Source organism: Maribellus maritimus, from assembly GCF_022267315.1.
In the GTDB taxonomy this organism is placed as follows: Bacteria; Bacteroidota; Bacteroidia; order Bacteroidales; family Prolixibacteraceae; genus Draconibacterium; species Draconibacterium maritimum.
This window is the reverse complement of record NZ_JAIKLE010000037.1, coordinates 1-57671: the sequence shown is the minus strand read 5'-3', so window position 1 is coordinate 57671 and position 57671 is coordinate 1. Positions and strand designations below refer to the sequence as shown.

The 57671-nt window shown below is 37.8% G+C and carries 56 protein-coding genes, 1 tRNA gene and 1 riboswitch (1 of these 58 running past the window's edge); of the genes, 25 read left to right on the top strand and 32 right to left on the bottom strand.

What is annotated here, in order from left to right:
* From K5G00_RS23730 to K5G00_RS23710, 5 genes are all read right to left on the bottom strand, one after another.
* Window positions 1-253: the start of a sugar phosphorylase gene (locus tag K5G00_RS23730; protein WP_238768996.1), read on the bottom strand. The gene continues 1445 nt to the left of window position 1, outside the view; 253 of the gene's 1698 nt are visible here — the first part of the coding sequence; its start codon is at window positions 251-253; the stop codon falls past the left edge of the window.
* A 15-nt stretch (window positions 254-268) separates the two neighbouring features.
* Complete coding sequence (locus tag K5G00_RS23725) at window positions 269-1486, bottom strand: glycosyltransferase family protein (protein ID WP_238768995.1); 1218 nt, start codon at window positions 1484-1486, stop codon at window positions 269-271.
* 165 nt (window positions 1487-1651) lie between these two features.
* Window positions 1652-3103: a glycosyltransferase family protein gene (locus K5G00_RS23720; protein WP_238768994.1), complete on the bottom strand. Its 1452-nt coding sequence runs from the start codon at window positions 3101-3103 to the stop codon at window positions 1652-1654.
* The gene (locus K5G00_RS23715) at window positions 3100-4023 is read right to left on the bottom strand and encodes an HAD family hydrolase (RefSeq protein ID WP_238768993.1); all 924 of its coding nucleotides are present in this window, start codon (window positions 4021-4023) and stop codon (window positions 3100-3102) included. The genes K5G00_RS23720 and K5G00_RS23715 overlap by 4 nt, the downstream gene beginning before the upstream one ends.
* Window positions 3974-5266, bottom strand: coding sequence for a glycosyltransferase family protein (locus K5G00_RS23710; RefSeq protein ID WP_238768992.1), 1293 nt, complete (start codon window positions 5264-5266; stop codon window positions 3974-3976). The genes K5G00_RS23715 and K5G00_RS23710 overlap by 50 nt, the downstream gene beginning before the upstream one ends.
* Before the next feature lie 356 nt (window positions 5267-5622).
* Between K5G00_RS23710 and K5G00_RS23705 the strand changes: the two genes are divergently transcribed.
* Window positions 5623-6186 (top strand): SAM domain-containing protein, encoded by a 564-nt coding sequence (locus K5G00_RS23705; RefSeq protein ID WP_238768991.1) that lies wholly within the window; start codon window positions 5623-5625, stop codon window positions 6184-6186.
* Between the two features lie 285 nt (window positions 6187-6471).
* Here K5G00_RS23705 and K5G00_RS23700 read toward each other — a convergent pair whose 3' ends face one another.
* Window positions 6472-6678, bottom strand: a complete 207-nt coding sequence (locus K5G00_RS23700; protein ID WP_238768990.1) for a helix-turn-helix domain-containing protein — start codon at window positions 6676-6678, stop codon at window positions 6472-6474.
* 2 nt (window positions 6679-6680) lie between these two features.
* Window positions 6681-7220, bottom strand: a complete 540-nt coding sequence (locus tag K5G00_RS23695; RefSeq protein ID WP_238768989.1) for a DUF2975 domain-containing protein — start codon at window positions 7218-7220, stop codon at window positions 6681-6683.
* A 197-nt stretch (window positions 7221-7417) separates the two neighbouring features.
* Here K5G00_RS23695 and rimO point away from each other — a divergent pair, with 197 nt between their 5' ends.
* Window positions 7418-8716, top strand: a complete 1299-nt coding sequence (rimO, locus tag K5G00_RS23690) for a 30S ribosomal protein S12 methylthiotransferase RimO (protein ID WP_238768988.1) — start codon at window positions 7418-7420, stop codon at window positions 8714-8716.
* Window positions 8717-8817: 101 nt separating this feature from the next.
* Here rimO and K5G00_RS23685 read toward each other — a convergent pair whose 3' ends face one another.
* Window positions 8818-9462 (bottom strand): tetratricopeptide repeat protein, encoded by a 645-nt coding sequence (locus K5G00_RS23685; protein WP_238768987.1) that lies wholly within the window; start codon window positions 9460-9462, stop codon window positions 8818-8820.
* Window positions 9463-9479: 17 nt separating this feature from the next.
* Window positions 9480-11606 carry a TonB-dependent receptor gene (locus K5G00_RS23680; protein WP_238768986.1) on the bottom strand — a complete coding sequence of 709 codons (2127 nt, stop codon included), beginning with the start codon at window positions 11604-11606 and terminating at the stop codon, window positions 9480-9482.
* Window positions 11607-11946: 340 nt separating this feature from the next.
* Between K5G00_RS23680 and K5G00_RS23675 the strand changes: the two genes are divergently transcribed.
* Together K5G00_RS23675 and K5G00_RS23670 are read left to right on the top strand one after the other, a co-directional pair.
* Window positions 11947-13077: a glycoside hydrolase family 88/105 protein gene (locus K5G00_RS23675; protein WP_238768985.1), complete on the top strand. Its 1131-nt coding sequence runs from the start codon at window positions 11947-11949 to the stop codon at window positions 13075-13077.
* A gap of 36 nt (window positions 13078-13113) precedes the next feature.
* Window positions 13114-15279, top strand: coding sequence for an alpha-galactosidase (locus K5G00_RS23670; protein ID WP_238768984.1), 2166 nt, complete (start codon window positions 13114-13116; stop codon window positions 15277-15279).
* Between the two features lie 51 nt (window positions 15280-15330).
* Here K5G00_RS23670 and K5G00_RS23665 read toward each other — a convergent pair whose 3' ends face one another.
* The 6 genes from K5G00_RS23665 to K5G00_RS23640 all read right to left on the bottom strand — a co-directional run bounded on the left by K5G00_RS23665 (window position 15331) and on the right by K5G00_RS23640 (window position 23454).
* Window positions 15331-16572, bottom strand: coding sequence for a radical SAM protein (locus K5G00_RS23665; RefSeq protein ID WP_238768983.1), 1242 nt, complete (start codon window positions 16570-16572; stop codon window positions 15331-15333).
* A gap of 360 nt (window positions 16573-16932) precedes the next feature.
* On the bottom strand, window positions 16933-17805 hold the full coding sequence (locus K5G00_RS23660) for a hypothetical protein (RefSeq protein WP_238768982.1): 873 nt from the start codon (window positions 17803-17805) through the stop codon (window positions 16933-16935).
* Complete coding sequence (locus tag K5G00_RS23655; protein ID WP_238768981.1) at window positions 17771-18697, bottom strand: FG-GAP repeat domain-containing protein; 927 nt, start codon at window positions 18695-18697, stop codon at window positions 17771-17773. Before K5G00_RS23655 ends, K5G00_RS23660 begins: the two co-directional genes overlap by 35 nt.
* A 36-nt stretch (window positions 18698-18733) precedes the next feature.
* Window positions 18734-20488 (bottom strand): arylsulfatase, encoded by a 1755-nt coding sequence (locus tag K5G00_RS23650; RefSeq protein WP_238768980.1) that lies wholly within the window; start codon window positions 20486-20488, stop codon window positions 18734-18736.
* A gap of 72 nt (window positions 20489-20560) precedes the next feature.
* Window positions 20561-21820, bottom strand: coding sequence for a serine hydrolase domain-containing protein (locus K5G00_RS23645; protein WP_238768979.1), 1260 nt, complete (start codon window positions 21818-21820; stop codon window positions 20561-20563).
* A gap of 329 nt (window positions 21821-22149) precedes the next feature.
* Entirely contained in the window at window positions 22150-23454 is a 1305-nt protein-coding gene (locus K5G00_RS23640) for an SO_0444 family Cu/Zn efflux transporter (protein ID WP_238768978.1), read from the bottom strand.
* Window positions 23455-24042: 588 nt separating this feature from the next.
* Between K5G00_RS23640 and K5G00_RS23635 the strand changes: the two genes are divergently transcribed.
* A complete protein-coding gene (locus tag K5G00_RS23635) occupies window positions 24043-24954 on the top strand; it encodes a DMT family transporter (protein ID WP_238768977.1) in 912 nt (303 codons plus the stop codon).
* 3 nt (window positions 24955-24957) lie between these two features.
* Here the strand turns inward: K5G00_RS23635 and K5G00_RS23630 are convergent, their stop codons facing one another.
* Window positions 24958-25170 (bottom strand): hypothetical protein, encoded by a 213-nt coding sequence (locus tag K5G00_RS23630; RefSeq protein ID WP_238768976.1) that lies wholly within the window; start codon window positions 25168-25170, stop codon window positions 24958-24960.
* A 240-nt stretch (window positions 25171-25410) separates the two neighbouring features.
* Here K5G00_RS23630 and K5G00_RS23625 point away from each other — a divergent pair, with 240 nt between their 5' ends.
* Together K5G00_RS23625 and fmt are read left to right on the top strand one after the other, a co-directional pair.
* Window positions 25411-25629, top strand: coding sequence for a DUF5522 domain-containing protein (locus tag K5G00_RS23625; RefSeq protein ID WP_238768975.1), 219 nt, complete (start codon window positions 25411-25413; stop codon window positions 25627-25629).
* Window positions 25630-26601 (top strand): methionyl-tRNA formyltransferase, encoded by a 972-nt coding sequence (gene fmt / locus K5G00_RS23620; protein ID WP_238768974.1) that lies wholly within the window; start codon window positions 25630-25632, stop codon window positions 26599-26601.
* Between the two features lie 48 nt (window positions 26602-26649).
* Here the strand turns inward: fmt and K5G00_RS23615 are convergent, their stop codons facing one another.
* Window positions 26650-27015 carry a DUF6249 domain-containing protein gene (locus K5G00_RS23615; RefSeq protein ID WP_238768973.1) on the bottom strand — a complete coding sequence of 122 codons (366 nt, stop codon included), beginning with the start codon at window positions 27013-27015 and terminating at the stop codon, window positions 26650-26652.
* Between the two features lie 297 nt (window positions 27016-27312).
* Here K5G00_RS23615 and K5G00_RS23610 point away from each other — a divergent pair, with 297 nt between their 5' ends.
* Together K5G00_RS23610 and K5G00_RS23605 are read left to right on the top strand one after the other, a co-directional pair.
* The gene (locus K5G00_RS23610) at window positions 27313-27897 is read left to right on the top strand and encodes an RNA polymerase sigma factor (protein WP_238768972.1); all 585 of its coding nucleotides are present in this window, start codon (window positions 27313-27315) and stop codon (window positions 27895-27897) included.
* Window positions 27887-28252, top strand: a complete 366-nt coding sequence (locus tag K5G00_RS23605; RefSeq protein ID WP_238768971.1) for a hypothetical protein — start codon at window positions 27887-27889, stop codon at window positions 28250-28252. Before K5G00_RS23610 ends, K5G00_RS23605 begins: the two co-directional genes overlap by 11 nt.
* On the opposite strand, the gene K5G00_RS23600 is transcribed toward K5G00_RS23605, so the two are convergent.
* Window positions 28253-29191 carry a glucosaminidase domain-containing protein gene (locus K5G00_RS23600; protein WP_238768970.1) on the bottom strand — a complete coding sequence of 313 codons (939 nt, stop codon included), beginning with the start codon at window positions 29189-29191 and terminating at the stop codon, window positions 28253-28255.
* Between the two features lie 183 nt (window positions 29192-29374).
* Between K5G00_RS23600 and K5G00_RS23595 the strand changes: the two genes are divergently transcribed.
* Window positions 29375-29857 carry a cytidine deaminase gene (locus K5G00_RS23595; protein WP_238768969.1) on the top strand — a complete coding sequence of 161 codons (483 nt, stop codon included), beginning with the start codon at window positions 29375-29377 and terminating at the stop codon, window positions 29855-29857.
* Here K5G00_RS23595 and K5G00_RS23590 read toward each other — a convergent pair.
* The gene (locus K5G00_RS23590) at window positions 29835-30548 is read right to left on the bottom strand and encodes an RluA family pseudouridine synthase (RefSeq protein WP_238768968.1); all 714 of its coding nucleotides are present in this window, start codon (window positions 30546-30548) and stop codon (window positions 29835-29837) included. The two genes, K5G00_RS23595 and K5G00_RS23590, sit on opposite strands and share 23 nt — an antisense overlap.
* A 33-nt stretch (window positions 30549-30581) precedes the next feature.
* Window positions 30582-31397 carry a 3-methyl-2-oxobutanoate hydroxymethyltransferase gene (gene panB / locus K5G00_RS23585; RefSeq protein WP_238768967.1) on the bottom strand — a complete coding sequence of 272 codons (816 nt, stop codon included), beginning with the start codon at window positions 31395-31397 and terminating at the stop codon, window positions 30582-30584.
* A 173-nt stretch (window positions 31398-31570) separates the two neighbouring features.
* Between panB and K5G00_RS23580 the strand changes: the two genes are divergently transcribed.
* Window positions 31571-32875, top strand: a complete 1305-nt coding sequence (locus K5G00_RS23580; protein WP_238768966.1) for a hypothetical protein — start codon at window positions 31571-31573, stop codon at window positions 32873-32875.
* 6 nt (window positions 32876-32881) lie between these two features.
* On the opposite strand, the gene K5G00_RS23575 is transcribed toward K5G00_RS23580, so the two are convergent.
* Window positions 32882-33994 (bottom strand): acyltransferase family protein, encoded by a 1113-nt coding sequence (locus tag K5G00_RS23575; protein ID WP_238768965.1) that lies wholly within the window; start codon window positions 33992-33994, stop codon window positions 32882-32884.
* A gap of 177 nt (window positions 33995-34171) precedes the next feature.
* Between K5G00_RS23575 and K5G00_RS23570 the strand changes: the two genes are divergently transcribed.
* From K5G00_RS23570 to dnaK, 4 genes are all read left to right on the top strand, one after another.
* Entirely contained in the window at window positions 34172-34759 is a 588-nt protein-coding gene (locus K5G00_RS23570) for a hypothetical protein (protein ID WP_238768964.1), read from the top strand.
* Window positions 34692-35084, top strand: a complete 393-nt coding sequence (locus K5G00_RS23565) for a hypothetical protein (protein ID WP_238768963.1) — start codon at window positions 34692-34694, stop codon at window positions 35082-35084. Before K5G00_RS23570 ends, K5G00_RS23565 begins: the two co-directional genes overlap by 68 nt.
* 180 nt (window positions 35085-35264) lie before the next feature.
* Window positions 35265-35561, top strand: coding sequence for a hypothetical protein (locus K5G00_RS23560; RefSeq protein WP_238768962.1), 297 nt, complete (start codon window positions 35265-35267; stop codon window positions 35559-35561).
* 169 nt (window positions 35562-35730) lie between these two features.
* Window positions 35731-37665, top strand: a complete 1935-nt coding sequence (gene dnaK / locus K5G00_RS23555) for a molecular chaperone DnaK (protein WP_238768961.1) — start codon at window positions 35731-35733, stop codon at window positions 37663-37665.
* 50 nt (window positions 37666-37715) lie between these two features.
* On the opposite strand, the gene K5G00_RS23550 is transcribed toward dnaK, so the two are convergent.
* Window positions 37716-38666, bottom strand: coding sequence for a hydrogen peroxide-inducible genes activator (locus K5G00_RS23550; RefSeq protein ID WP_238768960.1), 951 nt, complete (start codon window positions 38664-38666; stop codon window positions 37716-37718).
* Window positions 38667-38794: 128 nt separating this feature from the next.
* Between K5G00_RS23550 and K5G00_RS23545 the strand changes: the two genes are divergently transcribed.
* Window positions 38795-39241, top strand: a complete 447-nt coding sequence (locus K5G00_RS23545; protein ID WP_238768959.1) for a Dps family protein — start codon at window positions 38795-38797, stop codon at window positions 39239-39241.
* Window positions 39242-39293: 52 nt separating this feature from the next.
* Here K5G00_RS23545 and K5G00_RS23540 read toward each other — a convergent pair whose 3' ends face one another.
* Entirely contained in the window at window positions 39294-39776 is a 483-nt protein-coding gene (locus K5G00_RS23540; RefSeq protein ID WP_238768958.1) for a GyrI-like domain-containing protein, read from the bottom strand.
* Entirely contained in the window at window positions 39760-40233 is a 474-nt protein-coding gene (locus K5G00_RS23535) for a GNAT family N-acetyltransferase (protein ID WP_238768957.1), read from the bottom strand. The genes K5G00_RS23540 and K5G00_RS23535 overlap by 17 nt, the downstream gene beginning before the upstream one ends.
* Window positions 40234-40457: 224 nt before the next feature.
* Between K5G00_RS23535 and K5G00_RS23530 the strand changes: the two genes are divergently transcribed.
* The 7 genes from K5G00_RS23530 (at window position 40458) to K5G00_RS23500 (ending at window position 46747) form a co-directional block, all read left to right on the top strand.
* Window positions 40458-41255: a toxin-antitoxin system YwqK family antitoxin gene (locus tag K5G00_RS23530; protein ID WP_238768956.1), complete on the top strand. Its 798-nt coding sequence runs from the start codon at window positions 40458-40460 to the stop codon at window positions 41253-41255.
* 49 nt (window positions 41256-41304) lie between these two features.
* Window positions 41305-42963, top strand: a complete 1659-nt coding sequence (locus K5G00_RS23525) for a S8 family serine peptidase (RefSeq protein ID WP_238768955.1) — start codon at window positions 41305-41307, stop codon at window positions 42961-42963.
* A 1-nt stretch (window position 42964) separates the two neighbouring features.
* Window positions 42965-44410, top strand: a complete 1446-nt coding sequence (gene xseA, locus K5G00_RS23520; protein WP_238768954.1) for an exodeoxyribonuclease VII large subunit — start codon at window positions 42965-42967, stop codon at window positions 44408-44410.
* Window positions 44397-44600, top strand: coding sequence for an exodeoxyribonuclease VII small subunit (gene xseB, locus K5G00_RS23515; RefSeq protein ID WP_238768953.1), 204 nt, complete (start codon window positions 44397-44399; stop codon window positions 44598-44600). The genes xseA and xseB overlap by 14 nt, the downstream gene beginning before the upstream one ends.
* 19 nt (window positions 44601-44619) lie before the next feature.
* On the top strand, window positions 44620-44847 hold the full coding sequence (locus tag K5G00_RS23510) for a putative signal transducing protein (RefSeq protein ID WP_238768952.1): 228 nt from the start codon (window positions 44620-44622) through the stop codon (window positions 44845-44847).
* Between the two features lie 13 nt (window positions 44848-44860).
* Window positions 44861-45541: a deoxyribose-phosphate aldolase gene (deoC, locus tag K5G00_RS23505; RefSeq protein ID WP_238768951.1), complete on the top strand. Its 681-nt coding sequence runs from the start codon at window positions 44861-44863 to the stop codon at window positions 45539-45541.
* Between the two features lie 75 nt (window positions 45542-45616).
* Window positions 45617-46747, top strand: a complete 1131-nt coding sequence (locus K5G00_RS23500; RefSeq protein ID WP_238768950.1) for a chorismate transformation enzyme, FkbO/Hyg5 family — start codon at window positions 45617-45619, stop codon at window positions 46745-46747.
* 91 nt (window positions 46748-46838) lie between these two features.
* On the opposite strand, the gene K5G00_RS23495 is transcribed toward K5G00_RS23500, so the two are convergent.
* The 8 genes from K5G00_RS23495 to K5G00_RS23460 form a co-directional block, all read right to left on the bottom strand.
* Complete coding sequence (locus K5G00_RS23495; RefSeq protein WP_238768949.1) at window positions 46839-49286, bottom strand: TonB-dependent receptor; 2448 nt, start codon at window positions 49284-49286, stop codon at window positions 46839-46841.
* A 43-nt stretch (window positions 49287-49329) separates the two neighbouring features.
* Window positions 49330-49428, bottom strand: a riboswitch (TPP riboswitch).
* A 49-nt stretch (window positions 49429-49477) separates the two neighbouring features.
* Window positions 49478-50212, bottom strand: coding sequence for an ion transporter (locus K5G00_RS23490; RefSeq protein WP_238768948.1), 735 nt, complete (start codon window positions 50210-50212; stop codon window positions 49478-49480).
* Window positions 50205-50621 (bottom strand): acyl-CoA thioesterase, encoded by a 417-nt coding sequence (locus K5G00_RS23485; protein ID WP_238768947.1) that lies wholly within the window; start codon window positions 50619-50621, stop codon window positions 50205-50207. The genes K5G00_RS23490 and K5G00_RS23485 overlap by 8 nt, the downstream gene beginning before the upstream one ends.
* Before the next feature lie 3 nt (window positions 50622-50624).
* Window positions 50625-51704: a glycosyltransferase family 2 protein gene (locus tag K5G00_RS23480; RefSeq protein ID WP_238768946.1), complete on the bottom strand. Its 1080-nt coding sequence runs from the start codon at window positions 51702-51704 to the stop codon at window positions 50625-50627.
* A 9-nt stretch (window positions 51705-51713) separates the two neighbouring features.
* Entirely contained in the window at window positions 51714-52190 is a 477-nt protein-coding gene (locus K5G00_RS23475) for a hypothetical protein (RefSeq protein ID WP_238768945.1), read from the bottom strand.
* Between the two features lie 155 nt (window positions 52191-52345).
* Window positions 52346-53143, bottom strand: coding sequence for an inositol monophosphatase family protein (locus K5G00_RS23470; RefSeq protein ID WP_238768944.1), 798 nt, complete (start codon window positions 53141-53143; stop codon window positions 52346-52348).
* Between the two features lie 32 nt (window positions 53144-53175).
* Window positions 53176-54480, bottom strand: coding sequence for a tRNA (N(6)-L-threonylcarbamoyladenosine(37)-C(2))-methylthiotransferase MtaB (mtaB, locus tag K5G00_RS23465; RefSeq protein WP_238768943.1), 1305 nt, complete (start codon window positions 54478-54480; stop codon window positions 53176-53178).
* A 66-nt stretch (window positions 54481-54546) separates the two neighbouring features.
* On the bottom strand, window positions 54547-55881 hold the full coding sequence (locus K5G00_RS23460; protein WP_238768942.1) for a PhoH family protein: 1335 nt from the start codon (window positions 55879-55881) through the stop codon (window positions 54547-54549).
* A 104-nt stretch (window positions 55882-55985) separates the two neighbouring features.
* On the opposite strand from K5G00_RS23460, the gene K5G00_RS23455 reads away from it, so the two are divergent.
* Entirely contained in the window at window positions 55986-57281 is a 1296-nt protein-coding gene (locus tag K5G00_RS23455; RefSeq protein WP_238768941.1) for a bifunctional folylpolyglutamate synthase/dihydrofolate synthase, read from the top strand.
* A gap of 100 nt (window positions 57282-57381) precedes the next feature.
* Window positions 57382-57456: transfer RNA gene (locus K5G00_RS23450), tRNA-Val, on the top strand.
* The last annotated feature ends 215 nt before the right edge of the window (window positions 57457-57671 follow it).

Below are 57671 nucleotides of genomic sequence, written 5' to 3'. Positions count from 1 at the left end.
GTTGGTCCTTTACCTTTTCATCCAGAAATTTTTTGAGTGTTTGTAAAGGAACTTCTCCTTCCTTTTTTATGCTGTCGCCATAGGTGATTAATACAACTTCTTTTTCATCCCATTTCTCTTTATTATGCTGAATCCTCGGGTATTGGGCAATAACTTCTGCAAGTTTTACCAACAGTTTGTCAGAATAGTTCTTTTTGTACACAAACTGCAATCGTTTTTCCAGTTGCTTTGAAATTTTATCTGAAAGATTCATCCTTTTTTATTTGGGTTAGATACAATCGTTGTCTTTTTCAACAATTTGATAAAACTCTTCAAAAATCTCAGGGAAGGCACTTTGTACTCTTTTCCAGCTGGGCATGAGTGGAACCATGTCGGGATTGTTCAGGAAATTTATTCCGGATTGATACACATTTTTTACAAAAAGGTCAATCACCTCTTCTTCTTTATGAAAATCGTATTGAAGCCCGTTCATTGCTGCATCAGCTTTGTATAAATCAACAAATTCCAGGGCGATTCTCCAGTATGTTGCTTTTAGTGTTCTGAAAAATTCGGTACTTAGTGTAATTCCGTCGGACGCCAGTTTGGCAAAAATTGCCCTAGAAATATCGCGGCTCATTTTTGAAAGTCCTTTTTCAGCATCTTCCTCAGAAAGCGATTGGTGCTTATGATCATACCGGTCAGCAATTTCTACCTGACAAATCCGGTTAAACGAGTTATTTCGCTCAACTTCAGATAAAATTCCAATTTCCAGTCCCCAGTCGTATGGAATCCGAATGGTTTTTATAATATCAGCGCGCATCGAAAATTCTCCTGCCAGCGGGTAACGGAAACTGTCGAGGTATTCCAGATAATTATGGTGCCCGAGTAATTTTTTTAGTGTACGCAACAAAGGAGTTACCAGCAAACGAACAGCGCGACCGTGCATTTTTTCATCGTCCGACCTGAAATAATATCCTTTGCAATATTTGTAATTAAACGTTGGGTCGGCAACCGGGTAAACAAGGCGTGCAAGCATCTCACGGTTGTAGGTAATAATATCGGCATCGTGGATTGCTATTGCTTCTGATTTGCCGGAAGAAATCATGTACCCAAAACAGAACCATACATTTCTTCCTTTGCCTGCAACTGAAGTATTAATCCTTTTAGAAGCCAGTTTTTCCTTCAACTTTTGCATTCGGGGACCGTCGTTCCAAATTACACGATGATGTTGCGGGAGTTCAGCAAAATATTCCAGCGCATTCCGGTATTGAAAATCGTCGGCCTGATCCAGTCCAATTATAATTTCAGAAACGTAGGGTATATCTTTTAAAATTTTCACAATATCTTTTAGAGCTTGTCGCGAGAGCTCGGAATACAATGACGGGATGATTAAACCAATAGGGCGTTGTTTACTAAATTTTATGAGTTTCTGTTCCAGTTCTTCGTAAGGACGTGAACGTAAATTGTGTAACGTAGCAACAAAACCGTTTTGATAAAAGTCTCCCATAATTTTCCTTTTTTACTATAAATACTGTGGTAAGTTTAAGTTGTAAAACAGATTTACAACTCTTAAATATAGTTAAACCAAATGATATTTTGGTTTTGTTTTTCAGGGAAAGGAGGTAGTTAACTCAAAAATAAGAATAAAGAAATTTGTCTTTTTTCTATATGGTCACAATGAACGCATAAACATACTTTTGATAATTGGCTTTAACTTGCTGGCAATAATTTCATGATCAAAGTTGTCTTTTAAAATTTTGAGATTGTGCAAAACAACGTGGTTTCTGTATTCTATGTCGGTTAGCAAACGGTATGATTGGTCTACCAGTTCTTCGGTAATTCCCGTATTATCGATTGCGGGTAATATAAAACCAAGCTTTTCAATTTCTTCCTTATAAATTTCGTATTTGTTAATCACCGCCGGTAATCCCAGCGAAATCATTTCCAGTAAATTATTTCCAAAACCTTCCACATCGCTAAAATATGTGCCGATACCGCCATGCGCCGCTATAACAGAAGGGATTTCTGCAAACTTGTAAAATTTTGTATCGACAATAATATCGCGGTGAGATAAAACATGGTGTTCTCCAAATATCAGAAGAACATTGCTGTCTGGATCGTGCTTGCATTTTTCTGTATAATGTTCATAAAGGGTATTCAAATAAGCATTTTGTTCATCGCCGGAGTGTCCGCTAACAACCAAAGCAACACATTTGGGTTTACCGTTCTTTTTGAATTTCTTTTCCAGTTCAAATGCCAGGTCTATTGCCAGTTCAATTTTTTTACGTGGAACAACTCTTGTGTGCTGTAACAAAATAACGGTGTCTTCCAACGTAAATCCTTTGCTTTTTGCCTCTTGATCCAGCCCGATATCTTTGAAAAAAGAATTATTGTAACTGTCCTGTGGCGGTGCAATCGGAAATTCATTTTGTGACCTCAACTGTTCCCATTCCCAGGGAATGTCGGAAGTGTTGGGAACTACTGCTGTGCGATTTTCAAAAAACCTATCGATGTCAATAACTTTGTTATACATCTGAAACACTTTTTTACCCAGCTCCACCTGCTTTTTGTTGATAAAAGCAATGGAATTGACATAGGCTCCGGGCAGGTATTTTAAATATTTCTGAATGACCGGATTGGGATGAGCAAAAATAGAGCGTTCAAAATAAGAATCGTGCCACCAAACCATCAGTTTGGGCCAAATAAATCCTTCCGCCTGAAGTTCTTCGAAATAGTAGCCCAAACCAACTGCCGTGATAAAATTGTAGGGATGCGAAGTGTTGTGTGCAATAATCAAATCGATGTAGTTATCATCTACCCATTTTTTTATCACATTTTTTGCATAAAGTGCGTTTTCATGAATCAGTTCGTCCAATCCTTCTGCATTCTCATTGTTAAAATTGATCAGGATTTCCTTGTGCGCTTCACTTTTGTGCCAGAAAACATCATCGGTTTGTGCATTAAAACGAGGTGACGAGTGCGCTGCCAAAAAGAAAAAATTACCAATGTTAATTTTCATGTGTTTCGACATTGCTTTTACGGTTTGGTCGATTACAATGGAAACACCATCATTCTTCCCAATCAGCGAGTGTATGATTCCTATGCGTAATTCACTTAATTTCATTCAGTAATATCTAAAAGTTGTTTTAAATCGGTTATGATAAAGTCCGGAAAAATTCCTTTTACTCGTTCATCATCCTCACGCAAGCGTAACGAACGTTCATCGCCCGCAAACAGAACGGTTTTTAATCCCGCCTTTTGGGCAGCGTAAACATCTTTTAACATGTCGTTTCCAACAAAGATGGTCTCCCGGGGATTGATATTGTATTTGGTTCTCAGCGTGGGAATAAATTTTTGAAACAACGAAACGTCTGGTTTACCACGTAATTCTTTAAACGAAAAAACAGATAGTTCCGGATCAAAAAGCTCAATGTCAAGTGCCGATGAGAATTTTCCCGACAAAAAGTAGTTCATTAAAATAGGTGTATAGAACTGGGCGTTTGAAACAATTCCCAGAGGAATGCCCTTTTTATTTAGTTTAGTAAGGATTTCCTTCATTCCCGGCATTGGAAAAACTTTATTGCTCAGGATTTCAAAAACGAATATCGTATCAGCAAGCGATTCGCTTCCTGTTGTGGAAAGTAACCCTTTTTTTTCCGCACTTTCCAACATCTCCCGCCAAACTTTAAAGATATCAATGTCGGGGAAAGGATGTCCTTTTTGTTTGATTTCCTCCTGGTTTGTTTTTATTTTTTCAGGGAGCTTTTCCAGAATAAATGCTGCAATCGTCTCCGGATTCTTTTCAATTTTAAATCCCCCGGCCACTAACGCTTTTTCCATGTTTCCAACCGACAGGGAAGCCTGGTCGATATCACCCGACGATGAAATAAGCAAAGTCCCGTAGATATCAAAAACAATAGCTTTTATATTGATTGTTTCTGTCGCATTAGGTTTTAAATTTGGACAAAATCCCGTTGTTAACGGGTCCAATTGTTCAAGATTGTCCAACCAGCTTTTTATATCGGTTTTGAAGTTTAATTCCATATCCTTCAATAGAATATTTATTTCTGATTATTTTTTTGTTCTTCTCAATCGTTTCAGATTTTACTTTCTGAAACAAAGATTTTAGCACCTCATTTTGTTCAAATATTTTTTCTTTTTCTGTTTGCAGGTTTTTTAGACCGGCAATAATTTTCATTTGGATGTTTATGTCCAGGTCTTTGAAATCAATATCACTCTCCGGCGTATTTAGTTGTTTGTAAAGAGCCGGGAAAATAAAACCGTCGTTTCTAAAATCTCGAGAGATATATTCAATTTCGCGCCCCACAACAGGTGTGTTTAACAGCCATGGCTCAAGATATACCATTCCAAAACCTTCCTGGTAACTGGTCGTTATACAGAAGTCGCTTGCAGTCAGCAATTTTTCAAAATTTACTTTGTTGCCCGCTTCAAAAATAATTGGAATCTTTTCCTGTTTGCAGAAGTTTGTCCACTTTTGATACCCATCAATTTCTACCGGATTTTTGGGTGGCTGAGTTACAACAAAATTTACTTTCTCAGAATAAAGAACAGAAAGTAAAATCAATTCTCCGATATTCTTTCTCCTGATTACACGAACCGGATAAGTAACCAGCAGTTTGTTTTTATCCAGATTTAATTCTGAACAGATCTGTGTTTTTGCGCCTGCTTTATCCAGAATATTTTTTGAAATGTTAAACGTAACAGGATTGGGGAGCAATTCAATTCGTTCCTTTTGTACCCCATATTTTTGCAGCCGCTCAAAATCATACGAATTTAAAACTCCGAATTGGTAGTTGGGCAGCTGAGGATACAAAACCTCCCCGATACGTTGCAGAAAAATATCCGAAAGAATTTCCTTGATAAACTGGTAGTTAGCCGGACGGTCTTCAGCAAAATCATGGGAGTGATTAAATACTTTTACTCCCTCTTTTGCCAGTAAATAAACCGCATACGTTACAATCGGATTTTTTCCCAAATTTAAATTGTGAAAATGCAAAATTGCATCGACTGGCAACTGACCTCTGATTTTTTTATGTACGCGGTGTAGCATTTTCATTGCTTCTTTGTCGCCGTATCTTCTGTTTTTCAGGTAGTTTAACTCTTCGATTATTTGTATTTCGGCTCCCCTCGATGTTATTTGTTCGGGGTTTGAACAGCTACCTGCCAAAACTTTTGTCGTTTCATTAGGAAGACTTTCTATCTGAGACTCGATTATTCGTGTTACTCCGCCCGGGTTTAAATGGCTATGTGCAATAACAATTTGCATTCGATTTCTTTATTGTTTAAAAATAGGAAATCATTGGGAATTTTTATTGAACCAGCTGTTTTTAGAAAAAGTTTAACTAAAACCTAAAGTCGATAAAAGAAATGAGCCTTTGAGATATGAAGATATAACCAATATGCAGAAGATGCTGAAACATTTTGAGCCAGAGCTGAGACCAATGAAACCAGAGACAGCTCTCCTGCCAAAGTAAGTCAATTTTCAGAGAGGCAGAAAAAGAGTCTAAACCCCAATGATTGCATCTGTAATTCGTATTTCAAACTCTTTTCTTTGAAAATGAGTTGACATTCAGATTGGTAGCTTGTAATTTTATATGAGTTTTAAATTTCAAAAATCGAATCATGAAAAAGCAGTTAGCATTTATTTTGTCCTTCTTTTTGTTTTTTTCCTGTGATGATTCTAAAAATAAAGAGCCGGAGTTTAAAATTCAGGGTTGTGGAGAGGAGCAAATACTACTGGTTGAAGATGCAGTTTCTCAGGTTACTACAACCGGATTAAAACAAATGACTGATGGCAATACCTTAACGGGAGCTCAAAAGAAAATTTTAAGGAAGATATGTTCTCTTTCTGTATCTATTACTGTTATTTGTAAAGAGTGTAGCGAAAAAGATCCGAATCCATGTGCCTATTCGCAACCCAATTTACCACTGTTGCAAAAGAAGAAAAGAATAACTGTAAATCAGTTTTTCCGGGAACTGCAAAGGCAGGGAGGGATAGTTATCACGATTTGTTCTAACCGTGATGGCTCAATTCCGTCGAATGATTGTACAAATGCAATTCATTCAACCAGAGATTTACGAACAATTATCTTACATGAATTAAATCATTATGCTATTAATGATCCGGATGCCAGACATCGATCTTCTACCTGGACAGATGTTGAAGAAGTAGATTGGGATAAGTAGAATTGATGTCTCTGTATGGGACGAGGTGTCCCATATGAGTGCAGTGGTGTTTGGGTCTTTATTTTTTAACTGTTTGTTTTTCATTTGTTTGTTTTTGTGGAATGCTTTTTGTTAGGAATGGCCTACACAAAGAAAGAGTAGAATACTATATTAGATTGGTTTTCTATAAAGGGGTTTGTAAATTATCAATCATATCTTCAAAAAGCGTCCATAATTCTACTCTTTTTCTTTTTTTAATTCTCCGGTTATTTTCTTTAAACTAAATCTTCACAGGTAGAAAAAAAGTCACTCATCGATATATTCCAGTATATCTCCCGGCTGACAATAGAGTGCTTCGCAAATGGCTTCAAGTGTGCTAAAACGGATGGCTTTTGCTTTTCCTGTTTTTAATATGGAAAGATTGGCAAGCGTGATGTTCACTTTTTCCGAGAGTTCATTCAACGACATTTTGCGTTTGGCCATCATTACATCAAGATTCACAACAATTGCCATAGTTAAACGGTTAAGTCATTTTCGGATTGCAGTTTGACACCACGTTTAAAAATTTGGGAAACAATAAATAGAAGCCCTGCCATAAAAAGAAATTCTTTGGAACTTAGCCCTTCGTGCAAACTTTTAGCAATTTCATTTTGGTTTGTTAGCCAAAATGAAAATGTACTTCCGACATATCCCAAAATCCAAATATATAATAAAAAATAGCTTATTTTTTCCAGCCGGCGTGTTATTTCCATGGTAAAAGGACTTTGTATTTTTATATTCTGAATGATTTGTGTAGCCTGATACCAGATATTTGCCTTGAGTGCAGTAAGAACAACCAGCAACACTATCGTTAAAGTATACTTTAGAAAGTTTTGTTCTTTCAATCCATACAGATTTAGATTGTCAAACGCAAACCACGTGCCTTTGGGTTTGATAAAACTTATGATATATGAGATTATATACATTGTGGTTTGTATGGCAAAGCCGAAGAATGCAATCCATGCAAGTATTTTTAAGATTGTTAGAACTGTTTCTGTTTTAATTTTTGGCTTCATTTTTAGATTTTATTTAATTTATGTATTGTGCAAATATCAATAATTATTTATTGAAAAACAATAAAAATAGAATGAATTTCAATAATTGTTATCTATTGGGTAAAATGTAAACTATTCTATTTTTTAGACTGAAGCTTTTTCGAAATCGTTTCTATTTCAGACAAAATTATCTTTACTTTGCACAAAATTTTGAAAAAATGACAAAGAAGCGGGTAAATGTGGTTACGATGGGATGTTCGAAAAACCTTGTAGATTCTGAGGTTTTGCTAAATCAATTGGAAAAAGGAAAGTTTGAAGTGATGCATGACTCCAACGATTTGGATTTTGATGCAGTATTTGTAAATACCTGTGGTTTTATTCACGATGCCAAACAGGAGTCAGTTGATATGATTTTGGATTATGTGGAAGCCAAAAAACGTGGAGATATTCAGAAACTGTATGTAATGGGGTGTCTTTCGGAACGGTATCAAAAAGATTTGGAAACGGAAATCCCCGAGGTCGATCGCTACTTTGGAAAGTTCGACTTGAAAGCAATGGTTGACGAGCTAAAAGTAACTTACCAGCCGGAGTATATTTATGAACGCAAAATTACCACTCCTTCGCATTTTGCTTATCTGAAAATCTCGGAAGGATGTAATCGCTCGTGTTCGTTTTGCGCCATTCCGCAAATGACAGGCCGTCACAAATCAAAATCGATTGATAATTTGGTTAAAGAAGCCCGCTATCTGGCAAAAAGAGGAGTAAAGGAAATTTTGCTTATCGCCCAGGATTTATCGTATTACGGGATTGATATATACGGAAAAAACCGGTTGGCTGAATTGATCAATCAAATTTCGGAAGTGGATGGGATCGAGTGGATTCGTCTGCATTATTTGTATCCCACAAAATTTCCATACGAAATTTTACCGGTGATGCGTGAAAATCCGAAGGTATGCAAGTATCTTGATATGCCGCTGCAACATATTGCCAATCCGGTCTTGAAAAATATGTTGCGTCATGTTACCCGCGAAGAAACAGAGAATCTGATAAAAAGAATAAAGCAGGAAGTGCCGGGTGTAATTCTTAGAACTACTATGCTTGTTGGTTTTCCGGGTGAAACCGAAGCTGATTTTAAGGAATTAAAAACGTTTATTCAGGAAACCAAATTTGAAAAGCTCGGTGTTTTCCCGTATTCAAATGAAGAGGGGACTTATGCAGCCAAAAAGTTTGAAGATAGTTTACCGGAAGAAGTGAAACAGGCTCGCGCCGATGAGATTATGGAGCTGCAACAGCAGGTCTCGGCAGAATTGAATCAGCAAAAAGTTGGTCAAACTTTTAAAGTGATTGTCGACCGGAAAGAAGGCGACTTTTTTATTGGCCGCACCGAATTCGATTCGCCGGAAGTAGATGGCGAAGTTTTTATTACATCGGAAAAAGCCTTAGAAAAAGGACAATTTGTACAGGTTAAAATTACCGGTGCCGAAGATTACGATTTGTTCGGAATTGAGGAGATCTGAATCCTGAAACCCGTCAAACGGTTCTAAACCACCTGACGGATAATAAGTTTGAAAGCCGGTGCGCGAATTAAAACCAATTGGCAGGTAACAGTTTTCCTCATTCACTTATTTGCCAGTAACTTTTTCAGCTCTTCCTCATTTTGTGCTTTTCCCCAGTTGGGCGAAATAGCTGTTGCAGGTTGAAATTTGTCAAATTTTTCTTTAGCCTGTTCAAAAATGGGTTTGGCTGCTGTGGCGCCTCCTCCAAATTGTTGAGGCATATTTAATGTTGTAATGGCGCGTAAATAATAACTGCGCGGGTTATTTGGATTCAGTTTGATGGCTTTTTCCAGCGCCTTGTTCATTTTTCCCATGTATTCTGCACCTCTGGCAATCGGGTCGACTGTAATTCCGGCCGGATACAAAAAAGCTTGCAAGGCATATAATTCCGATTCATCAGGTTCGATTTTAAATGCTTTATCTAAAAAGTTCTGTGCTTTTTCCAGATATGTACCTTTCTGTGAATTGTTGGGCAAAGCGTAGGTAATTACAATATACGAGAAGGCTGCATAATACAGCGGAAGCCACTCATTTTTTTCATTTAAACTAATTCTTTCAAAAGTGTTCGCCGCATTCAGAAAATCATCACCAGTTTTTGCCTGGTTGAGATTTTCTAAAGCATTCATCATTGCTTGTTCATACTTGTTTTGTTGTGGATTGGAAATCAAAAAAAGAAAAGAAAGTAAAATGGTTACTAAAGTTTTCATGATGTTAAGTTTTGTGGTTAAAATTGGAATGATATCAAAAGTACGGCCGTACGTTTAGTGGCTGGTGTCACCGCTTGTCTGGGATGGAAACCTGATTCGTTAGGAGTGTTGCTGTAGGTATACCCAAAAATGTTATTAAACCCAAACATGTTATTTACAATCAGATGCAACACGGTTTGTGTATTAAATAAATACATAAGATGAGTTAATCCAATGCTGATGTCGTTGTAGCACTTGGTTCGGTCCGACATAAATTCGGGATTATTTGGGTTGTAATACGGGCGTCCGCTGGCAAAAGAATAAGTAACAGAGGCAAAAGACTGAATTCGGGTAAAAAAACGTTTGTACACCACCGAGAGATTGTGTGCTGAAACAAAATAAGGTGTGGCCTCGACCGGAAAATCATGGTAATTGCGTTTTGAACCAATCCAGGAATAGGAAATCCAGTAATCGCTTTTCCCAAACTCCTTCCGGTTGCGCCAGAAAACATCGATACCCCGCGAATAGCCAAAGCCACTGTTGTTGTAATTTTCCGGGGCTGCAGAGTCCGCTTTATCGTATTTGATCAAATCAGAGTATTTTTTGCAGTAGGCCTCAAAACGAAAGGATTTCGTGCCCTTTTTGTATTGCCAGGTTAAAATAGAATGTGTCGACTTTTCAGGTTGAAGATTGTCGTTAAATTTTAAATAATCTTCTTCCGGATTCTGGCAGAATTTTCCAAAAGCGGTGGAAAGCTGGCTGTTTTTCCCGGTTTTTATGGCCGCCGATAAACGAGGCATCCAATTTGACCGTTGAATTAATGAACTGTATTCCGCTCTCAAACCAGCGCGAACTGCCAGGATATGGTTGATTTTTATTTCCGATTCAACAAACGAAGACAATTGCTGATTGGTAAAACCAAATTTATAGTTTCCACCGATATTTACCTTTTGAAGATAATCGTAGCCAACCCAGTCGGTACCAAATTTTGTTGTAATTTTTTCCGTGGTGAAGTTGGTAAAAACTGTTTTCACCTGTCCGCTCTTTTTTAACGTATTTATCGGTTCATTTTCCAATACAATCTTATCATTGTCCGTATTAATGGATACTCCTGTATTTACCATCCACTTTTCGCCTAACATTTCGTTGTAAGTTGTATTCAGGTAAACATTATTATTGGTCAGGGCTAAATTTTGAAATTTTGATTCCTTGAAATTATCATACAACAAGGTGCTTGTTTTGTAGTTAAAGCTTCCAAAGGTTTTTATCATTCCCGTTTCGCTGGTTTTATGACGAAACAGAATTGTTGAGCCTGAAATTATTGGTTCTTTTATCCAGTCGATATTTTGTGGAAACAAACGGTTAGTTAATCCAGTGTGTAGTATTTCTCCTGTGACCGCCAGTGACGTATTGTTCCAACGATGCGCATGTGAGCCCTGGATTCCAACCGTTAAAACGGAGACGTTCGACTTTGTTTCAGGTTCAAGTGCTGTGGTATTTAGTGCAACAATGGAAGACAGCGCCTGTCCGAATTCGGCGGAATAACCGCCTGTACTAAAAACCGAACCGCTAAAAAGCAAAGGCGAGAAACGTCCTTGTGTGGGAAGGTCGGGCATTTGAGAATAGTAGGGAGAGTTTATCAGTATGCCATCCATAAAAGTTTTGGTTTCGTATGCTTCGCCGCCACGCACAAACAACCGGCCTTCTTCGCCTACTTTCTGGGTTCCTGGTAAAGTGCCGAAAGCGCCAAAAACATCACCGTTGGCTCCGGCTGTTAATGCAATGTCCAGCGGTTTTAATAAAACTGATTTCTTTTTGTCGCTGGCTTCAAAAGTTCCGGCATTAATCACAACTTCGTTTAACTCACTAACTTCGTCCTGTAAGATGATCTTGAGGTTTTGAATGTTTTCCAAAATTTGAAGTTGAATTGCCTGGGTTTTATAACCTATAAAGCTTGCAATCAGTGTTTGGTCTCCGGTTAAATCAGTTTCAAAACTGAAATATCCAAGGCTGTCCGAAGTCGTTCCGTCATAGGAACCCTGAATAAAAATATTCGCTCCGGTAATCGGCTCGTTGTTTTCGGAAAAAATAGTTCCCCATATTTCAATCTGCGCTGAAAGGTGAAATACCGGGAACTGAAGTAGTATAAAAAGGATTGTTTTCATGGTGTTTTGTTTTCTGGTTCAAATATCAACAGGAATTATTTGGCCGGAAAAAAATAGATTACGGCTGGTTCTTTTAATTGGTTGAGTGGTAAAATAGATGTACGAACGGAAGAGCACTTTTTTTGATTCCAACGCTCAAATGTTCAATCTTGTATTTTTTTATTTGAGAAGGGTTTCATTTCTGCTTTTAAGTGCGATTCTGAAAAAATATTTTTAATGGTTTTCACATGAATCAATTAAATTTCAGTGAACAACTTCATTTAAATAATCGGATAATTGTGTGGGAAGCGAAATTTTACGAATTTGCAATATTATTTAAACCAATAATTGCTAAGTCAAAATGAAAACGAATAAAATTACACTTTCATTCGCCTTCCTTGTTGTATTTATTGTCACGGCTTTTGCACAGAAACTTCCTGACAAAGAGGAAGTTTTAAAACAAATGGTTTTAGCTAACGATTATTTTATGAAAAAATGGCCGGATACCGGAAAAACGATTGTTACTAATCGCGAACGCCCCAGTAATATTTGGACACGCGGTGTTTACTACGAAGGATTAATGGCACTGTATAAAATTTTTCCAAAAGAAGAGTTTTACAATTACGCCGTTTCATGGGCCGATTTTCATAGCTGGGGAATGCGAAACGGAAACACAACCCGAAATGCTGATGACCAGTGTTGTGGGCAGACTTATATTGATTTATACAATATTTTGCCGGAACCGGAACGTATAAAAAACATTAAGGTTTGCATGGATATGCTGGTAAATACACCGCAAGCCGACGACTGGTCCTGGATTGATGCCATACAAATGGGAATGCCGGTTTTTGCCAAGTTGGGTAAATTATTTAATGATTCAAATTATTACGACAAAATGCACGAGATGTATATGTTCACCCGAAACGAACATGGCGCCAACGGTCTGTTTAACGAGACAGATGGTTTGTGGTGGCGCGATGCAGATTTTGATCCGCCTTACAAAGAACCCAACGGTGAAGATTGTTACTGGAGTCGTGGCAACGGTTGGGTGGCAGCTGCGTTGGTTCGTGTTTTACAAACCATTCCTGAAGATGAGCCACACAGAGATCAGTACATCAGCGACTATAAGAAAATGATGGAAGCATTGATTTCAATTCAAAGAGAAGATGGCTTTTGGAATGCAAGTTTACATGATCCAACTAACTTTGGAGGGAAAGAATTAAGTGGAACAGCATTGTTTGTTTATGGGATGGCTTATGGGGTTAATAACGGATTGCTTCCACGCGAAAAATATTTGCCTGTGCTTTTAAAAGCATGGAATGCCATGGCAGAAGAAAGTTTGCACGAAAATGGTTTTCTGGGTTATGTTCAAAGTACAGGAAAAGAACCTAAAGACGGGCAGCCGGTTACGTACGATAAACAACCCGATTTTGAAGATTACGGATTGGGCTGTTTTCTGCTGGCCGGAACAGAGGTATATAAATTGAAATAAAACTTTTAAAATAACTTAAACTAATAAAAACCAGATATGAAACGATTACTTTATTTGTTCGTTTTGATTCTTTTTTGTGGCAGTTTATTTGCCCAGGAATCTCCTATTATAATTGAAACACAAAATACGGCATTGGTTTATAAAACCGACCGGCAGAATAAACTGGTGCAGGTTTATTTTGGTCAAAAGCTCAATGACGCAGAAGAATATAACAAGCTGTTCAGCATGAATGAAGCTTATGTTCCCGCCGGAATGGATAATTTACATGAGCCGGCATTGCGGATTTTGCACAATGATGGGAATCCGTCACTATCATTAAAATTTGATGGTGTTGAGATTTCAAAAGTAGATGAAAATGTCTCGGTAACTCAAATTATTTTAAAAGACGATGTTTACCCGGTGGACGTAAAACTGTTTTTCAAAGCTTTTAAAAATGAAGATGTTATTGAAACCTGGACTGAAATTCAACATAACGAAAAAAAGCCGGTTGTACTTACTCATTTTGCTTCTTCTATGTTACAGTTTGATAAACGCGATTACTGGCTGACACAATTTCACGGCGACTGGAACAAAGAAATGCTGATGCAAGAAAGCCAACTCACCAGCGGAATAAAAGTTATAGACAGCAAACTGGGTACCCGCGCCAACAAGTTTCAGGCACCCATGTTTTTCCTTTCAATGAATGAACCTTCCACAGAAACTGAGGGAGAAGTGGTTGCTGCTACTTTGGCATGGACAGGTAACTTTAAATTTAGTTTTGAAATTACCCCGACCAACACGCTTCGTGTTATTTCAGGGATGAATCCTTATGCTTCGGAATATCATTTAAAACCCAACGATGTTTTTAAAACGCCCGAATTTATTTATACATATTCATTTAACGGAAAGGGACAGGCAAGCCGAAATTTGCACAAGTGGGCACAGAAATATCAGGTACTGGATGGTGAAGGAGAGCGACTTACACTGCTGAATAACTGGGAGGCTACATATTTTGATTTTAATGAAGACCGTTTGGTGGAATTGTTTGACGGAGCCCAAAAACTTGGAGTTGATTTGTTTCTGCTCGATGATGGCTGGTTTGCAAATAAATACCCTCGAAACAGCGATCGCGCCGGGTTGGGCGATTGGCAGGAGAACAAAGAAAAATTGCCCCATAGAATTGGGTATTTGGTTGAACAGGCTGAAAAAAAGGGAATTAGATTTGGAATTTGGATTGAGCCGGAAATGGTGAATCCCAAAAGTGAATTGTATGAAAATCATCCCGACTGGATTTTAAAATTGCCCAACCGGCCGGAACATTATTCCCGAAACCAGCTGGTTTTGGACATGGCAAATCCCGAAGTACAAACGTTTGTTTTTGATGTGGTTGATCAAATGCTTACAAAACATCCTGAAATAGGATTTATAAAGTGGGATTGTAACCGAGAAATGACCAATGAATATTCGCAATATCTGGGCGAGAATCAGTCACACATTTACATCGACTATGTAAAAGGATTTTATAAAGTAATGGAAGATCTTCGGGAAAAGTATCCTGAACTGCCGATTATGCTTTGTTCGGGTGGGGGAGGCCGCACCGATTACGGAGCAATGAAATATTTCACTGAATTCTGGCCCAGTGACAACACCGATGCCTACGACCGGATTTTTATTCAATGGGCATATTCATACTTTTTCCCGGCAAATACCATTTGTAATCACATTACTTCAATGGGCGACCAATCACTGAAGTTTCGAACCGATGTAGCAATGATGGATAAAATGGGGTACGACATCCGTGTGGAAGAGTTTACCGAAGAGGAACTTGCATTTAGCCAGCAGGCTTTGAAAGATTATGACCGTTTAAAGGACGTAATCTGGTTTGGCGACATGTACCGGCTTATTTCTCCTTACGAGGAAAGTCGTGCCGCGTTGATGTATGTAAACGAATCAAAGGAAAAAGCTGTGTTCTTCTGTTTCGACATTTATACCTACCGGGAAAATATTACCAACCCGGTAAAATTCCAGGGGCTGGATCCGGATAAAAAATATGAAGTAAAAGAAATCAATGTTCAACAAGGGAGGAGATTTGGTCCTTTTATGGGACCAGGTGGAGATAATAATGTCTTTTCAGGTGACTATTTGATGAAAGTAGGATACAATGTTAGGGGCGGCAGAGGAGATATGAGTAGCCACGTTTATGAAATTAGTGTTTTGGAATAGAGCTTTATTAAAATTTTATAGATACCCCCGGTAACTGCCGGGGTTTTTTGTTCAAATATCCCTCAATCCTTTTTCAATATATTCCATTTGCCAAATTTGAAACAGGAGCTGATCTTCAGGAATTTTTTGAGGTTCTGTCTTTACAAGTTTTTCTACTTCAGTTTTTTGAATGTCTGAAAGCTGAGTTTTGGACAAAGAATTTTCAACACGAACAAAATAATTTTTATGCTTGAGCTGGATCTCACGATTGTTTTCGTTCGATTTATGTTCTGAAACAACCATTGCCTTGTAGCCAATTGAGTTGCTTTCAAAATTCCGGATAAAACCTTTTTCCGTAATAATTTCATCAGGCCCGGCAAGTGCATTGGTGATTTGTTTTCTGAATCCGGCTTTTTGAAACCGGTTTTTAAAATGAAAAGAACAATAGTTGATTCCAATGTCGAGGCTTTTTCCCCGGGCATAATTTAATATTTCCAGTGCAGTTAATTCCGATTCCAAAACAATAGGATGTTCAGCGTGTACATATGTATAATTTCGCTTTGAAAGTTTTGGAGCATTGTGTTTTGTCAGACGAAGCTGGTGTAGGTTAAGATTTGTTACCCCAGCTTTTATCATCTCAGGAAGCAGTTGTTTTAATTTTTCTTTTTCCTCCGGAATTGCGGGGATCTCTATAGTTATATTAGGAATAATTCCTTTGGCAAACCTTATTTTGTCGAGTTTAAAACCGGTAGCACCAATATCTAACCGAACTTCGTTTAATCCCGCTGAAGCAAGTTTCCTGAATTTCTGTTCCTCAGCCAAAATCCCGTTGGTGTACATCCATGTGTAAATATTGGGATCACACTTTTTGCGTACCTGTTTTAAGTATTGAAGCGTACGGTCTAAGAATAGTAGAGGTTCACCTCCGCTAAAGCTTACGCCTTTGAATTTGAAAAAGTTGACGTATTCTGCATAGCTTTCGGGAGTTTCAAAATTTAATCCCTGGGTGCTTGGCGTTTCATCGGCAAGTTGCGACGCCGGACAGTAAAAACAACTCGCATTGCACTTGCCGGTGATAAACAGGCAACTCCAGCTTCCCAGTCCACAGGTCATACATCCTTTTGAGATTTGTTTGTGGTAAGGTTTTGTATCTTTAAAAATCCAGTTTTCTTCCAGTTTATTCATTAGTTCTTCTCTCTTTTCTCTTGCTTCTGCTATGTTGTAATAGCTTGCCCATTTCAAATCAGGATATGCTGAAAAAGTATCCTTGTTTTTATTTACCAATCCGTTCAGATACGCATCAAATGCTTCCATCAAAAAAATAAATAAATGATAAAATGCTAATAATTAAAGGGGGTTCAAATGGATTGGAGTTCTATAATTCAGAAAAAATATAGAGGAAAATGAGTAAAAATTCCAAAAGAAGAATACCTCGTTTGGTCTTTTTAAACCGGGAATTTATTAATTTTTGAAACTGTAAATTTTCTTTCATATTGTTTCAATATCTGCTTCAAAAATATAAAAAAATGATATTCGAAAATGTCTTGCCTGAAAAAAGATGATACAAGTTAATTGGTTTGTTATGAGTTTTTTATGTTGGGTTTGATACATGAAAGCAAGCTGAGAATATTGCTGGGTAGTCGAAATAATGGTAACAATTTTCTGAAGTAAGGATTAAAACTTAGGGGAATTATTTTTTGAATCGATCCATTCTCTCAGAAAAAAATAAATGTTTCCATCTTCGCAACCGGAAATAATATCGAGGCTGCCGTTTCCATCAACATCAAAAGTAATTGGAGAATCGGTATGCCCCTGCAGCCGGATACAATCACTTTTTATAAGTTCTCCGTGCCATTTAAACGCAGATACATTATTTTCTGATTTCAAACATTCCAAATAAACAAAATTACATCCGTTATCGAGGTTTTGTTTTCCGTCTTCAAATCCGCCATTTCGAATAATATCTATATCACCATCGTTGTCCCAATCTGCAAGCGAAAATTTTATTCTGCCATTTCTTCCCGGAATTTCATTTGTACAAAACCTTAAAGGGACGCCATTTTCATCGGTAAAGGGATACGTCGCCGGTTTTAAGCCAAGAGTCCCATCTGTTTTCCAAAAACTCGGATAACAAGCCAACATACCTTTTTCGTCAATAGTGAGATAATCTGGCAGGCCGTCTTTATTCCAGTCAAATGCAACCGGTTTACAACGCCATTGAGTTATCAGAGCATCCGGGGCAGGTTTGTAACGCATTCCTTCAGGGTAAACTGGCTGTGTGTCAGCCCAGTCAATTGTTAATCTTTTTGCAGAGGCCAAAACCGGTTTATTTTTGGTGCCAATATTTTCAAAAAAAAGATTTTCTCCTGAAACTGTACCGGCGATAATGTCAATGTCACCATCCATATCCCAGTCGCAAGCTTCCGGGCATAAATAGCCCCAGCGCGCTTCACCCGGCCCCTGAACAGAACCAAATTCTCCGGCTTGTATTCGAATTATTTGACCGTTTGCTTCAAGTCTTTTTACCGGTTTGAATTTTTTTTTCATGGTTTTCATACAATTCCAGAAATCCGGCAGCCGTTCCAACAATGATATCAATGTCGCCGTCATTATCCCAATCGCAAAGAGCAGGAACACTTGCACAACCACTCTTTACATTCGGATTTTTTTGTAAAATATGTCTTTCCTGCAGTAATGTTCCTGATTCATTTTCAATAAAAGTAATATGCCCGCTTTCCTGTCCGATAAGTAAATCGGGATCATTATCACTGTCCCAGTCGCAAACAAAAGGACGGATAAAAATGTCTTCGAGTATTTCTTTTCCACCCACTGGTAACCGCAAAGTATCAGTATCTTTCCCGGTAACCATTTCGAGGTGCCATCTTGACGTTATAAATCGGTCGGCAAGTCCGTCACCATCCCAGTCGGTTTCACCACAAGGTTTCCATCCGGGATTTTTAGCAGGTATCGGTTTGTCAAACGTAATGTTATTCTGGTTCGAGATATTAGTAAAAAGCTCACCTTCGCAAAATATATCAAGCAAACCGTCATTGTTTGCATCACCAACAAACGAGTGTCCTTCTTTGTCTCCCAGTTTGATTCCTTCGCTTAAAAGTGCATTGCCTGGAGAGCCAATATTTTCATAAAAATACAAACCGGCAAATGTACCAACAGCATTTCCACCCCGGCCAAAATTGGCCAATATATCAATGTCGCCATCTTTATCAAAGTCGGCACCATTGAGACGTCCCCATCCACCACCTCCAAAACGGCCTGTGGTTTCAGAATTTCCAACTTTTAATATGCCATAACCATTTGACAAGTCTTGTGACAGCCACTTATCTTTTTCAGACGAACAATTAGTCAATAAAAGAGACAATAGAATACATTTGGAAGCAAATAAAAAGGGTTTCGTTTTTATCGGAACATCAATTTTCATTTCATCCCTGACTAAAATGTTGTATCCAAATACGAATTAATTAATACGTTCTATTTCAACCCAAAACGGAAGAATATTTTTGCCTGCTACCGAATAAAAAGGAATCAGTTCACCCTCTGTTTCCGTAAAGTGCACATTGTGCATTTCAATAAGATCGGTATCTGTAATGTTGATTTTTTGATGGATTACGGGACCTGCTTCCAATGTCATTTTTCCTCCGCCTTTTACCGTTTTTATAAATTTAAAACGGATATTGTAATTCCCTTCCAGAATTTTCACATGCCACTTCCCATATATTTCTTCCTGCGACCAGATTCCACGTTCTCCGTCTGCGTCGTTTCTGTTTAAAACTACCGGGTTTTCGTTTTTTGTTCCGATAACCGGGATTGGCGGGTGGAGTATATTCTCGGAGTGAATCAGTTCCTGGTAAATTTCATCCAGTTTGGTTTTTAAATTTTTTGCAACATCAGCTTCTTTTGTAATAAGATTGGTTTGTTCATAAGGATCTTTTTCGATATCAAATAATTCAAAGTTCTGAATGTCAGCGTTGTAGTCGGTGTGCCCCACAAGCTTCATATTTTCCTCCTGAATGGAAATGTTATTGTAAAGTTCGGGGTACCGGCGAGTCCAGTAAAAGAAAAGCGGACGGCTTGCCCAGTCGACGCGTCGGTTGTTTATCAGAGGCAGCAGGCTTTTCCCGTCAATAATTCTGTCTTTTGGAATTTCGGCTCCGCATATTTCAGCTAGCGTGGGTAAAATATCGATGTGTGCAGTGGTAGTTTCAATGTCTTTATCGCCTTCGAATACAGCTGGGTATCTAAGGTAAAACGGAACCCTCACTCCTCCGCGGTACACACTTCCTTTTCGCCCGCGCATACCTGCTACATAGCGAATTTGCTGCGGCCCGTTGTCTGTCATAAAAATGACTATTGTATTTTTTTCAATTCGCAGTTCATCAAGCATTTTAAAAATTTTTGCCAGGTTGTCGTCGATGTTTTCAACCATCGCGTATACTTTCCGCGCGTCTTCTTTGTTCTGTTCACTCATTTTAACAAACGGACGCTCGTCGTTTTCAAAACCTGACGCCGGATCGATATTTTTATATTTTTGATAGTATTCATCGGGAACCTGTAAAGGTGTGTGTGGCGCATTAAAAGCGAGATAACAGAAAAAAGGTTTTTCTTTATTGTTTTCGATAAATTTAATTGCCTGTTGTGCAAAAATATCGGTACAATAGCCATCGTATTTTTCCTGCATTCCATTGTGCCACAAAACCGGATTAAAGTAGCTGCTGTCGCCCTGAAACCAAGTGGTGAAATCGCCAACCTGCCCCATTCCACCTGAAAGATGAATAACCGACTCGTCAAAGCCCTGATCGTTGGGGCGGCTTGGATAATTATCTCCTAAATGCCATTTTCCAAATATGCCGGTTGAATATCCAACATTTTTCAACATTTCAGCAATGGTTATTTCTTCGGGGGCCATGGTTGCTCCGCCGTTGTATGTGTCGCGAACACCTGTTCGGAGAGAAAATCTACCAGTCATTAAACTCGATCGGGTAGGGGCGCAAACAGGCGAAACATAAAATTTGTTGAAGCGGATACTCTCTTTGGCAAATTGGTCGATGACCGGAGTTTGGATATGCGGATTTCCGTTGATTCTTAAATCACCGTAGCCCTGATCATCTGTAATGATAAGCAGTACATTTGGTTGAGAAACATTTTGAGCCTTTCCAAATGAAATAAGTATTGAAATAAAAATAGACGTGAAAATCAGATTTCTTAGGTTCATAGTTGTGGAATTGAGTTATTTCCACAAATTTATTGTATTGCAATGATTATAAAAAATAAAACTGATTTTCAATTAGCTATTGTCATCTATAGGTTCACCCACCGTATATTCGGTTAAAATATGTTTATGGTCGCTATATTCAAATAACAAATTCAAAAATGTAGGTACGGTTACGGAGGCGATCGGGTTTGGTGAATTCGTAAGATAGGCAATTCCAATGTTTTCTTCTTTACAGTATGCAATTTCTGTTTTATAACCGTTTACATATCCACCATGGTAAGCAACTTTTCTTCCTTTGTAACCAATTATTCTCCACCCAATCGCATATTGTTTTGAGTCTACTTTATCCCAGCGACGTAAATAAGCTCTTTTTAAAGGTGATTGAACCTGTGGCGTGAAAACAGTTTGAATGATATTGTCGTTTATTTCTGTACTGTTTGTGTTTGTTAAGTGAAGAAGGAATTGTCCCATGTCAGAGATACTCGCATTTATCCCTGCTGCCGGTGCGGTGGAATAATATCGATCGTTTAAACGCATTGTACGGTAGTGTCCCGCACTCCCATAATGGGGATAAGCTTTGTTAGGGTTGTTTTTAAAAGAACGAAATCCGGTAGAAGCGTTTTTCATTCCAAATGGGTCGAAAACCTTTTCATGAATTATATTGTCAAACTTTTTAGATGTTTTGATCGCTGCAATTGTGTCGTATAAACTAAACATCACATTTTGATAACCGTATAATTTTCCGGGTGATGCCGAAATGTCGACAAAACACAAGTTGCTCATTATCTTACTTAGCGGAACTTTTTCTTCGACCATATTATCGTAGGCGTGTGGTATTAGCCCCGAAGTATGACTTAACAAATTTCGTATCGTAAGTTTTGTTGTACTTTCCAGGTTTTTTAATTTGAAGCCGGGAAGATAGTCAACTACATGATCATCCAAATGAACAATATTTTCATCATCAAGTATTCCTGCTAAAACACCGGTTATAGTTTTAGAAACAGATGCTAATCTGAAAACAGTATTTTTATTAATGGAATCTTTTTCTCCCGCTTTTTTTACTCCATAGCATTTTAGAAAAGCAACCTGATCTTTGTAGGTAATTACGAGAGCAGAACCTACTGAGCCTGAATTGATTATTTCTGAACTGATTAAACTGTCGTATTCCCTTATTACACTTTCTATTTCAAGTGGCTTTTTTTCCGTTTTATCAAAAGCAAGCGTATCAATCTCCGGCGTATGGAATTTATCGGCTGACACATTTTGAATTCTGAATGCAACAAAACCTACAACCACAACAACCAGTCCAGCCAAATACAAAAATTTCTTCATCCCAAAATCTAATTTTGTTGCGTTCCCTTTTAAATTTTTTATTACTATTTCCTGTTCTTGAATGATAGTAAACAGATTTATTTCCAGATTTTACCAAACTCTATCGCTTTTTTAATTGCTGAATTTAGTAAGCTGCGATATAAATCGCTCGCAAAATATAAATCCTGAGAGAAAAAAGAAAGAGTGTTTACGACTTTTTATTGGATTTTTTTTAAAAGATAAAATGCGGGTAAGTGTTTTGCAGAACAAATGTCCATTTTGTCTTTTGTGAAAAACGTTAAATATCTGTCGTGCTTTGTATAAAAAAGCTATTTTTTAATTTGGAAGTGTTATTCCATAAATTTATAGCCTAAGCCGTTAACCGTTTGTTTTATTTTTTCGAGATTAATATTTTTTCCGGTAATTTTTACTGTCCCGCTATTATTGTCGGCAATAACTGTATTTATGCCATCTATTTTTTCGAGATTATTTTTTACTGATGCTTCACAATGCGAGCAAGTCATTCCGGAAACATTTACGGTAATACCTTCCTCTTTTTTCATTTTCCTTTGTTTGCTTAATTTCGAGTAAAAATAACCGCCTATCATTGAAAATACAAGTATTACAGCTGAACTTAATTGCAACCAGTAAGGTAGCATTTCATGATTCCCGTCGTGTATGTGTACTACTTTACTTAGAATAAAATCGGTTGGTAATAACCAGTTTGTTAATAAACCGAATAAAACAGCTCCTCCTATTATCGTTGTCAGATACACTGCTAAAGATTTTCGTCCCATTGTTTTCCCGAGTACAGTCATAGTTGCCACATTGGTAGCAGGCCCTGCCATTAGGAAAACCAAGGCGGCCCCGGGAGAAACGCCCTTCATAAGAAGCACTGCTGCTATTGGGATTGACCCTGTGGCACATATGTAAATTGGTACAGAAGCTGCAAGAACAACTAATATTTCAACCAGCCCCATTCCCTGGAAAGAGCTAAAAAAATCGTTGGGTAAAGCAACTGAGATTAATGCTGCTGCTAAAAAACCAATAACTAACCATTTGGCAATATCCTGAAGAAGTTCAAAAAAGGCATAATCTGCGGCCCGGATTATCGAGTGTCTTTTGTCAGTGGTTTTGGGCTCGTGGCAACCACATGAATTGTCATCACATGTCGCTCCGGATTTTTCCAATTTAGCGGTGTCAATTTTAAAATTTCCAAAGGGCGATTTAGGTGTTGTTTTTTCTTTTATAAAAATATTGGTAAAAACACCCCCCAGAATTCCTGTGAAGAATGCAACAACCGGTCGCAAGACAGCAAAAGGCCAGCCTAACATTGAATAGGTAGCCAATATTGAATCAACTCCGGTTTGTGGTGTCGAAATTAAAAAGGAGTTGGTTGCCCCTTTCGATGCCCCGTTTTTGAAAAATGAAATTCCGGTGGGAATTACTCCACATGAGCAAAGTGGCATTGGAATTCCAAGTAGAGAAGCATTTAGTGACGATTTGAAATTGGATTTGCCTAAATATTTGTCAATATGTTTTTGAGGAAAATATACTTTTAGTATTCCTGCAAAAACAAGTCCAAGCATTAACCATGGAGCCATTTCCAAAAGGAGGTACCATAGTTCAGCAAAATATTTTTCTATTAGTTCCATGATGTTCAATTTAAAAAACAAATGAATAAAGTGCTTGTTTTGTGAATACAAATTAAATGTATTTTTAAATGAAAAGATTATATAATTTTTAAAATAGCTTTCAATATTTAAGACGAGGGATACTTTGATAAACAGCATACACAAGAAGTTGAATTTCTTTCCTTGTCCGGTTCTGGCCTTGATTTTGTTTTGTTGTTTAAAATGGACCTGAGTCTTGTTTTGGGAATGTAGTCCTGATTTGAATCTATTTTTTTTGTTGGTTCTTTTTGTATGTTGTTGTTTGTTAGTTTTTTATGTGTTTTGGCATTTGTGTTGTAATAATATTGGTACAGTAATGCTTGATGTTTTAAAAGAATAAAACAAAAATCATGAAAAAGTCAGTGTTGCAAGCGAGGATTAAAAAGAAAGATAAAAAATAAGGGGAAAAATTAAGAGATAAAAAGTAAGGGTAATAAGAAAGACACAAAACAGGGTTTAGGCAAGCCGAGAGGCTTGCCTTTTTTTATCCGAAATTTTCAACTTCCCTGTCAAAAAGAGATTTTTTCTGCCAGTTTCGATACGCGAAATGATTACATTTGCCACCAAATTATGCAACAATATTTCGGTGAAATAGCGGGTATCCTGACTGCCGTTTTTTGGACGGTAACAAGTTTGGCATTTGAATCGGCAGGAAAAAAGGTGGGTTCTTTGGCGGTCAATTTAATCCGACTGGTAATGGCGTTCTTTTTTATTGGCTTTTACAGTTGGTTTTCCCGTGGCTTTTTCTTTCCGTCAGATGCTACTTTTTTTCAGTGGAAATGGTTAGTACTTTCAGGTATGGTTGGTTTTGTTATTGGTGATTTGCTTTTATTTCAGGCATTTGTGGTTATTGGAGCCCGTATTTCAATGTTGATGATGGCGCTTGCACCGCCTTTTACAGCGTTTATTGGCTGGCTTATACTGAAAGAAACTTTAACACCGTCAAATTGGTTGGGAATGATGGTTACAATGGCTGGAATTATACTTGTTATTTTGAAAAGAGAAAAAACAGAACAAAACGGAGAGATCATTCGGAAGCTCAAATCGGGTTATTCTTTGCAGGGAATTCTGCTGGCTGTTGGAGGAGCTATGGGCCAGGCAACAGGTTTGGTTTTGAGTAAAAAAGGAATGGGAAGCTATGACGCTTTTTCCGCTTCGCAAATCAGAGTTTTAGCAGGAGTTGCCGGATTCTCAGTTTTGTTTGTCTTTATGAAGCGGTGGCCGCGTGTCTGGGCCGCGTTAAAACATGCTCCAGCAATGAAAAGAATAACACTTGGTGCATTTTTTGGCCCGTTTTTGGGTGTCTCTTTTTCTCTTCTTGCAGTTCAACATACAGAGGCGGGTGTGGCTGCAACGTTAATGGCAATTTCGCCGGTTCTTATTATTGCTCCTTCCGTTATTTGGTTTGGCGAAAAAGTAAATTGGAAAGAGATTTTAGGTGCCCTTATTACTGTTGGTGGTGTGGCATTGTTTTTTCTTTAACAGTTAGTCGGGCAAACTTTGTCTTAATTCTGTAAGTTTCATCTGACGATCCATTGAAAATGAAGTACTTTCCATCTCAACTTTGTTTAGTAAAAAATAGGCCTTATTAAAATAATTTAGTTTTTTATTTTCTGTTTCTGCCATTTCTCCCTGTTCTTTCATAACCGAAGCAATCATTTCAAGGTGTTCGTTGGTGAGTTTTTTTTGGGAGACCAAAACATCAATAAATTTTTCTATGCTGAGTTTGTGGATATCATCATCAATTTTCAGGCATTTGTAAAAATATTGAATCTCTTTCTCCGCTTCTTCATTTTCTCCTTTTTTTCCGATGCCTGAGTATTTTATGAATTACTTCGAAAAGCATCATTAGTTGTCTCATAAGATAGTCTCTTTCGATTCCCATTTTTATTCGTTTTTGTTTTAAAGATAATGTTTAGTTTTGGGAAAAATTTTTGAATGGGGTATTTTGATGATATTTTTGGTAATGATTTGGGTTTCAACAGCGATTTAACAGAAGGTGTTGATTTTTACATGGAGAAGGGTTATCGTGTAATGACAGAGCGTTATTTGATTAACCGTGGTTATTGTTGTTCGAATGGTTGCAGACACTGTCCTTACTGGCCAAAAGCTCAGAAGGGAAATACAAATTTACGTACCGGTTTAAAAAGAGGATAAATGAAAGGAAAAGAGTTGCGTATTGTTTTTATGGGAACACCCGATTTTGCCGTGGCAAGTTTACACGCTCTGGTTGAAGGTGGTTATAATGTTGTTGGAGTGGTTACTGCTCCCGATAAACCTGCAGGAAGAGGGAAGAAACTGGCAGAATCGGCAGTGAAAAGATATGCGATTTACAAGGGATTAAATGTATTGCAACCCGATAAATTTAAAAATCCTGCCTTTTTGGAAGAATTGAAAAGTCTGGAAGCCGATTTGCAGGTTGTTGTTGCCTTTCGGATGCTGCCTGAGGCAGTTTGGGCAATGCCCCGTTTTGGGACATTTAATTTACATGGTTCATTGTTACCTCAATACAGGGGAGCGGCGCCTCTAAATTGGGCGGTTATAAACGGTGAGAATAAAACAGGAGTCACTACATTTTTACTTGATCAACAAATAGATACCGGAAAGATTTTGTTTAAGCGCGAAATTGAAATTGGAGAAAATGATACAGTCGGAGATGTTCATGACCGCCTAATGGAAATTGGTGCCAAGTTGGTGGTGGAAACGGTAGATGCAATTGCGGAAGGAGGCATTCAACCTGTTTCACAATCGGAGTTGATTGAAGAAAGTGAAATAAAACACGCACCTAAAATTTTTAAAGAAGATTGTAAAATTAATTGGGAAAAAAGTACAGAGTCAGTCCGAAATTTGATTCGTGGCTTATCGCCTTATCCGGCCGCATGGACAATACTTGTTAACAAAGAAACAGGTGATGAGTGGCAAACAAAAATATTTTTTGCACAAAAAGGTGGAAAAGAGAATTCAGTAGAACCGGGTACTATAAGGATCGATGGAAAAACGTTTTTGGCTGTGTCTTGTTGTGATGGATGGCTGGAAATTACCGATTTGCAGATTGCCGGTAAAAAGCGGATGAAAACAGGCGATTTTTTAAGGGGGTTTCAGCAAATTGGCGAATGTAAATTCAAATAAAAAGGCCCTGAAAGACAGAGCCCTTATTATTTTTTAGAACTTTGTTTTCTACTTTTTTTTCCTCCCGTTCATGATAAAGAAATAAATAAGGAAGCCCAAAGAAACAAATACCAGCAAAATTCCAATGGGCAAAACAGCATTGTGGTAATCGATTAAATTTGGATTGACCAGGCGCATTACTTCGATAATTATAAATCCCAGTCCGGTCATTAAGGCAACCAGTCCCCACTTTAAAGACGGATACTTGTTCCCTTCTTCTGAAACAGATTTCGGTGGTTCCAGAATTCCAGCTTTGTCATATTGTTCTGCTTTTATCAGTTTTCTTTTTAGCAGGTGTTCGGAAATTAGTTTAATGATGTGATACATTCCGAAAAAAATTACTGCAGGTATTAAAACATCTCCCATTACATTCATTTTATTTTGTTTTTAATTTGACATTCTGACCGTTTGACTTTTTTGTGTAGTTAAATGTTGCAACTTTTTCAATTTTTTTTGAAAAATATTTTCAGGCAGGGATTGAAGTGACAGCTTGCCGCAGAAGGTGAGTGTGACTGTTGCCCGGAAACGGCGACCGGAGGAAGCCCGTTTTTGGAGCATCGCAGGAACCGGAACCTGCAAGGGAACTAAAACGGAAAGCCCGGTTGACTGCCCCCAAAAAAACATAGATATTTTTGCAACATTTTTTAGATCACAGAGTCTGATACAATGAATATGAATGATACAGAACTGGTTCAACAGGTTTTAAGCGGGAATGAAAATGCCTTCCGCTTTTTGGTCGCAAAGCACGAAAGGCTTGTTTTGCATGTTGTTGGGCGTATTGTTCAATCGCAGGACGATGTAAAAGATGTTTGTCAGGAAGTGTTTATTAAGGTATTTCGGAAGTTGAAACGTTTCAGGGGTGATTCGCGGCTTTCAACGTGGATTGCTACAATAGCATATAATACAAGTATTTCGCATGTCAGAAAACAAATCCGGCAGGCGGAACATTCGTATGATGAGCAACCAGCATTAATTTCGGGGGAACAGGATACATCGATAAACCAGGAAATAGTAGAAAAAGAAGAAGTTAAAAAATACCTTTTGCAGTTGATTGAAGAACTTCCGGTGCATTACCGAACTGTGTTAACGCTTTTTCATCTGGAAGAATTTTCGTACAGAGAAATAGAGCAAATTACAGGGATGCCGGAAGGTACAATAAAAAGCTATTTGTCGAGAGCCAGAAAAATTTTAAAAGAAAAGCTGGAACAGGTAGCAAAAAATGAAAAAACAAATATTTTTGTGCATTATGCAGAATAGAAATACATCTACAGATTCAGAAGGCATTTTAAATGAAATATTAAAATTGGAACCGCAGTATTCGTTGCCTGAAGATTTTGCCGATATGGTAGCTAATAAAGCGGGGCGTAAATTTGCGTGGGAATCGTATTTCAAGGAATTCCTTATTTATTTGGGAGTAATTGCAGGAATTTTGGCAGTCGCTGCGGTAATGGCTTTTATTTGGTTTACAGCCGATTTAAAAGAATGGACAACTTTCCTTTTATCAAATATTTCGTGGGTAGCCGGAATTAACATTCTTGTTGTCTTTATTTTGTTTGTTGATAGGGTGTTGCTTCGGTATCTGTTTTATAAAATGTCGTTAAAATCAGCTTAGTTATTTTTTTACTTTTTTCCGCAGTTGAATCACTTCTCCGGGTTGTGGTTGTTCTCCCTTTTTTATATCGTTTCTTCTCCGAAGAGGTTTGAGTTTTATCCCATACATTTGTGAAATATAGTGCATGGTTTCTCCCGTTTCAACACGATGAACTTTATCTTTTCGTGATGCCTTTCTTTTTTTATTTTCAATATAGATTACTTCATTTTCCAGTGGAACATATCCTTTGGGTTGGTCGTTAAACTTATAAAGTTCCCAATTTCTCAAATCAAACTCCTGGGCTATGATTTCATAAGTATCTCCTTCTTTTGCAACAACAGCATCTAAATTATTCATGTTTATTACCTTGTGTGCCCTGTAAGGATTAATTGTAAGCGTGTTTGAGATTCCCTGGTTGGTAATTGGATTATCCCGGTAAGCTCCAATTTGCTCAAACGAAATTTCATAGTCAAGCCTGAATAATTTAAAGTCTTCAATAATTTTTATCAGTGTTTTGTCGTAGTGTCCGGCTGTTGCATAACCGGCTTTTTTTAATCCACGGGCCCAGCTTTTGTAATCGGTTGGGTCGAGTTCGAACAAGAAACTATAACGTGCATTATTCATTAGAAAATCAGTATGGTCAACAAACGATTCTTCTACCGTTCTGTATTTTCTAAAGCATTCGTTTTTGGCATCATCGTCGTGGTATACTTTTTTCCCTTTCCAGTTTGATTTGCATTTAATACCAAAATGGTTATTCGATTTCCGGGCCAGTTCACTGTTTCCGTCACCGGATTCAAGGCAAGCCTGCGCCATGGTTATACTTGCCGGAATTCCGCTTCTATTCATTTCTTCGATGGCCAGCATTTGGTATTTGGCTATATAATCGTGACGGGATTGTTGTGAAAAAGCAGATTGTGTTGTAAATAGGAATAGAATAAATAAAAATATATTTCTCATGAGTTGTTTCGTTTCAAACGCCCGGTAAAAATAATTACTTCAACAATTTAATTGCGTGTTGTAACTTTTTTTTATAAACAAGTTTTAGTGAATTAACGTCGCAATGCTTATTTTATGATGTGAGACAAAAGCCTTCGTCCCTTTTTAACAATTTTAATTGTATTTTTGAGTAAAACAAAAGATATGCGTAAAAACGAATTACGGATTGTTCATTTTGAATTTGATAATATAGGGGAGTTGCAAAAAGAGGATAGGGAGCTGGTTCTGGCGGCGCGAAAAGCCTCAAAAAATGCTTATGCTCCCTATTCTAAATTTCACGTTGGGGCGGCAATACAACTTGAGAATGGTGAAATTGTAAATGGAAATAACCAGGAAAATTCTGCTTTCACTTCTGGTTTGTGTGCTGAGAGAACGGCGCTTTTTTATGCCAACGCAAATTTTCCGAATGTCGCGGTTAAAAGAATAGCTGTAACCGCAGAGAACAGTTCAGGCCTGGTATTGGATCCGGTAAAACCATGTGGTTCGTGCAGGCAGGCGATGATTGAAACAGAAACGCGATTTCATAAACCCATTCGTATTATTCTTGACGGAGACGATAAAATTCTTGTTTTTGAAGGTGTGGATAGTTTACTTCCATTTGCTTTTAAACCGGATTCACTGGACTAAACCGATTGTCGCGAAACATTTTCAGAAATTCATTCCATAAAACATCATCCGGTGGGTCGGCAACAATTGTGATAGGTTCCTTTTTTACCGGATGGATAAATTCGATTTTACGCGCATGCAAATGAATTCCCTTATCATTGTTTGGTCTCGGAAAACCGTATTTAACATCGCCTTTAATATGCAGTTTAATTTGTTTTAGCTGAACTCTGATTTGATGGTGTCTGCCCGTGTGCAGTTCAATTTCCAATAAATGATACCTGTCGGAACTTGCCACATGGCGATAGGTAAGACTTGCAAGTTTGGTATCTTGTCGTTTTTGATTGTAAGCAAAACTTTTGTTTTTTTCCTGGTTCTTTGTGAGATAATGTTCCAGTGTGTCCATGTATTTGGGAGGCCTTTTGTCAACAACAGCCCAATATGTTTTTTTTACCTGTCCCCTGGTTTGAAAAAGTCGGTTTAGCCGGGGCAACACTTTACTTGTTTTCGCCAGGATAACAAGTCCGCTGGTTGGTCTGTCGAGCCTGTGGGGCAAACCCAAATATACATTGCCCGGTTTGTTGTATTTTTTTTTAAGGTAAGCTTTAACAATGTCCAGAAGTGTTTCGTCACCGGTAATGTCGCTTTGAACGGCAATTCCAACTTCCTTATTTATTGCGATAATATGATTGTCTTCGTATACTACCTTTACCACTTTGTCTGATTTCTGTTCGTCTTTTATTTATTTTTAATACTGCTCCTTTTCGTTGGGGAAATCCTGCGACTTAACATCTGTAATGTAATTTCCAACAGCACCTTTAATTTCTGCTGCGAGGTTATGATATCTTCTTAAAAAGCGAGGTGAAAATTGTTGTGTAATACCAAGTAAATCATGTATTACAAGCACTTGTCCATCCACACCACCACCGGCACCAATTCCAATTACCGGAATTTTCACTTTTTCAGCTACCTGTTTCCCAAGTTTGGCCGGGATTTTTTCCAAAACAATAGCAAAACATCCGGCATCTTCCAGCAGTTGTGCGTCGCTAATCAATTTCTCAGCCTCGGCCTCTTCTTTTGCCCGTACTGTGTAGGTACCAAATTTATGAATTGATTGAGGCATTAATCCAAGATGCCCCATAATTGGGATACCTGCAGAAAGAATGCGGTTGACCGATTCAAGAACTTCTTTCCCACCTTCCAGTTTTACTGCGTCGGCTGCTGTTTCTTTCATTATTCTAATGGCCGAACTCAATGCTTCGCGGGAATTCCCCTGATAAGTTCCAAAAGGAAGATCGACCACAACGAGTGCGCGCTGAACTGCTTTTACTACCGACGTTCCGTGGTAAATCATTTGGTCAAGCGTAATGGGCAAAGTTGTTTCGTTTCCTGCCATCACATTTGATGCTGAGTCGCCAACCAAAATCACATCGATTCCCGCTTCATCAACTAATTGAGCCATACTGTAATCATAGGCAGTTAGCATCGATATTTTTTCGCCACGCAATTTCATTTCCGACAAACGATGGGTGGTTACTTTTCTATTTTCACTATGTACTGACATAGAATTTTGTTTTCAAATTAGTCCGGTAAAAATAACCAAAGGTTTTTACCCGGACAAAATTAATCCTTATTTCGCATATTAAATTCGCCTGCTTAACGTTTATTAACCGCGTGAATAATTCAGATTAATTAAGGTTTATTTACTTTGCGTTTTTTAATTAGAAAAAGAATTGTATGAAGAAACTCATCACCGCCACTTTTTTTCTTTTGTTTATATTTTGCGGAAATTTTTATGGAGTTGCCTCAAATAACGACGGTAGCCAGAATAAAGATACTTCGAAAGTATATTTTTTTATAAAAAAGGAATTGAATACCGGTGTTTATTTCAGTGGTTCAAATGAGAGGGAAGAAATTCGTACCGATGAATCGAAACAAAACGAGGAACGTTTTACGGGTTCTGCCGGATTTCAGTTTGAAAACCGGATATGGAATTATTTAAGCTACAAACAGGAATTTATCGATTTGACATTGGATATCGGACCTTTTTTTGGTGTAGGAAGCTGGAGTGACAGCACCTCTTTGCAAATGGTTGACGGAGACCAGACAACCGTTGGTTTGCGAAGCAAATTGGCGGTTGATTACAGCAGCCGGTTTTATTACGATGATAGAAATTATACACTTGTTAAAGTTAATGCTTGGGTTCGCGATGATTTGTTTCACCAGAGTATTGATGGGGCAACCCAGGATTCTTCTGAAAACTGGTCGGATTTTGACGAGAAGGGCTTAGATAATAAATTTAGATATGGTTTCTCAGCCAATGCGGGGTGGGGAATGGGAAAATTGAATCCTATGAACCATTACATGGTAGCCGACTACTTGTTAAATAAATATTATAAAGGACGTCTTTTTTCGGATGAGGAAATTGAAAGACTGGCCAATAAAATTACAGAACTAAAACTTCAGCGTGATCCTTCTTTAGAGAAAAATTATGATGCAGAACTATCCGAAATTGTAGATTTTCTGCGTACATCAATGTTTCTGGCCAATCCGGAAATACCTCAAACAGATTGGGAACTGGGCGAATTTATGCCTCGTTTAAGTGGTTCGCGTTTGGAATTGGGGCCGTTTTTTAATTATTACAATCGTGAACCTGACTTTTATTATGGTGGATTTATGCAATATGACAGAGCAAAGTATGTAAATACAAGCTGGAACAGTAATTTTAGTATAAATTTAAGTTACAACCATTACAAACATCATGACTGGGCAACTCTTGAAAGCAATATCGGTTGGACATATTATCCAAACCTTAAATCGCAATTCGGATTTGGCCTGAAATATATTCCGGGAGTAGTGATATACGACTGGGATGAATTTGACCCGGTAAAACATAATTTTATCCCATATATAGAATATTACAGACAGGTAAATTCAAAAACACGTGTCAATTTTTCTTTTGCATGGAAAATAGGAGACGGCGAAGAGTTTATGATGACAGGTCCCGAATTTTCGCTGGCTATTTATAAAAGTCGCTACTAATTAATGTTACACACGCAGGAATATTTTTTTCTTATACATATAATAAAGAAGCAACCAAAGAATTGCAAGTGTTCCTATTGAAATAAATAATTCGGCCATTCCTTTATTGAGAGGTTTTACAAGCCATCCAAAGAAAGATAGCGTCACTTCATTAACATTAATCATTCGTTTAAACAAGTAAACGAAAATAGAATTCATACCAATTATTCGGAAATAGAAAGCCCAACCTTTAAACCCCCAATGGTCGATAACCAGATAGAATAAAGCCAGCAGTAAAAAGCTGATTCCACCAGTAAGTAAATTGAATGTAGAAGTCCAGCATTTTTTTATAATGGGGTAGAATGTAGAAAATGCCAGTGCTAAAACAATTAATCCAACCCCGGTAGCCGCCATATAGCCAATTTTTTGCCAGTCGGTGGTTGTTTTTTTTCGAAGAATGTTTCCGGCGATGGTTCCCATTAGAGTTACTCCTGTAGCAGAGAGGCTACATAATATTCCTTCCGGATCAAATATACCATCGTTTAATCTCCCGGGTAAAAGCATACGGTCAATATATCCGTTAATACATCCTTCAGGAGTTAAAACCCCTGCTCCAAAACCGGGTACAGGTATGAGTAGCTGAATAATTCCAATGCCAATTAAAATACCCGCCAGCCATATCAAACGACTTTTAAACGATTTGAAATAGATCACGATTAGAGAAGCAAAAAAATAGGCAATCCCAATCTGGCCAAGTACACTCGCAATCCTTCCGTTTTCAAAACCATTTTTAAATGTCCGGTTGTACAATATCCCCAGAAGGATGAGAATAACCAACCGTCTAAAAACTTTCCAGAACATTTTTTGTTTTGGAACATTTTTTTCCAGTTTCGATTTTACCGCAAACGGAATCGCAACGCCTGAAATAAACATAAACAATGGAAAAATCAGATCTTCAAAATGAAATCCGTTCCACTCAATGTGGTGCATTTGATGTTCAAGCCAACCGGCACCGGTTAATTGTGAAATTATAATTGCCAGGGTTCCTCCTCCTATGATCCAGAACATATCAAATCCACGAAGAGCATCGAGTGAATACAATCGTTTTTGAGGTTCAGTTCGGGTAATATTTTTTGCCATGCTTTTTAAATTTATTGCAAATGAGTGACCGAATTTAATATAAAATTTGAAAAGAAGTGGAAATTCTCTTCTTGTCACAAGTGTTTTTCACAACTATTAATAATGATTATAAAGTTTTATGTCGTATGGTTGGATCGTAATTTGTTATTTCAGATTCAAATCAAAAAAAACAAAATCATGAAACATTTTATACCCTTTGCATTTTTTCTTTTTGTATTTATAACAACAAATGCGCAGTTCGAGAACATCGATTTATCAACTTACAAATTGCCGGAGATTAAAAGACATCAGTTGGATTTTAGTTTGCAATATGCTAATAGTTATTCAAAAAGTTCCTATGAAGATAATCCCGATGTTTCTATTTTCATTTTAAACAATAATCTTAAGGCTAATTATTCCTATTATTTCAATTCAGATCGGATTCAGATGAACGGATGGAGCAATCTTTCATCAGATATTAATTTAAACTGGGAAGATGCCGGCGATGTTCGTTATGTGAAAGATGATAGCTATAACTTCTATTTCGATGGCGGTTTTGATAAAAGAATTTACTTTAATAACGATGACCGATGGTTTTTCTTTTGGTCTCCGGTTCTGAATACATATAGCTATTCCGATTACGAAAAAGATATAGTAAACGAAGACGAAGATGATAAGTATTATTCAAGAAGTTTATTTTTAAATCCTGAAATGGAAGTTGGCGGAGGAATTGGACGAATTGAACAGATTGGCGATTTACGAAGGGCTATATATATATATATTTGAAGATTTATTTGAGAACGATCGTTTGAACAGGCTTCCGGGCGAAAACGAGATTTTACAGTTGGCGAATCAAATAGCACAGCTTCGAAACCAACGTTTTTTTGACTCCCGTTTACGAAGGATTTATGAAATCGAGACTCTCGATTCACTTATAAACCATTTGGGGCTTGTCAACGAGAGCGACGCAACTTACTTCACTTCTTTAAATGACATGTGGTTGTACGGAGATGAGATAAGGTATTCAGGAACTCGTTTCCAATTTAATGCTTTTGGAAGCCTCTTTTACCAGTTTGATAAAACAAAATATAACGAGAACAATCAGCTCTAAGAGGAGACATTTGTTATAAACAAAAATCATTACTATAACGAGATAGCAGGTGGAAATATTTCTTTTAATTCATACAAACCTGTTGGAATAAAATGGCAACGTTTTTTTTCTGCTAACCTTTCCGTACTTCATTATTTTATTAACAAGAGTGTTTCCTCGATACTGAAGGATTACAATATTTTGAAAGGTGATATTACATACAGATACGACTGGTTTCTAAATACACGTACATCTGCATCTTTATCGGCACGTACCTCTTATCAAAGAACTGATTATATTCACGAAGGCGATTACTTTTCTGATTTTAATGATATCACGTGTACATTAGATGGAAATCTTTATTATTATTTTTCCCCACGATTAAAAGCCTCTGTTGGATTGCTGTGTTTTTACAAATGGAATGATCGCGTGCATATAGCAAGCAACTCCCAATTTCATTTTGGAAATCAAATCGGAATCAATTACGCCATTTTCTAGACTTTAAAGAATTATTTTCTGCCTTTTTGTCACCGGATTTGACAGGATTTTTGTGAATTTTAATTCTATCCGTGTCATAATTTCGCCATTAATCACGGATAATGGCATGGCATAGTCATTGATTAAATAGAATCGAAATTTTGAAATTGATAACGAAATACATAATACAATGGGAAAAATAATTGGAATTGATTTAGGGACCACAAATTCATGCGTATCCGTAATGGAAGGAAACGAACCCGTAGTAATTCCTAACAGCGAGGGAAAAAGAACTACGCCTTCTATTGTTGCTTTTGTTGAAAATGGAGAAAGAAAAGTTGGAGACCCGGCGAAACGTCAGGCCATTACCAATCCGCAAAAAACGGTTTTCTCTATTAAACGTTTTATGGGTGAGACATATGCGCAGGTTTCAAAAGAAATTGAACGCGTACCTTACAAAGTCGTGAAAGGTGACAACGATACGCCAAGAGTACAAATAGACGACAGAAAATATTCACCACAGGAAATTTCAGCTATGGTACTTCAGAAAATGAAAAAGACAGCTGAAGATTACCTCGGACAGGAAGTAAGTGAAGCCGTAATTACTGTGCCGGCTTATTTTAGCGACTCACAGCGTCAGGCAACAAAAGAGGCTGGTGAAATTGCCGGTTTAAATGTTCGTCGTATTATCAACGAGCCTACTGCTGCATCATTGGCTTATGGTTTGGATAAGATGGACAAAGACATGAAGATTGCGGTATTTGACCTTGGTGGTGGTACTTTCGATATTTCAATCCTGGAATTGGGTGACGGAGTTTTTGAAGTAAAATCAACCGATGGTGATACGCATCTTGGAGGAGATGATTTTGACCAGGTTATTATCGATTGGTTAGCTGATGAGTTTAAAAAAGATGAAGGCGTGGATTTGAAAAGAGATCCTATGGCTCTGCAACGTTTGAAAGAAGCAGCTGAAAAAGCAAAAATTGAACTTTCAAGCTCTTCTCAAACTGAGATTAATCTGCCTTATATTATGCCAGTTGACGGCGTACCAAAACACCTTGTGAAAACCCTGTCGCGTTCAAAATTTGAACAATTAGCTGACACACTGATCAATGCAACCATTGAGCCTTGTAAAAAAGCTTTAAAAAATGCAGGAATGTCGCCAAGTGATGTTGATGAAGTAATTTTGGTTGGAGGGTCAACGCGTATTCCGGCAATTCAGGAGAAAGTAAAAGCGTTTTTTGGAAAGAATCCTTCAAAAGGTGTAAATCCTGATGAAGTTGTAGCTGTTGGTGCTGCTATTCAGGGCGGTGTTTTAACCGGAGAAGTAAAAGATGTGTTGCTGCTTGATGTTACTCCACTTTCGTTAGGGATTGAAACCATGGGTGGCGTAATGACCAAGTTGATTGAAGCCAATACAACAATTCCAACAAAAAAATCGGAGACTTTTACGACTGCGGCTGATAACCAACCTTCTGTTGAAATTCACGTTCTTCAGGGGGAACGCCCAATTGCCTCGGGTAATAAAACAATTGGGAGATTTCACCTCGACGGAATTCCGCCATCACCACGTGGCATACCTCAGATTGAAGTAACTTTCGACATTGATGCCAATGGTATTCTGCATGTAAATGCAAAAGATAAAGCAACAGGAAAATCACAATCTATCAGGATTGAAGCTTCATCTGGCTTGTCGGATGACGAAATCAAAAAAATGAAAGCTGAGGCAGAAGCAAATGCTGAAGCAGATAAACAAGTAAAAGAAAAAGCTGACAAAATTAACCAGGCTGACAGTTTGATTTTCCAAACGGAAAAGCAATTAAAAGAGTTTGGCGATAAAATTCCGGCCGATAAGAAAAAACCGATTGAAGATGCGTTGGCAAAATTAAAGGAAGCACACAAAAGTCAGGATTTAGCAGCCATCGATACTGCTATGAATGAGTTGAATACAGTGTTTCAGGCAGCATCTCAGGAAATGTATAATGCTTCGCAGCAAGCCCAGGGTGGCGATGCTCAGGGGGGGCCACAGGGAGGACCAACCGGAGGCGACCAGGGTGGACAATCGCAAAGCAAGTCGAAAGATGATGGCGAAGTTACGGATGTAGATTTTGAGGAAGTAAAATAATTTCTTGATTAAAAAATAGATTAGCCCTTCTGCTTTAAGCGGGAGGGCTTTTATTTTACCTGTACCAGAGTGTCAACCACCCAGCTTTCGGGCTGATTAATCATTCGTTGCGGGATACTATCCAAAATAACTTTTTTTAGAGCGGCAATCTGTCTTTTTTTAGAATAGTTTTTTGAAACGACCAAACTGATTTCCCTTACCGGTTGTTCTCCCGAAAATTCTTTTATCAATTCTTCAAGTTCAGAAGGAATATTGATTGTCGCAAGTTCGGGTAAAAAAGTTATTCCGTTTTTATTTTCCACAATCCTGCGTAACGACTCAATAGAGCTACTCCGGTAAATCAGGTTTTGTGAAGTTTTTTTCTGGTAATTGATTTTACAGATAGAATTTACCTGATTTTGGAAACAATTCCCTTCCTCCAGATACCAGATTTCTTCTTCACTTAATTCGTCTATATTAATCTTTTTACGGTCAAATAATTGGTGATCTTCGGAAATGTATGCATAAAAGCGTTCATAAAAAAGCGCTTCGAAAAGCACGCCGCCCGCTGACACAGGGGTTGAAAGAATACCACAATCCAAATCTCCGAGTTTTAATTTTGAAATAATATCTTCGGTTTTAAACTCTGTAACTTCAATTTGTAAATCCGGATACGATCGGTTCAACTCGTTTATAAACAATGGCACAAGGTAGGGGGCCAAAGTTGGAATAATTCCTACCTGTACGTTTCCTTTAACTTCCTCGCTTAATTCAAAACTTGTTTGCTTAAGCTCTTCCACCATTTTCAATATGTCAATGGATTTATGGTAAAAATATTTTCCTTCTTCGGTAAACTGCAAGGGGCGTTTTGTCCTGTCAAGTAATGTAAAGCCAATTTCTTCTTCTAATTTCTGAATTTGAAGACTCAGGGCAGGTTGAGTAATCTTCAAGTGCCGGGCAGCCAATGAAAAACTTCCTTGTATATACAATTCTTTTAAATATTCAAGTTGTGTGAAATTCATAGTTTAAATCAATCATTTGTTCAAAATAGATATTTATAATTTATAATAATAGTAGTATAAAAATAGTAAATATTAATTATAGTATATTTGACTTAACGAAAAATAATAATCATTAAAAATTGTATATTATGAAAACTGAAAATCAAAAATTAGTTGAAAAGTTAAACAAGTTATTGGCCGATTATCAAATTTATTATCAGAATCTTAGAGGTTTGCATTGGAATGTAAAAGGTGCTATGTTTTTTATGCTTCATGAAAAGTATGAAGAACTGTATAATCAGGCGTCCGAAGTGATTGATGAAATTGCAGAACGCATTTTAATGATAGGTGGAGAGCCGTTGCATACTTTTGGAGACTATGTTCAAACTGCAACTTTGAAAGAAGTTAAAAATATTTCTGAGGGCAAAACAGGTGTTGAATCAGTTTTGGAGAATACTCGATTTTTACTGGGAAGTTTTAATGAAATAATGGAAGCTGCCGAAGAAGCAGGGGACGAGGGGACTGCTTCTCTTATGAGCGACTGGATCGGATTTGCTGAAAAACAAATTTGGATGCTAGAGTCATATTTAGCATAATTATATACATTGCCTTGACAAATCAGAAGCTCTGCCCTTTGGGGTAGAGCTTTTATTTTTTTCTTACCGGGAACCAGAGTTCTTCTTCCGAATCGGGATCTTCATTTTTGTATTTTTTGCCCATTAAAGAAAAATGTGGCCGATCATCCAATTCATATTCTGAATTTGGAAACCAGATTTTAAAAATATACTGATACTTTTCTGTCACTTTACTTGCTTTTCCTTTATAGAAAAATACAGCGTACACTCCTTCTGGAATAATAAGTTTATCCATACCTGCCGGAACTGTTTCAAAATCGCTGACTTTTACAGCAGCCCATTTTTGAAATTCCTTTTCAGGGGTGAATTTTTTGAAAAAAAGACTATTCTCAAAAATTTCAACCGAATATAAATCATCGGAAATTCTATTTTTTATGATGCTTTCTTCCGGCATAAAATTTCGCCACAACTCAAAAGTCCTGTTGGTTGCAAACGACATTTTTACACTTTTTCCAACCAGTTTAGTTTCTTCCAATCGTTTAATTTTGGGTTCCATCTGGCTTGTTCGTTTTTCGTTTCATTTTTAAAATCGGGTAATCTCTTTTCTGTTCGTCTTTATCAGCTCTTTCATAAATTTCGTATCCCAGTTTTTTATAGAACGCGACTGCACCTGTATTTTGTTCATTAACATCAACCTCACTGGCTCCGAGTTCAGTATACGCAAAATTCATTAGTTTCTTTCCAAGTCCCTGTCCAAAATAGCCTGGCAAAAGAAAAAGCATTTCTACTTTTTTATCCGCAACGCCGACAAAGCCAATTACCTTGTGGTTGTCCACCAAACAATGCAAATCAAATGCACTAAAATCCATTTCGGAAACCAGTTTCTTTATCCCCTCAAAATCATCTGGTTTTAAAAAGCTGTGGGTAGCGCGAACCGATTGTTCCCATACATCCACGATTTGCTTTTTTAATGAATTTTTAAAGGCTATTATTTTCAAATCATGCTTTTCCATGGTGCTTTTTTTCGGTAAAATTACTTCTGCAGAAAATTTTAAACACTCGAAAATAAGCAAAGCATATCAGGAAAATAAATTTATATCTGTTCTTTTTCAACGATTTTTCAAAATTACAAAATAATGTTCAGTGAGTTTTTATTTTTTGAAACGGGCGTTCAATGTCAAAAGAAAATACCATAAAATAAATTCGTTAATTTGTAGTTTTTTTTAAAACGATCAATATGAAAAGGAACCTTGTGTTTTTATTGATTTTTCTGCCGGTTGTTTCTTTTTCGCAAATCAATCAAACCGATGTGAACGGCTTGCGTCAAGGGTTATGGAAAAAGCAGCAACCAAACGGGCGTTTACTCTACGAAGGTTATTTTAAAGACGGAGAACCTGTGGGCGAATGGAAACGTTTTCACGAAGGAGGACAGGTAAAGGCTATTATTAATTATGCTGAAAATTCGGATACTGCCTATACTCAACTGTTTGATGTTTGGGGTAAAAAAGTAGCGGAAGGATCATATGTTAATGAAAAGAAGGAAGGGAGCTGGACTTTGTATGCCAACAATGTAAAAATAGCCCTCGAACAATATAAAGATGGGATAAAAGACGGTGAATGCCTTAGATTTTATAATACAGGTGAAGTTTTGGAGAAAGCCGATTGGAAAAATGGGAAAAAGGAAGGCGATTACCGGTTGTTTTATACAAACGGAGAGCCTTTTATGCAGTGTAAATTTAGCAATAACATGCGCAACGGGCTTTGTATCTCATACTACCAAAATGGGGACATAGAAATGGAAGCCGAATATAAAAACAGCCTGCGCCACGGTGAGTGGAAATTTTTTAATCCTCGTGGCGATTCGCTTTATTCGTTGTTTTATAATGAAGGCGTTTTGTTGAATCCGGAAGTAAGAGACAGTATCGACAATCTTCAGATGAAAAATATGGAAAGCGGAAAGGAACAAATAGTCGACCCAGAAAAATATATGGATAATCCGTCGGAATATATGATGAAAATGAATATCTATAGGTAATACCGGATTAATTTGTAATTTGATCATTCTTTAAAATGAGAAGCCAGTAATGAAAAATAAGCTACCTGTTTTCACCCTGTTGTTGTTGTTTGCTGTAAACGGGATAAAGGCTCAGGATTTTTACTGGGTTGCATTTTCAGATAAAAGTAATACTGCTTATTCACTTGAGAATCCTGAAGAATATTTGTCAGAAAGAGCAATTCAGCGTCGCAAAGTGCAAAACATTCTCATTGACTCGCTGGATTTGCCCGTTAATCAGGAATATATATCGCAAATTATCCGGCCAGGAGTTTCACTGGTACATTCTTCAAAATGGTTAAATGGAATTACTGTTAAAGTTGAAATTGATAGTTTTGAACAAGTGGCTTTGTCTTTTCCTTTTGTTACAGAGGTTCAGTTGACCAAGCCGGCCTTAATGGTAAAGAGTACCGTTAATAAGTTTGATGAACCTGATGCCTGGCGTGATAATCTGCCCGTCGACACAAGTTGGTACGGGCCATCAGTTTATCAAACCGGATTATTAAACGGACAGTATTTACATCAACTCGATTATTTTGGGGAAGGAAAACAAATTGCCGTGCTGGATGGTGGATTTCTAAACGCAGATATCTACCCCGCTTTTGATAGCTTGTGGATTAACAACCGAATTTTAGGAAACCGTGATTTTGTAAATGATAGCAGCGATTTTTTTCAGACCAATTATCACGGAATGAGTGTTCTTTCCTGTATGGGCGGCTTTGTGCCCGGAGAGTTAATCGGGACCGCTCCTGAGGCATCCTATTGGTTAATTCGGTCGGAAGAAGAAGGTTCTGAATATATTATTGAAGAAGACAACTGGGTTGCTGCTGCTGAGTTTGCAGATAGTGTAGGAGCAGATATCATTAATTCATCACTTGGTTATTATGAATTTGACGACACAATAACAAATCACACCTACGCGGATATGGACGGGAAAACGACACGAGTAACCAGGGCAGCCAATATTGCTTTTTCCCGTGGTATGCTGGTCATTAACAGCGCCGGAAATGAAGGGAATACCCAATGGAAATACATTATTGCTCCTTCTGACGGGGATAATGTAATTGGGGTAGGAGCTACAAATAAATTTGGATTTGCTTCCAACTTTACTTCCTACGGTCCAGCTTCCGACGGTGATATTAAACCCAATTTGTCGGCTGTAGGCTGGAGTACCTACCTTGTTAACAGTAATGGTAATTTGGGCTACAGCAGCGGAACATCGTTTTCTTCCCCTGTTTTGGCAGGAATGATAGCCTGTTTGTGGCAGGCCAATCCAACTGCATCGGCACAGGAAATAAAAGATGCTCTGGAACAAAGCGCACATTTATATGATTCACCGGATTCATTGCTTGGATACGGCATCCCGGATATGAAGATAGCCCGGCAGATTCTTGATCCTACTCTTGTGTATAATGTTACTGAGCAGAACAGAAACGAAAATAGTAACTGGCAGGTGGCACCCAATCCTTTTGCCGGGAATTTTCTAATACAAAACACAGGAAAAATCCAAAATCAAACGATTCATATCTCTATCTTTTCGGCAGACGGACGTTTGCTGTTAAAAGAAGAAAGAGAAACTGCAACTCAAATTTCACTAAATAATTTACAATCGCTTCCACCGGGTTTGTTAATTTTAAGGATTGATTCAGATACAGGTTCCGAATCAGTAAAACTGAGTAAAGTCCGTTAATATGGAGCAAAAACTTTCACTTTCTCAATTAAACGTTTTGATAAAAGAAGTGCTGTTTGATGCGTTCCCGTCAACGATTTGGGTGGTTGCTGAGATAAGTGAAATGAAAGAAAACAGGAGTGGGCATTGTTATCTGGAGTTGATTGAAAAGGAAGAAAAGGAAATTGTAGCACGTTCAAGGGCAACCATTTGGTCGTATACCTACCGAATGTTAAAACCTTATTTTGAAACCACCACCGGGCAGTTATTTGCTCAGGGAATAAAAATTTTGGTACAGGTTACTGTGGAGTATCACGCGTCGTATGGTTTAAGCCTGAATATCAAAGATATTGACCCTACTTATACTGTTGGCGACCTCGCTTTACAACGAAAGGAAATCATTGAACGCCTCCAAAGTGAGGGTGTTTTTAATATGAACAAGGAACTGGAATTGCCGGAGGTTCCACAGAAAATTGCCATTATTTCATCAAAAACGGCAGCAGGTTACCAGGATTTTCAGAACCAATTGGATAACAACGAATATGGTTTTTATTTTTATACCCATTTGTTTGAAGCTTATATGCAGGGAGCAGAAGCTGTACCGACGATTATTCAGGCTTTGGAGCGAATCTTTCAGTATGAGGACTTTTTTGATGCTGTTGTTATCATCCGGGGCGGAGGAGCCACAGCCGATTTAAGTAGTTTTGACAATTATGAACTGGCACTTAATGTTACTCAATTTCCTTTGCCTGTAATTACAGGAATTGGCCACGAGAAAGACGATACGATTATCGATTTAGTGGCACATACGCGGTTAAAGACTCCAACTGCAGTTGCTGAATTTCTTGTTTCAGGAATGGAACGTTTTTATGAAAAACTACTTCAACTGGAAAACAACGTTGTTAGTTTAGTACGCGAAAGACTTGACTTTGAAGAGGGAAACATGGAACGAAAGGCAGAAAAACTTCAACATTTGGTCTCCGGATTTATTTCTGACAAAAATATACGACTAATTAAATTGGGAAATGAATTTCAGCAAAATATCAATCGTTTCTCTTTTCGCAGAAGTGTGGAATTAAGTAACTTTAAACACGATGTGAAATCGGCGGTTTCAATGTGGAGTATAAAAAAAGAAAACCGGTTTAACCAGAAACGAAGGATTTTAAAAAGAGTTGCCGGAGAGGTTCTTTTACAGGAAAAATCAAAGGTGAAGAATTTGGGCAGTTTAACCGGAAAAGTAGTTCAGAATTTTGTTCTGAAAGAAAAAGAAAGGATTCATTTAAACGAGAGTAGCATGCGTTTATTAAATCCTGAAAATGTATTGAAACGAGGTTATACACTTACATTAAAAGAAGGAAAAATAATAAAGTCGGTAAGCGATTTACAGATTGAAGATAACATTGAGACCCGCTTTGCCGATGGAAAAGTAAAAAGTAAAATCACAAAAAAAGAAAATGATGGTAGCTAAAAAAACAACATATAACGAGGCTATAACCGAAATTGAAGAGATTTTGGATAAGATTGAAAATGAAGAACTGGATGTGGATGAACTGGCCGGAAAGGTAAAACGGGTTTCCGTTTTGCTAAAAATATGTAAAGACAAATTGCAAAAAACCAACGAGCAGGTAGAACAAATTTTAAATGAAATGGAAGATTAACTCTTAAATCCGAAAATATATGAAAAATTCTGGCAGACTTATTTTGATTTATACGGGTGGTGAAGTAATTATTCAACGCTTAAAAGCTGAACTGGAACAAAAAGGAATAAATTCTATTATTAAAGATAGATTTAAAGAGGGCATTGCAGCTGGCTTTGTTGATGGTGTTCCTTCTGCAATTCGGCTTTTTGTGAATGAAAGTGATGCAGAAAAAGCCCTGGAAGTTGTAAAAGCAATAGTTGATTAAGAGGAGGTACAAAATGTATACAAAAGCACAGGTAGCAAAAACTATAGATCACGCAGTTTTAAAACCCGAGTTTACAGACGAAGATTTAGTAAAAAATGCCGAAATGTGTAAAGAATATGGCGTTTTTAGTATGTGTGTGCGCCCATGCGATATAAAAAGAGCGAAAGAATTATTGGAAAACAGCGATGTAAAAGTATCGTGTGTTTTGAGTTTTCCACATGGTGCCGATGCGATAGTAGTTAAAGCATTTCAGGCTAAACAGGCAATTGAAGATGGTGCTGACGAAATTGATATGGTGATGAATATTGGGAAGTTTCTGGAGGGAGATTACCACTATGTTGTGGAAGATATTGAGGCGGTTGTAAAAGTTGCTCATGCCAAAGGAATTTTAGTGAAAGTAATTCAGGAGAGTGGTTTTCTAGCAATGGAACAGATAGAGAAAGCCTGTGAATTATCCTTTATGGCAGGTGCTGATTTTGTAAAAACATCAACCGGTTTTGGGCCAGGAGGTGCAAAACACGAATACATCGATCTGATGATAAAAACGCTTGAAGGGAAAATGAAGGTGAAAGCATCGGGTGGAATCCGCACCTGGGATGATGCAGTGGCCTTTTTGAAACAAGGTGCCGACAGGTTAGGGATTGGCTCAACAGAAGTGGTGTTGAATGGCGGGAAAGCAGAAGCAGATTATTAATATTTGTGATTTTCACGTTTGATATTTTATAAAATTCATCCATCTTTGTACACCTTTTGAGAAAGTGGAATAAGAATGTATTTTTTAGACGGGGGACGACTATATATTAAACCGGAAAATGGTTGTAAGTTACTGGAAAACCAGATTCAAAGTTGTTTGCAACAAATCAGGAAAATTAATTCAGGGAAACGGATATTTAAACTGAATTTTTTTGTTGATACCAGTTCTAAAGAATCATACGATACGCTAAAGGGAAAAGTTAGTCAGGAGGTTCGTAAACAGTTTTCTGAAAGTATTTTACTTAGTTTCTTCGCACAACCTCCGTTAACCTGTAAAATCATTGTTGAAGCTTTTTTTTATGATTATACACTTTGGAATTCAGAGTTTGTTTCCAACGGGGTTGGCAGTGCTACTTTGTTTCAAAGAGATAACACAAAGGTTCTGGTTGGCAATGTTCAGGCGAATCTTGGACGAGGATGTACAGAAAATGCAGAACGCGCTTTTGCCGGACTAACAGAACTATTTTCCGAATTCAATTTTTCTGTAAATTCAATCATTCGCCAGTGGAATTATTTGGAAGATATTTTGGGCTTTGATGACGATAGACAACGTTACCAGGAGTTTAACAATGTACGCTCCGGATTTTATGCTGATAATTTTAAAGAGACCGGCTTTCCTGCTGCTACGGGAATTGGAATGAACAGAGGCGGTGTGATAATCGAATTTGTTGCATTAAAGTCGGATAAAGCAACAACAAAACCGGTAGATAATCCTGAACAGATTGCAGCTCATCATTACAGTAAAGATGTTTTGGTAGGCGATGAATGTATTTTGAAGGCGACTCCAAAGTTTGAAAGGGCAAGGTACCTTGAGTTATTTGGGAAAAAGATGATTTTTATCTCGGGAACTGCTTCCATTATTGGAGAAAATACGGTTGGTGTTGGTGACCCTGAAAAACAGACAGAGGTTACCATAAAAAATATCCGGCGTTTGTATTCGGCTGAAGTGCTGGATAAAATGTCCGATGAGAATCTGGCTGCCCGTTACGGACATGCACGTGTTTATATTAAAAAACGGCAGGATTTCCATGCTATAAAAAGAACATTTAAACAGTTTTACGGAAATCTTCCTGTAGTATACATCATTGCCGATATCTGCAGAAATGATTTATTGGTTGAAATTGAAGGAAAAGTAATTATTGAATAGCTCCTGATTCAAAAATCCTTTGTGCCAATTCTGTTTCTAATAAGGTCAGATTTGTTGCCATTGTATCCACAAAATCGGCACAAGGGATCATCTAAAATTTGAAATCTATGCCCAACATAAAGTGTGTACCTGCCTGAGGGAAGTATCCATCTTGTTTAAAGCGTTCTCCTCCCAAATAGTAGGAATATACCCATGCATTAGACTCATATTCTTTGTTAAAGAGGTTATTTACCATAATATGAAGTACTATTTCTGTAAACAGAGGAGTTTTGAAATTATAATCCACTTTCAGGTTATTTATGAAATAGGCATCTAAAATCCGGTCATTGTTTGATGTATTATCAATGTACTGTTTTCCCACGTATGAAGAAATGAAGTTAAAATTTAGATTTTTGGCCGGACTATAAATAAATTGGCTGTTTCCGTTTACATGGGGTGAAAAAGCCAAGTCAGTAGTTCCGAGTTCGAAAACACGCTGATCTGCCGGAGGTGTATCCCAGTCGTCAACGTGTTCGGTGAAATTCTTAATTTTATTTTTGCTTAGCGTTGCATTGATGTTCCATTGTAGCGAACGTTCTATTTTCCAGCCAGCCTGTAATTCAAGACCTGCACGATAACTTTTATCCATATTGGCCATAATAGCGCCGCCAACATCGTTAATTTCGCCCGTTAAAACCAGTTGGTTTTTATAGTTCATGTAATATAAATTTGCCCCGGCTGTAAAGTTTGAAGATTGGTAGTTATATCCCAGTTCCAAATCGAATAATCTTTCATGCAAAGGTGTCTCCCCGGCATCAGCATCTACAAAATTATCGCGATTGGGTTCGCGATGTGCAACGGCAAATGAAAGATAAAGTTTCTGGTTATTGGCCGGTTGGTAAAGTACTCCCAATTTAGGGTTAAAAAAATCATAATTGTGTTTCTGTGTTATGTCTGTTAAATCATCGTCAATACCTGCGATTTTATAATTGATGTGTCGATATTGCAAATCAACGTATATGTTGAATGTCTCTGTTATTAAATAGTTGAATTTTCCATAAATGTTAAAATCTTTTTTTAATCCGTTTCCGCGGTACCATTCATAGTTTGGAGCTACATTCCCTAAGTACTGAGCCCAGATTACATTTCCAAAGTGGTCACCGTCATAGGTATTCCAACCACCACCTAACGTGAAATCAGCTTTTTCTTTTTTGTGATTTAAAGCAAAAACAACTCCGTAGAAATCGTTATCAAGCCATTTACGGTTAACCAAATCGGAGGAGAAAATAGTATCATTTCCAACTATCGGGTAGGGAATATTATAGTCTTTTTTTAAGTCTTCATCATATTTGAAATTTTCGTAATACCCGCGTCCATGGCGGTAGTGAAGTCCGGTATTGAGGTATAAATTCTCGCTAAACTGGTGCGAAAAATGGAGGTGGTAGTAATCCTGCTGGTAGTGATCTACCTGATTTTCGTAAGTGTAGTAGTTATAAGTCCGGTTGTCAGAGTTAATCATTTCCTCTGTTTGTTTTTCAGAATAGAGCCAGTGGTCAGCATAACGTTGCATACCTTCCATGTCGTTATTTAATCGGACCGAGGGAACTCCCCACCATGATTGATAAGTTTCTTCAAATCCGGAAAAAATATTCAATTTCAGGACTGATTTTCCAGTATAATAACCACCCGATAAAAAGAATGACTTTAAATCGGAAAAAGCACGGTCGACAAAACCGTCGGACGAAACTTTTGAAAGACGGGCATCAAAGGTGAATTTTCCATCTATCAGGCCTGTTCCTGTAGAAACGGTGTTTTTGAAGGTATTAAAAGAACCTACTGCAGTTCTGTATTCAGCATAAGCATCTTTCTGAAGTGTGTTGGTCTGTAAATCGATGGTTCCACCAAATGCAGCTGCCCCGTTTGCAGAAGTTCCTACACCACGTTGAATCTGAATATTTTCAAGAGAAGAGGCCAGGTCAGGAATATCTACAAACCATGTTCCGTGGGATTCAGCTTCAGAGATCGGAATTCCGTCGATGCTGACATTTATCCGGTTTAAATCAGTTCCACGAATACGGAAGTTGGTGTAACCTACTCCGGCTCCGGCGTCAGATGTTGTAACAAATGACGGAGTCAGCTGAAGCAGATAAGGAATGTCCTGCCCCAGATTTTTACTTTCCAGCTCTTCCTGTGTAACATTGCTGTAGGTCATCGGGGTTTTTTCTTTGGCGCGGGTGGCAGAAATCAGAATTTCATCTGTTAAAACCATGTTGGGCTTTAATTCAATAAGAATGTCTTTGTTTCCGTTCAGATTTACCTGAACTTCTTCGGTCTCAAATCCTATAAAAGAGACTTTGAGATGATACGTTCCCTTTTTTAAGTTTCGGAATAAAAAACTACCATCTTCATTTGTGGAAACACCGTAAAAAGTGTTTTTAATAACAACGCTTGCCCCGGCAAGCGGTTCATCATTTCCTTTTACAACGCCATACAATGTGAATTGTGCGAATGTTGCAAACGTAATCAACTGCATCAGTAGCAGTAAACTTACTTTTTTCATGTTAAAACTTAATTTGGTTAAAAAACTAACCAATGGAGCGGGACGAATCCCTTTTTGCCCTCCCTCCGCCGGTACTAACCGGATCAGGTTCTGTGGGTATGATCTCAGCCCTAAATATTTTTAGGCACCCCATTGCATAAATATCGGGTCAAAATTAAAAAGCTTTTTTGAATTCCGCAAAAGAAGAAGACTTATTCCTGTTTTTTTTGATTTTTCTCGTCGCGGGTTTTGGTAAGTGCAGATGCAATCAAACCGGTTGGTACAGCCACAATTCCCAAGCCTATAAAAAGCATTACTGAAGTAAAGATTTTTCCACCAACAGTAACCGGATAGATGTCACCGTAGCCGACTGTTGTCAGTGTTGCTACAGCCCACCACAAACTGTGAAATATGGACGCGAATACCTCAGGTTGTACCGGGTTTTCAAAATAATAAATTCCTACAGATGACAGAAAAAGAAGAAAAGACGAGAGAATCATAAACAGAACCAATTCTTCTTTTATTGAAATAAAGGCCCGGGCCATGTGTTGAATTGCTTTACTGTAACGTAAAATTTTAAAAACGCGGAATAAACGAAACAGACGCAATATTCGAATCGACCTTAAATCAACACCAAAAGTAAGATAAAAAGGTAAAATCGCCATTAAGTCTACAACTCCGTAAAAACTAAAAATGAATTTAAGCTTCTTGTCTGAAACAAATAACCGAAGCAAATATTCAATGGTGAAAATAATAACAGAGGTAATTTCAAAAATGCGCAAGAAACGATAAAATTCGGCTTCCTGTCCGGGCAGCGTTTCCAGTGAAAAGGAAATGAGCGAGAGAATGATAAGTGCCTGAATGGAAAGATCAAACCATCTCCCTTCGGGAGTTTGGTTATCTTCAATAATAATTCGAAGTTTTTCTTTCCAATGTATTTTATTCATTCACCAGATATTTTTCAAAAGCCTCCCGGTGTTTATCGCTTAAACGAGCAGGTTTCATTGTCGCCATATTGATGAATAGTCCCTTTTGCCAGGCCGACGCGCAAAGTTCATCTTTCTCGTTGTAAAACCGAAACTCCAGAATTGCCGACGCATTGTTTAGCTTTGATACCCATGTTTCTATATGAACCGAGTTGTGTATAAAAAACGGTTTTTTATATAAAATGTTCGTTTCAGTTAAAATAGGAACAATTCCTTCGGTTCTTGTCAGGTCGGTTACAGGAATTCCCATGGCTTCCAGTAATTTTACTCTTCCGTTTTCTAACCATTGTATGTAAATGATGTTGTTTACATGGCCAACAATATCAATGTGATAGGTGTAAACTTTTTCTTCGTATACGAGTTTGTTCATCGTCTAAATATGTCTGACTTTTGTTTTATTATTGTTTTGTCCGAGTTGAGATTCAAAATTTAATTCTGAGAACTTTCTTTTCCTTTGAATAAAAAAATTCCACATGATGCTTTTGTCATAAACTTCATTGTGGTCTTTTACAATCATTTGCAGCTGAACCATTTTTCGCTTCTTGATCAGTTTTGGAAGTTCTTTGTAAAAAGCGACATGCGCTTTAAACACTGCCCAGAATTCACGGAAATTAAACCCTGCAATAAATTTGATTGCCGCTATTCCGTCCAAAACCATACGCGAAAGGAATATTCGTTTGAATTTGTATTTCGGTAGGTTTTTAAACATCATCCAAAGATTGTTTCTGAAGTTCAGGTATATTTTTTTGGGGCTTCCATAAGAAAGTGTTCCCCCCCCCAGATGAAAAACCACACTTTCGGGCTGGTACCATACTTCGTAACCTAAATTTTTGAGTCGCCAGCACAAGTCGATTTCTTCCATATGTGCCCAAAAATCAGCGTCCAAACCACCTGCTTTTTCGAATGCTTCAGCTTTCATAAACATACACGCACCGCTGGCCCAAAAAATGGGAGTAGCTCTGTCATATTGTCCAAGATCTGCTTCCATTTGGTTGAGGATGCGTCCCCGGCAAAAAGGATATCCGTATTTGTCGATAAAGCCACCTCCTGCTCCGGCATATTCAAATAAGTGCGGTTTTTCAAAACTCAATATTTTAGGCTGGATTGCAGCAATTTTAGGATTTTTTTCAAATAACTCGATACATTTACTTATCCAGTTGGGAGTAACTTCTACATCAGAATTCAACAAAATAAAAACATCGGCCTTAATTTGTTGCAGCGCCAAATTGTATCCCCTGGCAAAGCCGTAATTTTCAATTAACTGAATGATTTTTACAGATGGGAATTTAGTCTTTAAAAGTTCAATTGAATTGTCGGTGGAGCAATTGTCAGCCACATACAATTTCACATTTTCATCGGTTGAATTTTTGATTACGGAAGGAAGAAATTTTTCAAAAAGAGTAGCACCGTTCCAATTTAAAATTACGATGGCAACTTTTTTTATCTGAGTCATTTGTAAATTTTAAGTAGTAAGGAGTTTCGCAACGGTTAACGCGAGGTTCTCCTTTTCCAATTTTTCAAGAATAATGGCAATTTTTTCTGTTTTTTCCGGATCTTCCGATTTTTGCAACGCTTCAATTTCTTTCACCTGTTTCCCTGTCAGTTCATCCTGGAGCAGTTCCCATACTTTTTCCTGTTCTTTTTTGTTTTCAGGTAATCCCAGGCTTTCCAGCTCCGCCACGGTTGCCCTTAAAATTTCGTCGGCCTGCATACGCACCGGGTCTTTGTCTTTTGTTTTTCCTGCGGCAGCCGTATCGCGTAAACTCCAGCTTGAGTAATCGTAATGTAAATCCTTAATCATTTTTATTTTGGAACTGTCTTTGCCAAAAATACGTTCCAAAAAAATCAGTGTATGATTTTTCCAGGCTTCCAGGTCGAAATTTTTTTCATCGAGCCGGGTGATTTGTTCTTTTAAAAGGGCAATTTCTTTTTCGGCCATTGTTTGATTTATTGTTGATGGTTGCAATTTACAAAATCTATGTAAAATTGGTTCGATTTTACCGTTTTAAACCAACTGTTTCAAACGATTTACTTTGTAACACAAAATATAAATCTCTGTTCTGTAAAGGCTGGAAAAGGAACACTGCCAAAAAGTTATTTTTTGCCCAGAAATTTGTTGATAATTTTGAAAAATTCAGAGAAGTAGTTGTTGCTGGCTGCGATGATTTCCCCTCCAAAAAGCCAATTATCCCCTCCGTTAAAATCGGTGATTTTTCCGCCGGCCTGTTGTAAAATAAAAACACCGGCAGCCACATCCCAGGCATGCAGTGCATGTTCATAAAAAGCATCGAACCGTCCGGCAGCCACATAACAAAGATCTACAGCCGCTGAACCTAAACGCCTTATGCCACGTGTGTTTTTCATCAGCTCTTTTAAGGCTTCGATATACAATTCTGTTTTTTCGAAATCATAATACGGGAACCCTGTTGCAATTAAAGTATCTTCCGATTTTTTTGCTGTAGCTACTTTTATTTCTTTTTCGTTACAATAAGCCGGACTTCCTTCCCAGGCGTAAAAAAGTTCATTGTGGGCAATATCAAAAACCACTCCCAAAACCATTTTGTTGTTTTCAGAAAGTCCGATACTTACAGAGTAGGACGGGACTCCGTGGATATAGTTTGTTGTTCCATCCAGTGGATCAACGAACCATTTATATTTTTCATTGGATGCGTCAGCAGTGCCTTCTTCTGCCACAAAACCAGCGTCAGGAATCAACTGGCGCAGCGCTTCAACGATTTGTTTTTCTGCATTTTTATCCACGTAGGTAACCAGACTGGCTACACTTTTTAATTCTACATCATCAGATGAGATTTTTTCGCGTTCATTGCGAATAAATGTACCTGCTGTTTTTGCAATTTCCTGAACCTGAAAGCAAAGCTCTTTATAATCCATATCTTTTTGGTTTGAGGCAAAATTAATTAAAATTACTTCGTTATTTCAACAGCAACATGACCGTTGGGAAGAATTGATTTTAATTTTACTTTTTTGAGTTTGTTTACAAATTCGTCGTGATATGCGGTTTCCACTTTTATGTAATTTTCGGTAAAGCCCGACATGTTTTCACCGTTTTTTTGCGACTCGAAAAGAACGGTTTGTTCTGAATCTAAATGTTTTTCATAAAACGCCCGTAGTTTTTTCTCGGAAAGATTAATGTACATTTGCGTTCTGCGTTTCCGGTCTTCCACTTCTACTACCCACGGAATTTTTAATGCCTGTGTACCGCTCCGTTCGGAATAAGTAAAAGCATGTAATTGCGAAATTTCGAGACCGTTGATAAAATCATAGGATTCCTGAAACAATTCCTCCGTTTCACCGTTTGTGCCCGAAATTACATCAACACCAATAAATGCATGAGGCACAATTTTACGTATTTTATGAATCCGGCGAGCAAACAATTCTGTCGAATATTTTCGTTTCATTAACGACAAAACTTCATCGGAACCCGCTTGCAAAGGAATATGAAAATGTGGCATAATTATATTTGATTGTGCCACCAGTTCGATAATTTCATCTTTTAAAAGATTGGGCTCAATGGACCCCAATCGCAAGCGTTCCAAACCTTCTACTTTTTCCAGTGCTTTTAACAGGTCAAGGAAATTTTCTCCGCTTGACTTGCCAAAATCGCCAATATTTATACCGGTTAGAATAATTTCGTTAAATCCTTTGGCTACTGATTTTTGGGCTTCTCTAACTGTGTTTTCAATGGTGTCGTTACGGCTGCGTCCACGGGCATAGGGAATGGTGCAGAATGAACAATAATAATCACAGCCATCCTGGATTTTTAAAAAACTACGGGTACGGTCACCCCATGAAAATGCTTTATGATAGCTTTTTATATTGGCCAAACGAGTGGTCTGGATTTCAGTTTTCTCTTTTTTCTTAAGATTTCCCAAATAGGCCGGAACGTGAAATTTTTCCTGTGTTCCCAACACCAAATCCACGCCTTCAATATGACCGATTTCTTCCGGTTTTAGTTGTGCGTAGCAACCCACAACAATTACCATGGCATCCGGATTTTTTTTGATTGCCCTGCGGATTATGTTGCGACTTTCTTTGTCTCCCTGATTTGTAACCGAACAAGTGTTAATTACATACACATCTGCTTTTTCTTTGAAATCAACACGATCAAAACCAACTTCCTGAAAACCTCCAGCAATTGTTGAGGTTTCAGAAAAATTTAGTTTGCAGCCGAGTGTATAAAAAGCAGCTTTCTTCCCCTTGTAATCCATCTCTTTAAAATTGAATCATTCTAAATAAAGTGCAAAGGTAGAAAAAAGCTGGGTACAGCAAAGCGGTTACAATAAGTTGCTTGCCAATTCTGCCAGATAACTGCGCTCGCCTTTTAAAAGGTTTATATGAGCAAATATATCCTGATTCTTTAACCGGTCGGTCATATATGCCAGGCCGTTTGATTTCATATCGAGGTAAGGCGAGTCGATTTGTTGTAAATCGCCGGTAAATATCATTTTTGTTCCTTCTCCCGCACGTGTAATAATGGTTTTTATTTCGTGTGGAGTCAGGTTTTGTGCTTCGTCGATAATAAAATACGAGTTTGAAAGACTTCGTCCGCGAATATAAGCCAGCGGCGTAATTACCAGTCTTTCTTCTTTTTGCAGTTCTTCTATTTTTTGATATTCCTGACTGCGGGGGTTAAATACATGTTTTATTACTCCGAGATTGTCAAAAAGAGGCTGCATGTAGGGATTTATCTTTTCGGATGCGTCTCCCGGCAGAAATCCTAAATCTCGGTTGCTCAACGCAACAATTGGCCGGGCCAGCAAGATCTGGTCAAAACTTTTGTGCATTTCGATGGCTGCCGCTAAAGCAAGAAGTGTTTTGCCCGTTCCCGCTTTTCCGGTTAAAGCAATCAGTTTTATTTCCGGATCCATCAATACATTTAAACTAAATGTTTGTTCGGCATTTCTGGGTTTAATTCCATATGCTGTTTTCTTTTCTACCCTGAAAATTCTGTCTGCTTTTGCATCGTACCGGGCCAAAACACTTGAATTATTGCCTTTAAAAATAAAACACTCATTGGCTTCCGGCTTAAATTCACTTTTGATTTCTTCGATAGCAAACGAGCCTTGTTCGTACAATAAGTCAATCAGTCGGTCATCAAAATTTTCTAATGTTGTTATTGTTTTGTCGAGAACATTTTCATCGGTAACCTGGTCGGTTTTGTAATCTTCCGACTGAATTCCCAGTGATTTGGCCTTCATCCGCAAGTTAATATCCTTGCTCACAAGAATTGTTTTTCTGTCGGGATATGTTTTGGATGCATAATCGGCAATAGCCAAAATACGGTGGTCGGGAATATCTTCACGGAAAGAAGCTTTTAATTCCTCTGAAAATGGCTTCCCTGTTTCAATTCGTAGTTTCCCCTTTCCTTTCCCCAGAGATTTCCCTCCGTTAAACAACTCGTCTCCAACGATTTCATCCAGCAGGCGGGTAAATTCACGGGCCTGAAAATTGATGAGATCATTGCCTCTTTTAAATTTATCCAGTTCTTCTAAAACAGTTATTGGGAGTAGAATGTCGTTGTCCTGGAACTGGTAAATGCAGGTGTGGTCGTGTAAAATTACATTTGTGTCTAAAATGAAAATTTTACTCTTGCTATTTGCGTTCAACATACTTTGGATTATGAATTTTTTAAATGTAGAAAAATTCGACAGATTTATATTTGACCAATCTTATTTTTAATAAACTTGCAGTGGTTAATAAAATTATTTTAACGTTGAAATATTCAGAAACGCTCAATTATTTATATACGATGTTGCCGATGTACCAACGAACCGGTCCGGCCGCATATAAGGACAATTTGGATAATACCATTTTGTTGGATAATCACTATAGAAATCCCCATGAAAAGTTTAGAACCATTCATGTGGCCGGAACAAATGGCAAGGGTTCTGTGTCGCATATGCTGGCGGCAGTTTTTCAGAAAGCCGGTTATAAAACCGGGTTGTATACTTCTCCCCACTTAAAAGATTTCCGGGAAAGAATTCGGATTAACGGAGTAATGATTCCGGAAAATGAAATTGTTCAGTGGGTGGAGAATTTTAGAATCAACAATGAATTGTGGAAAATTGAGCCTTCTTTTTTTGAACTGACGGTGGCTTTGGCATTTGACTATTTTGCACGTGGAAAGGTGGATATTGTGATTGTGGAAGTAGGTCTTGGTGGCCGGCTTGATTCAACAAATATTATCAGACCTGAAGTAAGTGTGATAACCAATATTGGCCTTGACCATGTTGCACTTTTGGGAGATTCAATTGAAAAAATTGCTGTAGAAAAAGGCGGAATAATAAAACCTGGTATACCGGTTGTAGTTGGGAAAACACAAAAAGAAACAGGGCCAGTTTTTATAGATATTGCAACGCAAACAGGTTCAGAAATATTTTTTGCTGATCAGGAATATAAAATTCTTTATTCAATGCAGGATTTAAGTGGAAAACAAGTGATGAAAGTTGAAAAGAACGGCGAAATGTTTTTTGAACAATTAAAACTGGATTTGCTTGGACTGTATCAGCAGGAGAACGTACCGGCAGTTTTAAAAACGATTGAACTGATGCAACAAAAAGGGTGGCTGCTTTCCGATGAAAATATTTTTGACGGTTTGTCTGATGCTGCTCAATTGACTGGCTTAATGGGGCGCTGGCAAATTATTGGCGCAAATCCTAAAGTTGTGTGCGATACAGCTCATAATGCCGATGGAATTTCACAGATTGTTGAACAAATTGAACAAACACCATTTGAGAATTTGCACATCGTATTTGGAATGGTAAATGACAAAGAACCTGAGAAAGTTTTACAACTTCTTCCCCAAAATGCAACGTTTTATTTTACCAAGGCAAATATTCCACGCGCGTTGGATGAAAGAATATTGAAAGCGAAGGCGGCCGGATTCGGATTCAATGGTGAAAGTTATTCTTCAGTGTTTGAGGCGCTTAATCAGGCAAGAAAAACAGCTGGAGTAAATGACTTAATTTATGTGGGAGGGAGTACGTTTGTTGTTGCAGAAATTTTATAGCTATTTTTTTATATTTTTTTTGCAGAACTGAAAATAGGTTTTATATTTGCAACGCTTTTCCGAAAGGGAAGCACGTTCAGAGAAACAGACAATATATTTTGGGAGCATAGCTCAGCTGGTTCAGAGCACCTGCCTTACAAGCAGGGGGTCACTGGTTCGAATCCAGTTGTTCCCACTTAAAAACCAAGAAGTTACATGTTAATTTTCTTGGTTTTTTTGTTTTGGGTACAACATAGGTACAACAAAATAGACCAATAAATACCGGCATATATTGCTACATAATAGATGGATTTTGAATGTTATTCAGCATTTCGAAGTCCAATACTGCTCAAACAGCGACAAATGCTACCACTGCAACAGCTTACCCTTGTTTTCATTTGCCTGATTAAG

What these genes read in the sequence shown, in the direction of transcription:
- K5G00_RS23725 (WP_238768995.1), bottom strand. Translation starts at nt 1,486, where the DNA reads ATGGGAGACTTTTATCAAAACGGTTTTGTTGCTACGTTACACAATTTA.
- K5G00_RS23720 (WP_238768994.1), bottom strand. Translation starts at nt 3,103, where the DNA reads ATGAAATTAAGTGAATTACGCATAGGAATCATACACTCGCTGATTGGG.
- K5G00_RS23715 (WP_238768993.1), bottom strand. Translation starts at nt 4,023, where the DNA reads ATGGAATTAAACTTCAAAACCGATATAAAAAGCTGGTTGGACAATCTT.
- K5G00_RS23710 (WP_238768992.1), bottom strand. Translation starts at nt 5,266, where the DNA reads ATGCAAATTGTTATTGCACATAGCCATTTAAACCCGGGCGGAGTAACA.
- K5G00_RS23705 (WP_238768991.1), top strand. Translation starts at nt 5,623, where the DNA reads ATGAAAAAGCAGTTAGCATTTATTTTGTCCTTCTTTTTGTTTTTTTCC.
- K5G00_RS23700 (WP_238768990.1), bottom strand. Translation starts at nt 6,678, where the DNA reads ATGGCAATTGTTGTGAATCTTGATGTAATGATGGCCAAACGCAAAATG.
- K5G00_RS23695 (WP_238768989.1), bottom strand. Translation starts at nt 7,220, where the DNA reads ATGAAGCCAAAAATTAAAACAGAAACAGTTCTAACAATCTTAAAAATA.
- rimO (WP_238768988.1), top strand. Translation starts at nt 7,418, where the DNA reads ATGACAAAGAAGCGGGTAAATGTGGTTACGATGGGATGTTCGAAAAAC.
- K5G00_RS23685 (WP_238768987.1), bottom strand. Translation starts at nt 9,462, where the DNA reads ATGAAAACTTTAGTAACCATTTTACTTTCTTTTCTTTTTTTGATTTCC.
- K5G00_RS23680 (WP_238768986.1), bottom strand. Translation starts at nt 11,606, where the DNA reads ATGAAAACAATCCTTTTTATACTACTTCAGTTCCCGGTATTTCACCTT.
- K5G00_RS23675 (WP_238768985.1), top strand. Translation starts at nt 11,947, where the DNA reads ATGAAAACGAATAAAATTACACTTTCATTCGCCTTCCTTGTTGTATTT.
- K5G00_RS23670 (WP_238768984.1), top strand. Translation starts at nt 13,114, where the DNA reads ATGAAACGATTACTTTATTTGTTCGTTTTGATTCTTTTTTGTGGCAGT.
- K5G00_RS23665 (WP_238768983.1), bottom strand. Translation starts at nt 16,572, where the DNA reads ATGGAAGCATTTGATGCGTATCTGAACGGATTGGTAAATAAAAACAAG.
- K5G00_RS23660 (WP_238768982.1), bottom strand. Translation starts at nt 17,805, where the DNA reads ATGAAAAAAAAATTCAAACCGGTAAAAAGACTTGAAGCAAACGGTCAA.
- K5G00_RS23655 (WP_238768981.1), bottom strand. Translation starts at nt 18,697, where the DNA reads ATGAAAATTGATGTTCCGATAAAAACGAAACCCTTTTTATTTGCTTCC.
- K5G00_RS23650 (WP_238768980.1), bottom strand. Translation starts at nt 20,488, where the DNA reads ATGAACCTAAGAAATCTGATTTTCACGTCTATTTTTATTTCAATACTT.
- K5G00_RS23645 (WP_238768979.1), bottom strand. Translation starts at nt 21,820, where the DNA reads ATGAAGAAATTTTTGTATTTGGCTGGACTGGTTGTTGTGGTTGTAGGT.
- K5G00_RS23640 (WP_238768978.1), bottom strand. Translation starts at nt 23,454, where the DNA reads ATGGAACTAATAGAAAAATATTTTGCTGAACTATGGTACCTCCTTTTG.
- K5G00_RS23635 (WP_238768977.1), top strand. Translation starts at nt 24,043, where the DNA reads ATGCAACAATATTTCGGTGAAATAGCGGGTATCCTGACTGCCGTTTTT.
- K5G00_RS23625 (WP_238768975.1), top strand. Translation starts at nt 25,411, where the DNA reads ATGGGGTATTTTGATGATATTTTTGGTAATGATTTGGGTTTCAACAGC.
- fmt (WP_238768974.1), top strand. Translation starts at nt 25,630, where the DNA reads ATGAAAGGAAAAGAGTTGCGTATTGTTTTTATGGGAACACCCGATTTT.
- K5G00_RS23615 (WP_238768973.1), bottom strand. Translation starts at nt 27,015, where the DNA reads ATGAATGTAATGGGAGATGTTTTAATACCTGCAGTAATTTTTTTCGGA.
- K5G00_RS23610 (WP_238768972.1), top strand. Translation starts at nt 27,313, where the DNA reads ATGAATGATACAGAACTGGTTCAACAGGTTTTAAGCGGGAATGAAAAT.
- K5G00_RS23605 (WP_238768971.1), top strand. Translation starts at nt 27,887, where the DNA reads ATGCAGAATAGAAATACATCTACAGATTCAGAAGGCATTTTAAATGAA.
- K5G00_RS23600 (WP_238768970.1), bottom strand. Translation starts at nt 29,191, where the DNA reads ATGAGAAATATATTTTTATTTATTCTATTCCTATTTACAACACAATCT.
- K5G00_RS23595 (WP_238768969.1), top strand. Translation starts at nt 29,375, where the DNA reads ATGCGTAAAAACGAATTACGGATTGTTCATTTTGAATTTGATAATATA.
- panB (WP_238768967.1), bottom strand. Translation starts at nt 31,397, where the DNA reads ATGTCAGTACATAGTGAAAATAGAAAAGTAACCACCCATCGTTTGTCG.
- K5G00_RS23580 (WP_238768966.1), top strand. Translation starts at nt 31,571, where the DNA reads ATGAAGAAACTCATCACCGCCACTTTTTTTCTTTTGTTTATATTTTGC.
- K5G00_RS23575 (WP_238768965.1), bottom strand. Translation starts at nt 33,994, where the DNA reads ATGGCAAAAAATATTACCCGAACTGAACCTCAAAAACGATTGTATTCA.
- K5G00_RS23570 (WP_238768964.1), top strand. Translation starts at nt 34,172, where the DNA reads ATGAAACATTTTATACCCTTTGCATTTTTTCTTTTTGTATTTATAACA.
- dnaK (WP_238768961.1), top strand. Translation starts at nt 35,731, where the DNA reads ATGGGAAAAATAATTGGAATTGATTTAGGGACCACAAATTCATGCGTA.
- K5G00_RS23550 (WP_238768960.1), bottom strand. Translation starts at nt 38,666, where the DNA reads ATGAATTTCACACAACTTGAATATTTAAAAGAATTGTATATACAAGGA.
- K5G00_RS23545 (WP_238768959.1), top strand. Translation starts at nt 38,795, where the DNA reads ATGAAAACTGAAAATCAAAAATTAGTTGAAAAGTTAAACAAGTTATTG.
- K5G00_RS23540 (WP_238768958.1), bottom strand. Translation starts at nt 39,776, where the DNA reads ATGGAACCCAAAATTAAACGATTGGAAGAAACTAAACTGGTTGGAAAA.
- K5G00_RS23535 (WP_238768957.1), bottom strand. Translation starts at nt 40,233, where the DNA reads ATGGAAAAGCATGATTTGAAAATAATAGCCTTTAAAAATTCATTAAAA.
- K5G00_RS23530 (WP_238768956.1), top strand. Translation starts at nt 40,458, where the DNA reads ATGAAAAGGAACCTTGTGTTTTTATTGATTTTTCTGCCGGTTGTTTCT.
- K5G00_RS23525 (WP_238768955.1), top strand. Translation starts at nt 41,305, where the DNA reads ATGAAAAATAAGCTACCTGTTTTCACCCTGTTGTTGTTGTTTGCTGTA.
- xseA (WP_238768954.1), top strand. Translation starts at nt 42,965, where the DNA reads ATGGAGCAAAAACTTTCACTTTCTCAATTAAACGTTTTGATAAAAGAA.
- xseB (WP_238768953.1), top strand. Translation starts at nt 44,397, where the DNA reads ATGATGGTAGCTAAAAAAACAACATATAACGAGGCTATAACCGAAATT.
- K5G00_RS23510 (WP_238768952.1), top strand. Translation starts at nt 44,620, where the DNA reads ATGAAAAATTCTGGCAGACTTATTTTGATTTATACGGGTGGTGAAGTA.
- deoC (WP_238768951.1), top strand. Translation starts at nt 44,861, where the DNA reads ATGTATACAAAAGCACAGGTAGCAAAAACTATAGATCACGCAGTTTTA.
- K5G00_RS23500 (WP_238768950.1), top strand. Translation starts at nt 45,617, where the DNA reads ATGTATTTTTTAGACGGGGGACGACTATATATTAAACCGGAAAATGGT.
- K5G00_RS23495 (WP_238768949.1), bottom strand. Translation starts at nt 49,286, where the DNA reads ATGAAAAAAGTAAGTTTACTGCTACTGATGCAGTTGATTACGTTTGCA.
- K5G00_RS23490 (WP_238768948.1), bottom strand. Translation starts at nt 50,212, where the DNA reads ATGAATAAAATACATTGGAAAGAAAAACTTCGAATTATTATTGAAGAT.
- K5G00_RS23485 (WP_238768947.1), bottom strand. Translation starts at nt 50,621, where the DNA reads ATGAACAAACTCGTATACGAAGAAAAAGTTTACACCTATCACATTGAT.
- K5G00_RS23480 (WP_238768946.1), bottom strand. Translation starts at nt 51,704, where the DNA reads ATGACTCAGATAAAAAAAGTTGCCATCGTAATTTTAAATTGGAACGGT.
- K5G00_RS23475 (WP_238768945.1), bottom strand. Translation starts at nt 52,190, where the DNA reads ATGGCCGAAAAAGAAATTGCCCTTTTAAAAGAACAAATCACCCGGCTC.
- K5G00_RS23470 (WP_238768944.1), bottom strand. Translation starts at nt 53,143, where the DNA reads ATGGATTATAAAGAGCTTTGCTTTCAGGTTCAGGAAATTGCAAAAACA.
- mtaB (WP_238768943.1), bottom strand. Translation starts at nt 54,480, where the DNA reads ATGGATTACAAGGGGAAGAAAGCTGCTTTTTATACACTCGGCTGCAAA.
- K5G00_RS23460 (WP_238768942.1), bottom strand. Translation starts at nt 55,881, where the DNA reads ATGTTGAACGCAAATAGCAAGAGTAAAATTTTCATTTTAGACACAAAT.